We start from the raw sequence: 57671 nt of genomic DNA on the forward strand, positions 1-57671 counted from the left end.
CAAGGTCATTCCGATCGAGAAGCTGAAGAAGCCGGAGTGGATCCGCGTGAAGGCGGCCACCGGCAGCTCGCGCTTCAACGAGATCAAGACGATCCTGCGCGAGCACAACCTGCACACCGTGTGCGAGGAAGCGAGCTGCCCGAACATCGGCGAATGCTTCGGCAAGGGCACCGCGACGTTCATGATCATGGGCGACAAGTGCACGCGCCGCTGCCCCTTCTGCGACGTCGGCCACGGCCGCCCCGATCCGCTCGACGCGGACGAACCGAAGAACCTCGCGCGCACGATCGCCGCGCTCAAGCTCAAGTACGTGGTGATCACGAGCGTCGACCGCGACGACCTGCGCGACGGCGGCGCCGCCCACTTCGTCGAGTGCATCCGCGAAACGCGCGCGCAGTCGCCGGAAACGCGCATCGAGATCCTGACGCCGGATTTCCGCGGCCGTCTCGACCGCGCGATCTCGATCCTGAACGCGGCACCGCCGGACGTGATGAACCACAACCTCGAAACGGTGCCGCGCCTGTACAAGGAAGCGCGCCCGGGTTCGGACTACGCGCATTCGCTGAAGCTGCTGAAGGATTTCAAGGCGCTGCATCCGGACGTCGCGACGAAGTCGGGCCTGATGGTCGGCCTCGGCGAGACCGAAGAGGAAATCCTGCAGGTGATGCGCGACCTGCGCGCGCACGACGTCGACATGCTGACGATCGGCCAGTACCTGCAGCCGTCCGAGCACCACCTGCCGGTGCGTGCGTACGTGCATCCGGATACGTTCAAGATGTATGAGGAAGAGGCGTACAAGATGGGCTTCACGCATGCGGCCGTCGGCGCGATGGTGCGGTCGAGCTATCACGCCGATTTGCAGGCGCATGGGGCAGGGGTGGTCTGAGCGCCGTATTCCGCCGTTCCGCAGCAGTCACGCAGTCGAACCAAGCCCGCAGCGATGCGGGCTTTTTCGTTGGCGCGGCCAGAGATTTGATGTCTATGCAGCCCCGCGTCGATCTGCCATCTCATTGCCTTCGCGCTCTTTCTCGTCGTAGCAAAGCGCGGCAATCTGCCATCGGCCGCCGTTGATCAGCCATAGCTCCAGAAAATCAAATCGGATGAGTGTTCTTCCGCCACGTCGCATTGAACCCGTGCCGGAAATCGATGCCCAAAGCCGGTTTCTCTCGACCTCCGTGATTTCATCGTGAACGCGTAGACCGACATCTGGCCAGGTGTTTTCAGACAGGCGCTGCCGTATAAAAGATATTTGCTGAAGCTTGGTGACTGTCCGGTCGCGTCGCTTCACGAAGAAATGAGAGCTCTCTACAAAGTTCAGTTGATCGATGTCGCCGTTCATGTAGGCGTCGATCCAAACGTCTCTCATTTCCAGCAAATCGTACTTGGTTTTCATGAGTATCTATCTGATTGCGATTGAGGAGACGGCTCCTTGATTCGATATGGAACCCTAACGTCTGCTCTGGTGAATTGATATGGGACTTGTATGAAACGTTGCACGCGTGAAAGGGAGTGAACGATTCCCGTCGACGGTAAAGGGAGAGTGATGACGGCATGTTTTGGCACATCGATTGCCGCTCGATCGTCGTCCCCATTCAATCCAGCATGGAAAGCAAAGCCGAAACGCCATCGATAGCTTCGCAGGATAAGTTCGCTCCCGCCGCGCGCAAAGCTCGTAAAGTCGGCTCTCCCGCAGCAATGCCCGCATTCGAAGGAGAGCCGCATGTCCCGTTTCAGCTTCATCCGCCGCGCCATCGTCGCGCTGACCGCCTTTGCCGCGCTCGGCGCGGCGCACGCCGAATCGCGCGAAGTCGTGATCGCGTACCAGGACATGGTCGTGCCGTGGCGCTACGCGCAGGCGAGCGGTGAAGTCGAGAAGGCGACCGGCTACAAGGTCAGGTTCCGCAAGCTCGACAGCGGCGCCGACGTGATCCGCGCGCTCGCGTCGGGCTCCGTGCAGCTCGGCGAGGCCGGCTCCAGCCCGATCGCGGCGGGCCTGTCGCAAGGGCTCGACATCTCGCTGTTCTGGGTGCTCGACAACATCAACGACGCCGAGGCGCTCGTCGCGCGCAACGGCTCGGGCGTGACCAGCGTCGCCGCGCTGAAGGGCAGGAAGATCGGCGTGCCGTTCGTGTCGACGTCGCATTTCCATACGCTCGTCGCGCTGCAGGCCGCGGGCGTCAATCCGAACGACGTGAAGATCGTCAACCTGCGTCCGCCCGAGGTCGCGGCCGCGTGGGCGCGCGGCGACATCGACGCGACCTACATCTGGGATCCGGTGCTCGCGAAGGTCAAGCAGTCGGGCACCGTGCTGACGACGTCGGGACAGGTCGCGAAACAAAGCGGCAAGGCGACCTTCGACGGCTTCGTCGTGAGCCGCAAGTTCGCGCGTGAGAACCCCGAGTTCGTCGCACGCTTCGTGAAGGTGCTGGCGTCCGCCGATGCCGATTACCGCGCGCACACGGCCGGGTGGAAGCCCGGTTCGCCGCAGGTCGCGGCGGTCGCGAAGGTGTCGGGCGCGAACGCGCAGGACGTGCCGGCCAGCCTCGCGCTCTACGCGTTCCCGACGCCGGCCGAGCAGGCGTCGCCGACGTGGCTCGGCGGTGGTGCGCAGTCGGGCGCCGCGAAGTCGCTCGCGGCCACCGCCGCGTTCCTGAAAGCACAGGGCACGATCCAGACGGTGCTCGCCGACTACTCGGTCGGCGTCGATCCGCAGTTCGTGCAGAAGGCCGCGCGCTGAGCGCGGCAACCCAGGCCATTCATCGCGGAGCCGTCGATCATGAGCACGCTGGAAGTCCGTCAGGTATCGGTCGCCTATCCGGACGAGCGCGGTCGGCCGACGACGCAGGCACTCGCGCGCGTCGACCTGCGCATCGACAGCGGTGAGTTCGTCGTCGCGCTCGGCGCGTCCGGATGCGGGAAGACGACGCTGCTGAACTGCATGGCCGGCTTCGTCGCGCCGACGACCGGCGACGTGCGCGTCGACGGCGTGCCGGTCACGGGGCCCGGCGCCGATCGCGGCGTCGTGTTCCAGAAATACGCGCTGTTGCCGTGGCTCGACGTGCTCGACAACGTCGCGCTCGGGCTGCGCTTCGCGCGCGTGTCGAAGGCCGAACGCGACGCGCGCGCGAGCGAGATGCTCGCGCTCGTCGGCCTCGAGCGCCATGCGCACGCGCGCGTGTACGAACTGTCGGGCGGGATGCAGCAGCGCGTCGGCATCGCGCGTGCGCTCGCGAGCGACCCGCGCGTGCTGCTGATGGACGAACCGATGGGCGCGCTCGATGCGATGACGCGCGGCACGATGCAGGCGCTCGTGCTCGACGTGTGGGCGCGCACCGGCAAGACGGTGTTCTTCATCACGCACGACGTCGAGGAGGCGCTGTTCCTCGCGACGCGCCTCGTCGTGATGACGCCCGGCCCCGGCCGCATCGCGGAAACCTTTGAACTGCCGTTCGCGCGGCGCTACGTCGAATCGCGCGATGCGCGCGCGGTGAAGTCGTCGCCGGATTTCATCGCATGGCGCGAGCGGCTGATCGCGTACCTGCATCGCGACGAGGCGGTCGCGGAGACCGCGTGATGCATGAATTCGCACGGCAGGGCGCGTCCGTCGGGCGCCACCGGATCAGTACATTGCACAGGCAGGAAGACATGAGCACGCAGGATTCGTGGGCGGCCGATCGAGCGGCCGCCGACTTCGAACAGGATGCGCACGCGAGACAACGGCGCCACACGGCGCGTCCCGTGCGCGCATCGCACCGTTACCGGCTGCCGGGGCAGGGCAAGACGGCAGCGCTCAGCGCGGCGACGGTCGCGGCGCTGGCCGTGCTGTGGTGGGTCGCGACGCATCGGCAGTGGCTGTCGCCGCTCTTTCTGCCATCGCCGGAAGCGGTGTGGACCGCGTTCGTCGATGCGTGGCATGGCCGCATCCAGGGCGGCCTGCCATTGTCCGAGCACCTGCTGTGGAGCGCCGCGCGCGTATTCGGCGCGTTCGTGCTCGCCACCGCGATCGGCGTGCCGGCCGGCATCCTGATGGGCGTGAGCCGGGTCGCACGCGGCGTGCTCGATCCGCTGCTGGAGTTCTACCGGCCGCTGCCGCCGCTCGCGTACCTGCCGCTGGTCGTGATCTGGTTCGGCATCGACGAGACGGCGAAGCTCGTCGTGATCTTCCTCGCGTGCTTCGCGCCTGTCGCGATGGCCGCCCGCGCCGGCGTGCGCGCCGCGACGGTCGAGCAGATCAACGCCGCGTATTCGCTCGGTGGCAGCTTCGCGCAGATCGTGCGGCACGTCGTGCTGCCGGCCGCGCTGCCGGAGATCCTCACGGGGCTGCGGATCGCGATCGGCTTCGGCTGGACGACGCTCGTGGCGGCCGAGATGGTCGCCGCGACGGCCGGGCTCGGGCAGATGGTGCTCAATGCGTCGAGCTTCCTGCGCACCGATATCGTCGTGATGGGCATCCTGATCATCGGCGCGATCGCGTGGCTGTTCGATCTCGCGATGCGATGGGTCGAGCGGCGGGTGGTGCCGTGGAAGGGGCGCGGATGATACGGAGCAGGCGGCCCATGCGCGCCGCCTCTGCCGCCCTCAATCCCCCATCGCCACCCCTTCCCGCCGCGGATCCGCACCCCCAAACCACACCGTCTGCCCCTGCACGTTCAGCCGCTGGATTCCCTGCAGCCCCGAGTTCATCTCGACGATCCGCACGTCGTGCCCGCGGCCCTTCAGCCCGTCGGCGAGCGCATCCGACACGCGGCCGCGCTCGAGCTGCGTCGGCCCGTTCATCGACCCGAAGTTCGGCAGCGCGATCGCCTGCTGCATCGTCATCCCCCAGTCGAGCACGCCGACCAGCGCCTTCGCGACGTGGTTGATGATCGCGGGGCCGCCGGCCGAGCCGACGATCATCGTCACCTGCTTCGTCTTCTGGTCGAACACGAGTTCCGGCGACATCGCCGAGCGCGGCCGCTTGCCGGGCTGCACGCGGTTCGCGACGGGCCGGCCGTTCTCGCTCGGCACGAACGAGAAATCGGTGAGCTGGTTGTTCAGCATGAAGCCGCGCACCATCAGCCGCGAACCGAACGCGTCCTCGACGCTGGTCGTCATCGACAGCGCCTGGCCGTAGCGGTCGACGATCGCGATGTCGGACGTCGACGGCAATTCGGGGCTGCGGTCGTCGGCCAGCGCGAGCGTCGCGCCCTGCGGCGTGCCGGCCTGCGCGACGCCCATGCTGGTGTCGCCGATCAGGCGCGCGCGCTGCGCGAGATAGGCCTTGTCGGTGAGGCTCGCCCAGCTGCCGCCCGGCAGCGGCGCGAAATCAGGATCGGCGACATAGCGCGCGCGGTCCGCATACGCGAGGCGCCCGGCTTCGCTGAACAGGTGCGCGGCGAACGGCGTCGGCTCGTAGCCGACGTCGTTGCGCACCGGCTTCTGCGCGCCGATCTGCTGCCAGTCGGGCATCGCTTCGAGAATGCCGAGCATCTGCGCGATCGCGAGGCCGCCCGACGACGGCGGCGGCATCCCGCAGACAATCGAGCGCCGGTAGTCGGCGCACAGCGGCGCGCGCACCTTCGCCTTGTAGCGCGCGAGATCCTGGACCGACAGCAGGCCCGGGTTGGTCGGGTGCTTGCGCACCTTCGCGACGATGTCGCGCGCGATCGCCCCGCTGTAGAACGCGTTCGCGCCGCGGTCGGCGACCTGGCGCAGCACGGTCGCGAGCGCGGGGTTCTTCAGTACGGTGCCGGCCGCCTTCGGCGTGCCGTCCTGGTTGTAGAAGTACGCGCGCGCGGCCGGGTCGTTCATCAGGTACTTGTCGTTCGCGATCAGCATCGCCAGGCGCGGGCTGATCGTGAAGCCGTGTTCGGCGAGCCGGATCGCGGGCTGGAACAGCCGGCGCCACGGCAGCTTGCCGTGCGCGCGATGCGCGGCGTCGAGCATCCGCAGCACGCCGGGCGTGCCGACCGAACGCCCGCCGACGACACCTTCGTAGAAGCTCATCGGCTGGCCGGTCGGGCCGTAGAACAGGCGGTCGGTCGCGGCGGCCGGCGCGGTCTCGCGGCCGTCGTACGCCTGCGTTGCGCGGCCGTCGAAGTACAGCATGAACGCGCCGCCGCCGAGCCCGGACGACTGCGGCTCGACCAGCGCGAGCACCATCTGCGTCGCGATCGCCGCGTCGATCGCCGTGCCGCCGGCCTTCAGCATCTCGTAGCCGGCCTGCGTCGCGAGCGGGTTCGCGGCCGCGATCATGAAGTGCTGCGAGGTCCAGCCCGGCTTGTCGGTCCAGCCGGACGACAGTTCGGGCGCATGGACGCCGGGCAGCGGCACCGCGGCGCCCGACGCGGCGGCGACCGGGACGACGGCGCCCGACGGCGCGGACGGGGACGTGCAGCCGGTGCCGAAGGCGACGAGCGCAACGAGCGCGAGCGCGGCGGCGAGCGTCCGGGGACGCGAATGCGGACGAATCCGGTCGAACATTGAACCCTCGGCAACTATGAATTCGAAGGAGGCGGCGGCGCCGGCATCGCACGCGCCGTGCGCACGCGGCGCGCTATTGTCGCCGCGCGGCCGGCGGATTGTCATCCGACAGGAAACCCTGACGCATCGCGCCGGGCCCGCCCCGGCCGGTCTTTCCGGCCTGTTCGAGGATGAACTCTATGAACGTCGACGTCGCACGCGTGTGGTGCCGGTTCGGCATGTAGAGCATGTACATGTGCGTGCCGAAGATGCTGAGCCGGTACGCGTCGAGCGACGTGACGACCGTGCCGCGCCGCATGTCGTCCTGCATCACGTAGTCGGGCACGATGCCGACGCCGATCCCGGCGAGGATCGCCTGGCGCAGGAACAGGAAGTTCTCCGAAATCAGCGTGGGCTCGAGCAGCACCTCGTGGCGCTCGTCGCCGAGATACGCGGCGATCCGCAACTGCCGGCCCATCACCGTCGCGGTGACGACCGGCGCGGCGGCCAGCGCGCCGAGGCTCGCCGGCATTCCGTGCGCGGCCGCGAACGCGGCCGACGCGCACGCGACGTAGCGCACCGCGCCCATGTCGCGCGCGACGAGGTTCTGCGGCGGCTCCGGCATCACGCGCACCGCGATGTCGATCTCGTCGCGCATCAGGTCTTCCACGCGATTCTCGAACACCACGTCGAGCACGATGCCCGGATGCAGCCGCTTGAACGCGAGCAGCCAGTCGGACATCACCATCTGCCCGTAGCCGCTCGGCACCGACAGCCGCACGCGGCCCTGCAGGTCCTGGCCGAGCGTCGTCACCGATTCCTGCGCCGCGAGCAGTTCGTTGCGGATGCGCCGGCCGTGCTCGTACAGCTTCAGCCCGATCTCGGTCGGCTCGATGCGGCGCGTCGTGCGCCGCACGAGCTGCTGGCCGATCGAGCGTTCGAGCTGGTTCAGCCGGTAGCTGACGTTCGCGCGGCTCATCTTGAGCCGCTGCGCGGCCTTGCTCAGGTTGCCCGCGTCGAGGATCTCGACGAGCAGCGTCAGCGCGTTCAGGTCCATGCCCGGTGTCTCCTGATCCGTCCCGTTTAATGGCCCGAAACGGTTCGAAAGCATTCAATGTCAAGTCAGACTTGACAGCTTGTAAAGCTGTGCGGGAATTGTCAATGAATCTCGATCAATCGAGAATCGAGTCATGCCCGGCAAACACGCCGGATCGTTTCCCGCCGCGCGGGACGTGGATCGGGTACCGGCACTGCCACCCGGTCCTGCGGCTCCCGACCGGCGCACCGCACGGAGACACCATGAATTCAACAGCTTCCCCTGAACCCTCCCAGGCCGGCACCGTCACGCGCGAACGGCGCGACAAGGTGCTCGTCGTCACGATCGACCATCCGCCCGTCAACGCGCTGTCCGCCGACGTGCGGCGCGGTCTCGCCGACGCGCTCGACGCCGCGCAGGCCGACGCTGCGATCCGCGCGGTGCTGATCGTCGGTGCCGGCCGCAACTTCATCGCGGGCGCCGACATCCGCGAGTTCGGCAAGCCGCCGGTGCCGCCGTCGCTGCCCGACGTGTGCGAGCGGATCGAGTCGAGCGCGAAGCCGGTCGTGGTCGCGCTGCACGGCGCGACGCTCGGCGGCGGCCTCGAGGTCGCGCTCGCCGCGCATTACCGGCTCGCGGTGCCCGGCGCGAAGCTCGGGCTGCCCGAAGTGACGCTCGGCCTGCTGCCCGGCGCGGGCGGCACGCAGCGCGCGCCGCGCCTGATCGGCGCGAAGGCCGCGCTCGACCTGATGCTGACCGGGCGTCACGCGAGCGCCGACGAAGCGCTCGCGCTCGGCCTCGTCGACCGCGTCGCGCACAGCGACGACACGCTCGCCGAAGGCCTGGCCTATGCGCAGGAACTCGTGTCGCTCGGCGCGCCGGCGCGGCGCACCCGCGACGCGCGGGGGCTCGCCGATCGCGCGGCCGCGCAGGCCGCGATCGACGCCGCGCGCGCCGACTTGCCGAGAAAGTCGCGCGGCCTGTTCTCGCCGGCGAAGATCGTCGACGCGGTCGAGGCCGCGCTCACGCAGTCGTTCGACGCGGGGATGAAGCTCGAACGCAGCCTGTTCCTGCAATGCCTCGACAGCCCGCAGCGCGCGGGCCTCGTGCATGCGTTCTTCGCGGAACGCGAGGCCGCGAAGGCGCCCGAGGCGCGCCGCGCGAGCGCGCGTCCGGTCGAGCGGATCGGCGTGGTCGGCGGCGGCACGATGGGCGCGGGCATCGCGGTCGCGGCGCTCGATGCCGGGCTGCCCGTGACGATGATCGAACGCGACGAAGCGTCGCTCGCGCGCGGCCGCGCGTATGTCGAGAAGGTGTACGACGGTCTCGTCGCGAAGGGCCGGATGACGCCGGCCGCGCACGCGGCGCGCCTTGCACGCTTCAAGGGCAGCACGTCGTACGACGCGCTCGCGCAGGCCGACGTCGTGATCGAGGCCGTGTTCGAAGACATGGCCGTGAAGCAGGCGGTGTTCACCGAACTCGCGCGCGTGTGCAAGCCGGGCGCGGTGCTCGCGACCAACACGTCGTATCTCGACATCGACGAACTGGCCGCGAGCATCGACCGGCCGGCCGACGTGATCGGCCTGCACTTCTTCTCGCCGGCCAACGTGATGAAGCTGCTCGAGATCGTTGTGCCGGCGCGCGTGAGCGCGGAGGTCGTCGCGACCGCATTCGCGCTGGCCAAACAGCTGAAGAAGACGCCGGTGCGCGCGGGCGTGTGCGACGGCTTCATCGGCAACCGGATCCTCGCGGTCTACCGCACCGCGGCCGACTACCTGATGGAGGACGGCGCGTCGCCGTACCAGATCGATCGCGCGGTGCGCGAGTTCGGCTTCCCGATGGGGCCGTTCCAGGTCGTCGACCTCGCGGGCGGCGACATCGGCTGGGCGACCCGCAAGCGCCGCGCGGCGACGCGCGACCCGCGCGCGCGCTACGTGGAGATTTCCGACCGGCTGTGCGAGCGCGGCTGGTTCGGGCAGAAGACGGCGCGCGGCTACTACCTGTATCCGGACGGCGCGCGCGTCGGCACGCCGGACCCGGAAGTCGAGGCCATCGTCGCCGACGCGCGCGCGAAGCAGGGCATCACGCCGCGCACGTTCACCGACGACGAGATCCTGCGCCGCTACCTCGCTGCGATGATCAACGAAGGCGCGAACGTCGTGCACGAGAAGATCGCGCTGCGCCCGCTCGACGTCGACGCGGTGTTCCTGTACGGCTATGGCTTCCCGCGTCATCGCGGCGGCCCGATGCACTACGCGGACACGGTCGGCCTCGCGAGCGTGCTCGCCGACATCCGCGCGTTCGTGCAGGAAGATCCGCTGTTCTGGAAACCGTCGCCGCTGATCGTCGAGCTGGTCGAGCGCGGCGCGGACTTCGCGAGCCTGAACCGCATCGACTGAACGCCCACCGCATTCGCAACGGACCCACGATGAACCTCGATTTCACCCCCGAAGAGGAAGCGTTCCGCACCGACGTGCAGCGCTTCCTCGCCGCCGAACTACCGGCGCGCACCGCGCGCAAGGTGAAGGGCGGTTTGCACCTGACGCGTGACGACATGCGCGAATGGCACGCGATCCTCAATGCGCGCGGCTGGCTCGCGAGCCACTGGCCGCGCGAGTACGGCGGCCCCGGCTGGAGCGTCGCGCAGAAGTTCCTGTTCGACAACGAATGCGCGCTTGCGGGGGCGCCGCGCATCGTGCCGTTCGGCGTGAACATGCTCGGGCCCGTGCTGATCAAGTACGGCAGCGAAGCGCAGAAGCGCCACTGGCTGCCGCGCATCCTGGACGGCACCGATTGGTGGTGCCAGGGCTACTCGGAGCCGGGCGCCGGTTCCGATCTCGCGTCGGTGAAGACGAGCGCGGTGCGCGGCCTCGACGCGCAGGGCGAGCACTACGTCGTGAACGGCCAGAAGACGTGGACCACGCTCGGCCACTACGCGAACATGATCTTCTGTCTCGTGCGCACCGCGACCGACGTGCGCAAGCAGGAGGGCATCAGCTTCCTGCTGATCGACATGAATACGCCGGGCGTCGAAGTCCGCCCGATCATCACGCTCGACGGCGAGCACGAGGTGAACGAGGTGTTCTTCACCGACGTGCGCGTGCCGGTGGAGAACCGGGTCGGCGAAGAGAACCGCGGCTGGACCTGCGCGAAATACCTGCTCACGTACGAACGCACCAACATCGCCGGGATCGGCTTCTCGACGGCCGCGCTCGAGCGGCTGCGCGCGGTCGCCGCGAAGGTCACGAAGAACGGCCGGCCGCTCGCGGACGATCCGTTCTTCGCGGCACGCGTCGCGCGCGTCGAGATCGAGCTCGAGAACATGCGCACGACGAACCTGCGCGTGCTGGCCGCGGTCGCCGGCGGCGGCGTGCCGGGGGCCGAGAGCTCGATGCTGAAGATCCGCGGCACGCAGATCCGCCAGGAAATCACCGCGCTGATGCGCCGCGCGATGGGGCCGTACGCGCGGCCGTTCGTCGAAGACGCGCTCGACGCCGGCCATGCGGATGGCGGCGGCGAGCCGGTCGGCCCGGAGGACGCCGCGAGCGCCGCGCAGCAGTACTTCAACAATCGCAAGCTGTCGATCTTCGGCGGCTCGAACGAGATCCAGAAGAACATCATCGCGAAGATGATGCTCGGGCTGTAACGAGGGACGCGACGATGGATTTCCAGCTCACAGAAGACCGCCGGATGCTGGCGGACACGTTGAACCGCTTCATCGCCGAACAGTACGCGTTCCCGGTGCGCGACCGCATCGCGCAGTCGGCCGACGGATTCGATCGCACGATGTGGCAGCGCTTCGCCGGGCTCGGCGCGATCGGCGCGCTGTTTGCCGAAGCCGACGGCGGCTTCGGCGGTGCGGGCTTCGACATCGCCGTGGTGTTCGAATGCCTCGGGCGCGGGCTCGTCGTCGAGCCGTTCCTCGGCGCGCTGCTCGCGGGCCGCGCGCTGGCGCTCGCCGGCGGCGCGGCGCATCGCGAGCGGCTGGCCGCGCTGATCGACGGCAGCGCGAGCGCCGCGTTCGCGCACGACGAGCCGGGCTCGCACTACGAACTGACGACCGTGCGCACGCGCGCCGAGCGGCCCGGCGACGGCTGGGTGCTGACGGGCGCGAAGGGCGTCGTCGACCAGGCCGCGCAGGCGGCGTTCTTCGTCGTCAGCGCGCGCGTGTCCGGTCACGACGACGACGCGGCCGGCATCGCACTGTTCGTCGTGCCGGCCGACGCGCCGGGCGTGTCGCTGCGCGACTACCGGAAGATCGACGGCGGCCGCGCGGCCGAGGTGCGCTTCCAGCGCGTCGCGTTGCCGGCCGATGCCGTGCTCGGCGAGCACGGCGGAGACGCCGGTGCGGCGCTGCTCGAACGCGTGCTCGGCTACGGGCTGCTCGCGCTGTCGGCGGAGGCGCTCGGCGCGATGGACGTCGCGAAGGAGGCGACGCTCGAGTACCTGCGCACGCGCAAGCAGTTCGGCGTGCCGATCGGCAGCTTCCAGGCGCTGCAGCACCGGATGGCCGATGTGCTGCTCGAAGTCGAGCAGGCACGCTCGGCGGTGATCAACGCGGCCGCGCAGCTCGAGGCGCCGCGTGCGGTGCGCGAGCGCGCGCTCGCGGCGGCCAAGTACAGCGTCGGCCGGATCGGCACGCTGGTCGCCGAGGAAAGCATCCAGCTGCACGGCGGGATCGGGATGACGTGGGAGCTGCCGCTGTCGCATTACGCGAAGCGGCTCGTGATGATCGATCACCAGCTCGGCGACGAGGATCACCATCTCGCGCGCTATATCGCGCTGTCGAAGCAGTAGAGGCGGACCACGCGAATGGAGGAGACAAGGATGACGAACGAACCGCGCGCGTTGCCGCTGGCCGGCGTGAAGGTGCTCGATTTCTCGCGCGTGCTCGCAGGCCCGTGGAGCGCGATGGTGCTCGCCGATTTCGGCGCGGACGTGATCAAGGTCGAGCATCCGGCGCGCGGCGACGACACGCGCGACTGGGGGCTGCGGATCGGCGAGACCGAGACGACCTACTTCAACAGCGTGAATCGCAGCAAGCGGTCGATCTGCGTCGACCTGCAGACCGGGGAAGGGCAGCGCATCGCGCGCGAGCTGGCCGCGCAGGCCGACGTGCTGATCCACAACTTCAAGTTCGGCGGCGCGGAGAAGCTCGGGCTCGGCTACGACACGCTGGCCGAGCTGAATCCGCGGCTCGTGCATTGCGCGATCTCCGGCTACGACCGCTCGGGCCCGGAGGCCGCGCGGCCCGGCTACGACCTCGTCGTGCAGGGCGAGGCGGGGCTGATGGCGCTGAATGGCGAGGCCGGCCAGCCGCCGCTGAAGTTCGGCGTCGCGGCGGTCGACCTGTTCACCGGCATGTATTCGGCGCAGGCGATCCTCGCCGCGCTGTACGAGCGCCATGCGACGGGGCGCGGACGGCGCATCGAGATGGCGCTGTTCGACTGCGGGCTGATGATCACCGCGTACTACGGGCTCGACGCGCTGCTGATGGGCGAGGACCCGCCGCGCTACGGCAACGCGCATCCGTCGATCGTGCCGTACGGCGTGTTCGATGCGGCCGACGGCCCGCTCGTGATCACGGTCGGCAACAACACGCAGTTCGTGCGTTTCTGCGACGCGATCGAGCGGCCCGACCTCGCCGCGGACGAACGCTACAGGACCAACCTCGGCCGCTCCGAGAATCGCGCCGAACTGCTGCCGCAGATCCGCCGCGAACTCGCGTGCCGGCCGCGCGCGATGCTGCTCGCGGCGCTCTCCGGCGCGGGCATTCCGTGCGGTGAAGTGCTCGGGCTGCACGACGCGCTGACGTCGGAGCGCGCGACCCGCGCGGGGCTCGTCACGCGGCAGCCGCATCCGGTCGCGGGCGGCGTCGACGTGCTCGCGCCGCCGTACCGCTTCGACGGCGCGCGCCTGCCGGTGCGCGGTGCGCCGCCGGTGCTCGGCGCCGATACGGACGACGTGCTCGGCAGCTGGCTCGGACTGTCGGCGGAGGAAGTGGCGGTGCTGCGTGCGGACCGCATCGTGTAGATCGTTTTTGCCGCCGCGGCGCGGGCGGGAAGTCGACGCGCCGACCATCCACAAGACCGCTCTCGCGAGACGACGAGACGATATTGGAGACACCATGGAGCTTTCCGTCATCGAATCGGTCACGGCGCGCCGTGACTACCAGCAGCTCGTGCGTGCGCGGCGCCGCTTCAGCTTCACGCTGACGGCGCTGATGATCGCGACCTACTACGGCTTCATCCTGCTCGTCGCGCTCGCGCCGCACGTGCTGGCCGCGCCGCTGTACCGCGGTGCGACGACCACGGTCGGGATCGCCGCGGGCGTCGCGATCATCCTGGTCGCGATCGGCCTGACCGCGTGCTACGTGCTGCGCGCGAACCGTGCGTTCGACCGCCGCGTCGACGCGATCCTGCAGCGTTCGTGATGGAGGCCGACATGCGACGTATCTCGAGCGCGCTCGGCGCGCTGGCCGTTCTCGTTTCCTCCGCCGCCCATGCGACTTCCGTCGCGGGCCCGATGCCCGACAAGGTCGAGCTGAACCCGGTCGCGATCGCGATGTTCTTCGCGTTCGTGTTCGCGACGCTCGCGCTCACGCGCTGGGCCGCGCGCCGCACGCGCTCGACGCGCGACTTCTACACGGCCGGCGGCGGCATTACCGGGCTGCAGAACGGGCTCGCGATCGCGGGCGACTACATGTCGGCCGCGTCGTTCCTCGGGTTGTCGGGGATGGTGTTCATGTTCGGCTTCGACGGGCTGATCTACTCGATCGGCTTTCTGGTCGGCTGGCCGTTCGTGATGTTCCTGATCGCCGAGCCGCTGCGCAACCTCGGCAAGTTCACGTTCGTCGACGTCGTCGCGTATCGCTTCGCGCAGCGGCCGATCCGGCTGCTGACGTCCGCGAACGCGCTGACGATCGTCGTGCTCTACCTGGTCGTGCAGATGGTCGGCGCGGGCAAGCTGATCCAGCTGCTGTTCGGGCTGTCGTACGGCACGGCGGAGCTGATCGTCGGCGTGCTGATGGTCGTCTACGTATTCTTCGGCGGGATGACCGCGACGACCTGGGTGCAGGTGATCAAGGCCGTGCTGCTGCTGTGCGGCGCGACGCTGCTCGTCCTGCTCGCGCTCGCCGAATTCGGCTTCAGCGTCGACGCGATGTTCCGCCGCGCGGTGGCCGTGCATCCGGGCGCGCTGTCGATCATGGGGCCCGGCAAGCTGATCCGCGATCCGGCCAACGCGCTGTCGCTCGGCATCGCGCTGATGTTCGGCACGGCCGGCTTCCCGCACATCCTGATGCGCTTCTTCACGGTGCCGAACGCGAAGGAGGCGCGCAAGTCGGTGCTCTACGCGACGGGCTTCATCGGCTATTTCTATTTGCTGACCTTCGTGATCGGCTTTTCCGCGATCGTGCTGCTCGCGCAGCATCCGGAATTCTTCCGGCTCGGCGCGAACGGCACCTTCAACCTGACGCACGACCTGCTCGGCGGATCGAACATGGTCGCGGTGAAGCTTGCGCAGGCGGTCGGCGGCAACTGGTTCTACGGCTTCATCGCGGCCGTCACGTTCGCGACGATCCTCGCGGTGGTCGCCGGGCTGACGCTCGCCGGCGCGACCACGATCTCGCACGACCTGTATGCGCAGATGTGGGCGCGCGGCAAGCCCGACGAGCGGCTGGAGATGCGCATCTCGCGTGCGGCGACGATCGGCTTGTCGGCGATCGCGATCGCGCTGTCGATCCTGTTCGAGCACGTGAACGTCGCGTTCATGGTCGGCCTCGTCGCGGCGGTGGCCGCCAGCGCGAATTTCCCGGTGCTCGCGATGTCGATCTTCTGGCGCGGGATGACGACGCGCGGCGCGGTGCTCGGCGGCGGCCTCGGCCTCGCGTCGGCGGTCGCGCTCACGGTGCTGTCGAAGTCGGTGTGGGTCGACGTGCTGCACCACGCGCACGCGCCGGTATTCCTCGACAACCCGGCGCTCGTGTCGGTGCCGCTCGCGTTCATCGGGATCGTCGTCGGCTCGCTCGCGGACCGCGGCGAGCGCGCGCGTCGCGAGCGCGACGCGTTCGCGCAGCAGGAGTTCTATGCGCAGACGGGCGTGCTGGCCAGTCGCGCCGTGCAGCACTGATTCGTTCGACGAATGGGCAAATCCGTCCGGATCGCCGGACGGAAATTTTCCGGAAATCCGGAATTCCGGATTTCCTTGCCTGCCGTATTATGAGAAATACAATGAAAACAACGGCTTGAGGGGTTCCGGAAACCTGGCATCGACCTTGCGATATGAAAAGCACGGCCATCCCCCCGGCCTGACTATTAAACCAAGGAGACAATCGATGACCACTGCCTTCCATCCCCTCCGGACGTCCTGAGGCATCGCTTGTTGCGGCACGGCAGCCGCGCGGGCGAGTGAATCTTCCCCTGTGACATTCGTCCGCGCGCGTGACGCCGTTTCCACCGGCTCATCTACTTCAGCAGGAACCATCGTGAAGAAGAAACCCTTCTACAAAGTGCTCTATGTGCAGGTGATCTTCGCCATCATCGTCGGCGTGATCCTCGGCCACTTCTATCCGGCGCTCGCCACCGACATGAAACCGCTCGGTGACGGCTTCATCAAGTTGATCAAGATGGTGATCGGCCCGATCATCTTCTGTACGGTCGTCACCGGCATCGCCGGCATGGAGGACATGAAGAAGGTCGGCCGCGTCGGCGGCAAGGCGCTGCTGTACTTCGAGGTCGTGTCGACCTTCGCGCTGCTGCTCGGCCTCGCGGCCACGCACATCCTGCGTCCGGGCGTCGGCTTCAACATCGATCCGGCGACGCTCGACGGCAAGGCCGTCGCATCGTACGCGGCGAAGGCGCACGGGCAGTCGACGGTCGACTTCCTGATGCACATCATCCCGAACACGATGGTCGATGCGTTCGCGCAGGGCGAAATCCTGCAGATCCTGCTGATCGCGCTGTTGTTCGGCAGTGTGCTCGCGCACCTCGGCGAGCGCGGCAAGGTCGTCACCGACTTCATCGACGGCCTCACGCGCGTGCTGTTCGGCATCGTGCACATCGTCACGAAGCTGGCGCCGATCGGCGCGTTCGGCGCGATGGCGTTCACGATCGGCAAGTACGGCGTCGGCTCGCTGGTGCCGCTGCTCAAGCTGATCGGCACGTTCTACCTGACGTCGGTCGTGTTCGTGCTGGTCGTGCTCGGCGCGATCGCGCGCGCCACGGGCTTCTCGATCATCCGCTTCGTGTCGTACATCAAGGAAGAGCTGCTGATCGTGCTCGGCACGAGCTCGTCGGAAGCCGCGCTGCCGCAGCTGATGGAAAAGCTCGAGAAGGCCGGCTGCTCGCGGTCGGTCGTCGGCCTCGTCGTGCCGACCGGGTACTCGTTCAACCTCGACGGCACCAACATCTACATGACGATGGCCGTGCTGTTCATCGCGCAGGCGACCAACATCGAACTGACGTGGATGCAGCAGCTCACGCTGCTCGCGGTCGCGATGCTGACGTCGAAGGGCGCGAGCGGCGTCACCGGCGCGGGCTTCATCACGCTCGCCGCGACGCTCGCCGTCGTGCCGACGATCCCGCTGTCGGGCATGGTGCTGATCCTCGGCATCGACCGCTTCATGAGCGAATGCCGCGCGCTGACCAACATCGTCGGTAACGGTGTCGCAACCGTCGTCGTGTCGGCGTGGGAGAAGGAGCTCGACCGCAACCAGCTGCGCCAGGCGCTGAAGGGCGGCGGCGAGGTCAAGGCGACCGAGACGGCCGGCGTCTGACATCATGAAGGAGCAGGCGGCGGCACCGCCCGCAGGCGGCGCGCCGCGCGGCGGCCGGGGCGGCTGGGGCAGTGATGCGGAGCCCTATGACACAATAGGCGATCCGCATCGCCAGGAAGCCACGTCCGTGAAGCGCCGCCTGCTCATCCTCGTCGTGCTTGCCGCCGCGCTCGCGGCGGCCTGCGCGCTGACGTGGACCGTCACGTGGCAGCGCGGCGTCGCCGAGCTGCAGCGCAACGCCGCGGTGCGCGTCGACCGCACCACCAACGCGCTCAAGAGCACGCTCGATCGCTACGAATCGCTGCCCTATCTGCTGGGCAGCCATCCGTACGTGCTGGACCTGCTCGCCGAGCCGAAGCGCGCCGATTTCACCGCGCGCGCGAACCGCTATCTCGAAGACCTCAACGAACACGCACACGCGACCGTCACCTACGTGATCGGCGCGGACGGTCTGTGCGTCGCCGCCAGCAACTGGCGCGCGCCCGACAGCTTCGTCGGGATCGGATACCAGTTTCGTCCGTATTTCATCGACGCGATGAACGGCCGGGTCGGCCGCTTCTTCGCGATCGGCACGATCTCGCGCGATCCCGGCTACTACATTTCGCAGCCGGTGTGGCGCGGCGGCAGGATCGCGGGCGTCGTCGTCGTGAAGCTCAATCTCGAATGGTTCCAGGGCGCCGATGCGTCCGAGCCGCTCGTCGTCGCGGACGATCACGGCGTCGTGTTCCTGTCGTCCGTGCCCGCATGGAAGTACCACACGCTGCATCCGCTGACGGGGCCCGTCGCCGCGTCGATCTACGAGACGCGCCAGTACGCGCAGCAGCCCGTCACGCCGCTGCCGCTGCGCGTCGAGCAGGTGCTCGGCGCCGATGCGGAGATCGTGCGGCTCGGTCCCGGCCTGCGCGCGCCGCGCTTCCTCGCCAGCAAGCGGCGGATCGGCGAGCCGGACTGGCTGCTCGTCACGCTCGCGCCGATCGCGCCCATCGACGCCGACGCGCGCAATGCGACGATCGTCACCGGCTTCGGCTTCGTGTCGGTCGCGTTGCTCGCGTTCTACTGGCGCATGCGCCGCGCACGCGTGCGCGAGATGATCCGCGGCCGTGCGCTGCTGCAGCAGGCGTATGCGGAGCTGAACCGGCGCGTCGAGGAACGCACGGCCGACCTGTCGGAAGCGAACACGCAATTGCAGAAGGAAGTCGGCGACCGGATTCGCGCGGAACAGGAATTGCGCGCCGCGCACGATGAACTGATCCAGGCGAGCAAGCTCGCCGCGCTCGGCCAGATGGCGGCCGGCATCACGCATGAACTGAACCAGCCGCTCGCGGCGTTGCGCAGCTTCTCGGACAACACGCGCGTGCTGCTCGATCGCGGCGAGCAGGCGGCCGCGCGCGAGAACCTCGAGGCGATCGCCGCGCTGACCGAGCGGATGGGCAAGATCACCAACCAGCTGAAGCTGTTCGTCGGCCGCGCGAAGCCGCGCAACGAGCAGGCGCTCGTCGTGCGCGCGCTGCGCAGCGTGCTGTCGCTGCTCGGCGACCGGCTGCGCGGCGTCGCGCTCACGCTGACGCTGCGGGATTCGACCGTGTCGCCCGCGCAGGATGCGCCGCTCGACCTCGCGCGCGATTATCCGGAACTCGTTGCCCGGTGCGAGGACCTGCGCCTCGAACAGGTGCTGATCAACCTGCTCGGCAACGCGCTCGACGCGGTCGCGGGCGTCGCGGCACCGGCGATCGACGTGACGATCGCGGTGTCGGCCGCGACGCTTGCGGTCGAGGTGCGCGACAACGGCTCAGGCATCGCGCCCGACTTGCTGCCGCGTTTGTTCGAACCGTTCTTCACGACGAAGGAAATGGGGCGCGGGCTCGGGCTCGGTCTTGCGATCTCGTCGTCGATCGCGAGCGACGCGGGCGGCGCGCTGACCGCGCGCAACGCGCCGTCCGGCGGCGCGCTGTTCGTCTTGACGCTGCGGCGTGCGCGCACGCATCATCCGGACTCCGTGTCCGAGCCGACGGGCTCGCATTAGGCCCGGACCCGGTCGGCGCACGACCGGCATCAACGAGAGCCGCGCGCGCCCCCGCCGCGCGGCCTGTCAGGAGCAAGTGACTACGATGGCTAACCGGCTGCAAGTAATCTATATCGAAGACGATGCGCTCGTTCGCCGGGCGAGCGTGCAGAGCCTGCAGCTCGCGGGCTTCGACGTCGTCGGGTTCGAATCGGCCGAGGCGGCCGACAAGGCGATCGTCGCGGAAACCGCCGGCGTGATCGTCAGCGACATCCGGCTGCCCGGCGCGAGCGGGCTCGACCTGCTCGCGCAGTGCCGCGAGCGCGTGCCCGACGTGCCGGTGATCCTCGTCACCGGCCACGGCGACATCTCGATGGCCGTGCAGGCAATGCGCGACGGCGCGTACGACTTCATCGAAAAGCCGTTTGCGGCCGAGCGGCTGATCGAGACGGTGCGCCGCGCGCTCGAGCGACGCGAGCTCGTGCTCGAGAACCATGCGCTGCGGCGCGAGCTGGCCGGGCAGGGCATCGTCGCGCCGCGCATCATCGGCCGCAGCCCGGCGATCGAGCAGGTGCGCAAGCTGATCGCGAACGTCGCGCCCACCGACGCATCGGTGCTGATCAACGGCGACACGGGTGCCGGCAAGGAGCTGATCGCGCGCAGCCTGCACGAGCTGTCGCCGCGTCGCGACAAGCCGTTCATCGCGGTGAACTGCGGCGCGCTGCCCGAGCAGATGTTCGAGTCGGAGATGTTCGGCTACGAGCCCGGCGCGTTCACCGGCGCCGCGAAGCGCCGCGTCGGCAAGCTCGAATATGCATCCGGCGGCACGCTGTTCCTCGACGAAATCGAAAGCATGCCGCTCGCGCTGCAGGTGAAGCTCTTGCGCGTGCTGCAGGACGGCGTACTGGAGCGGCTCGGCTCGAACCAGCCGATCCGCGTGAACTGCCGCATCGTCGCGGCCGCGAAGGGCGACATGAGCGAGCTCGTCGCGGCCGGCACGTTCCGGCGCGACCTGTTGTACCGGCTCAACGTCGTGACGATCGCGCTGCCGCCGCTCGCCGAGCGCCGCGAGGACATCGTGCCGCTGTTCGAGCACTTCATGCTCGACGCGGCCGTGCGCTACGGGCGGCCGGCCCCGGTGCTGACCGACCGGCAGCGCGCGAGCCTGATGCAGCGCGACTGGCCCGGCAACGTGCGCGAGCTGCGCAACGCGGCCGACCGCTTCGTGCTCGGCGTCGCCGACATGCCGCAGGAAGCCGGCGCGACCGGCGACGATGCCGAGAACGACCAGACGCTGAAGGAGCGCATCGAGCAGTTCGAACGCGCGGTGATCGCCGAGGCGCTGAACCAGACGGGCGGCGCGGTCGCCGCGACGGCCGACCGGCTGCATGTCGGCAAGGCGACGCTGTACGAGAAGATGAAGCGCTACGGGCTGTCGGCGAAAGGCGAAACCGAGCGCTGAAAACGAGACGGACCGCGGAACCGGGCTGGCCGGTCGTGCGGTCCGTCGTGCGGAGCAGGGCGCGGCGTGCGTCCCTGCGAGTCTTGTCGTGCGGCGCTTAGGCGGCGCTCAGGCCGCGTTGCTGTCGAGCGCCTTCTTGAGCAGCGCGTCGAGTTCCGCGAATTGCGGTGCCCCGACGTAGCGCTTCAGGATCTTGCCGTTCTTGTCGACGACGAAGGTCGTCGGCGTGAGCTGCACGTTGCCGAACTGCTTCGCGACGCTGCCGTCGTCGAGCGCGACCTTGAACGGCAGCTGGCGCGTCTGCGCATAGTTCGCGACGTACATCGGCGGGTCGTAGTTCATCGCGACCGCGACGAATTCCAGCCCCTGACCCTTGAAGCGATTGTAGGTATCGACCATCTGCGGCATTTCCTGCATGCAGGTCGCGCAGCTCGTCGCCCAGAAATTGACGAGGTAGACCTTGCCCTTCAGGTCGCCGGCCGTCGACACCTTCTGGCCCGACAGCAGCGTGAACGTGGCGTCCGGCGCGGTGGACTTGCCGTTGAACGCGAAGAAGCCGGCAACGGCGATGGCCGCGACGACGACGGCCGCCACGATATAGCGGGCGGGGCCGGTGCGGCGCTGGGCGGGAGGCGTGGTGTTCATCTGCGGTGCTCTCGGAGTCGGTCGATGACGCGGATCGATGCGAAGGACGTCGAAATTCGACGCTCATTTTAGCGCGAATGCGCCGCATGCACCGGCGGCCGCCACACATCCCGGGTGTCGGCTTCGGCGGATAATGAGCACTTTTGCCTGTCCCCGTCACTGCCATGCTGAAGGAAGTCATTGATTCGTCGCGCCCCCTTTTTCGCTCGCTGCGACACTTCGCCGCGCTCGCGTGCGTGAGCGCGGCGCTGGCCGCCTGCTCGCCGTCATATGACTGGCGTACGCTGCACAACGACGCCGGCTACACGATCGACCTGCCGGCGAAGCCGACCGTCGAGAACCAGCCGGTGGCGGTCGGCGGCGCGTCGATGCCGATGCGGATGCAGGCCGCGCACGTCGACGGCGCGGTGTTCGCGGTCGGCACGCTGACGCTGCCCGACGACCGCGACGACACGCGCCGCGCCGCGCTCGAGTTCCTGCGCGCCGGGCTGTCGCGCAATCTCGAAGGCGCGCCGCAGACGGGCTCGGTGCCGGTGCCGCTCGCGGCCGGCGGCGCGGTAAACGGGCTCGAGCTGCGTGTCGCGGGCGCGGCCAGCGGCGGCGACCACGCGCACAAGACGATCGTCGCGCGGCTCGTGGCGCGCGGCCGGCATGCGTACCAGGCCGTCGTGATCGCCGACGGGCCGCTCGCGCAGGAACAGCTCGACCAGTTTTTCGGCTCGTTCAAACTCGACTGACACCGGCCGGCGAGGGCCGCTCAGACATTCGGTGACAACTGAAAGTTCATTCGCAGCTTTCGACGCTAATCGCCGGATTTTGCGGGGATTTTTCGGCTATCCACAGCGCATGTGGATAACTTTGTTGAAAAGTTGGCCGAATCTCGCGCAAAGCCATGCCGGACGGCCTTCCGGGACATTTGATAGCGTGCATGCCATTTTGGAAAAATCAATCAAAACAACGGGATACGAATTTCTCGATGAACAGGCGTTCGCGCGCGGATATCCGGGGCCGGATTCGCGAAATTGTGCATAAGTCAAGTCTTGACAGCCGTGTTTTGTCCTCCAATGGCGTTCACAGCGCCGTGAGCGCGCGCCGGTAGCGGATCGCCTCGGCGATCTGCGCGGCCGTCGGCAACGGGTCGCCGGCCAGGTCGGCGATCGTCCGCGCGACCTTCAGCACGCGGAAATACGCGCGCGCCGACCAGCCGAAGCGCTCGCCCGCCTCGCGCAGCAGCCGCTCGCCATCGTCGGTCGGGCGGCACAGGTCGTCGGTCTCGCGGCCGCTCAGCATGTGATTCGTCTTGCCCTGCCGGTCGAGCTGCAGCGCACGCGCCTGCGCGACCCGCGCGGCGACCGCGGCGCTCGGCTCGCCAGGCGCCGTCGCGCGCGACGCGAGTTCGGCAGGCGACAGTGCGGGCAGGTCGATCTGGATATCGATCCGGTCGAGCAGGGGCCCCGACAGCTTGCGCAGGTAACGCGTGGCGACGTCCGGCGAGCAGCGGCAGCGCCCGGACGGATCGCCGTGCCAGCCGCACGGACACGGATTCATCGCGGCGATCAGCTGGCACGCGGCGGGGAAATCAGCCTGCTGCGCCGCACGCGAGATCGTGATGCGGCCGGCTTCGAGCGGTTCGCGCAGCATCTCCAGCACGTGCCGGTCGAATTCGGGCAGCTCGTCGAGAAACAGCACGCCGAGGTGCGCGAGCGTGATCTCGCCCGGCTGCGGCGGGTTGCGGCCGCCGACCAGCGCGGCGGCGCTCGACGAATGGTGCGGCGCGCGGAATGGCCGCCGCCGCCACTGCGCGGGCGAGAAGCCGATGCGGCTCGCGGACAGGAGCGCGGCCGACGTCAGCGCCTCGTCGTCGGTCAGCGGCGGCAGGAGGCCCGGCAGCCGCGCGGCCAGCATCGACTTGCCGGCGCCGGGCGGCCCGATCATCAGCATGTGGTGCCCGCCCGCGGCGGCCACCTCGAGCGCGCGCCGGGCGCCGCGCTGGCCGACGACGTCCGCGAGATCGGCTGCGGCCGGCGCCGGCACGCCGTCGAGGCAGGGCGCCGCGACCGGCGCGAGCCGCGCGTCCGGCGCACCGGCGAGGTGCGCGCACAGCGCGGGCAGGTCGGGCGCGCCGAACACCGTGACGCCCGGCACGAGCGCGGCCTCGGCGGCGCTGTCGAGCGGCAGGTACAGCTCCGGCGGGCGCGACGCGGCCGCCGGGCCGGACATCGCGACGGGCTGCGCGCCGGAACCGGCACCCGATCCGGTTTCACCCGCGCGCCAGTCGCGTGCCGCGCCGCACGCCATCGCGAACGCGCCGCGCATCGGCCGCAGCGCGCCGGTCAGCGACAGCTCGCCCGCGAATTCGCGGCCGGCCAGCGCGTCGGCCGGGATCTGCCCGTTCGCGGCGAGGATGCCGAGCGCGATCGGCAAGTCGAAGCGGCCCGACTCCTTCGGCAGGTCGGCCGGCGCGAGATTGACGGTGATGCGCCTGACGGGGAACTCGAATCCGCAGTTCTGCAGCGCGGCGCGCACGCGCTCGCGGCTTTCGCGGACTTCGAGATCGGGCAGGCCGACGATCGATATCGTGCAACCGTAATTGCACTGCCACTCTCGGATGAGACTCTCATCGCAGATGGCACTTTTAGAATCCAACGGCATTGGGCGTGGGAAGGCGTGAGATGTGGTGAAGTCCCAGTGGACAGCGTTTGAGATATCCTTTCGGCTCGAAGCAAAAGGCCAGCCAATTTCAAGCTCGCAGCTGTTAAATCGTCAATAAACACAAATGCGTATCGATTTCATTGCCCAACCGGCTCAGCAGCTTGGAAACCTGCTCGAAGCAGCCCTTGCCAGCGCCGTAAGCCCTACGCGGGTAGTACTCGTTTCCGCATTCGCCTCTCGGCAGGCAGTCCTTCGTCTCAAACGCCGCCTGCATGAGCTTCACACTGGCGGAACGGCCGTCCGGGTCGTCGTCGGCGTCGATATGGGTGGAACCAGCAAGGAGGTTCTACAAGAACTTTCCCGTTGGCCTTTCGAAGTCTTCGTGTTCAAGAATCGGAAAAGCGGAGTGACTTTTCACCCGAAGCTCTATCTGGTGGAGGCACCAACTGCAGGGGAAATCTTCCTCGGGTCAAACAATCTGACCGAAGGTGGCTTATACAGGAACTACGAAGGGGCAGTGCAGGTAAGTTACAGCCTTCCCGACGACGCCGCAGAGTTTGCTACGGCCAAGAATCAATTGAGCAAGTTTATTGAACCTGGTGCCCCGATTGGTCGGATTTTGGACAATGGATACTTGCAATGGCTGGTCGCGCGGAATGAAATCCCGAGTGAAGTAGAGATTCGGCAGGGCCGTAGGCTCGCGCGAGGAGCTGGCACCCCGCAGGACGAAGGGGCGAGCTTATATGGATTCGAGCCCACAGCCGGCCCGCCTCAGCTTCCTCTCGAAGTTCAACAGGTCGTAATTGCCGCTGTGCGTAGCCAGATTGATGAGCTCAAGGAAGCAAAGGCCACTGCGCAGCGGATTCGAAGAGCTGAGGAAAGGAAGAGCAAGAAGGCGGCCGCTCCAGGGAGTTCCGTGGCGCTTCCAGTTCCTGAAACCCAGCCGGAATTCGTTAGCCTCACGCCGCTGGCGCAAATCGCGCCTACGGCCTTTTATCTCGAACTTACCGCCACCGAGGGTAAATCTAGCGAGATTCCGGGCGAGCAGCGGATACCACTAGAAGCCGTTAGTGCAGCGCAAGATTTTTGGGGCTGGCCCGACAACTACGTCAGGTCTGTCAATCCCCGAAAGGGCGAAGGTGCCGGAGGGGAAGAGCGTGTCTACTTCAATTGGAAGCCAGTGTGGCGCGTACGCTCAATCAGCGACGCCGCCAAAGAAGTAATTAACGGCGTTCGCATGTACTTCTACCAGAACAGTTCGGACTTTAGGTTTTACTCTGGCGCGTTAGTGGGGTGGGCGAAGGCAGGCGACTTCATCCGGATTACTCGCGGCGAAAATCAGCCGTACACCTACGACTGCGCGTTGGCGATAGCAGGCACGCCAGAGCACGCAGAATGGAAGTCCTATTGCCCGCCCGCTACCGGACGCTCTCCCCGCCTATTCGGATTCTCGTGATTTTATTTGCGAAACCGAAGCACGACGTTCTCAGTGATAGCGTTCTTGATATGCACTAGGTTTTCGGTCGTGACCGAAATGTCGATGCGCTCGACGGCCGTGAAACCGTGCGTTAGTGCGATTGTCTCCACGAGGTCCGTCGACGGAATGCGTATGTCGTCGCCGTCGATGTTCATCTTACTATCGCCGATGACGACCATGGCTTCGGCATTTGGTTTGCAGAGCCTGTGAAGTTGCGAAAACACGGAGTCCATGTCTTTAAGGAACCGGTGTACGAGTGCCGGCATGTTCTGTTTACGGAACCCGGAATCAGACGACCGCGCAATGGCGCCATGCAGGTGCCGAACAAACTCCAGGCACTCGCGAGGTAGACTATCCTTCTTGAGAAACTCTGTCTCGAGTTGTCGTTTGCTCGTTGTATTGAGTTCACGGCTTCCAATGAGTGCCTGTTCGAGTGGGCGTCGCTCACTTCCGCTCAGTCCAAACAGCGATAGCAGCGACAGACGGTCCGTATCAATATAGGGCAACGCCATTGCGTATGGCGGGCTTGTTAGAACCAGGTCTACAGTCTCGTTGGAAAGCCCAAGTGTGTCGTAGGTAGTTTTCAGGCGGTTATCGCCGGCGATTGCGTGAGAGCGGAAAAACGGATTGGGCGCATAACCTCGGACCTTCCAGAACTTCTCGACGCGCGCGAACTGTAGGGCGAGTTGCTCCTTGAATAGACCGAACACGTCCGCATCGTCTAGCAAAACCTTACGGTAACGTATCCGAAGGTCCGTTGGCTCTTGCTGGGACACTTCGCGAATTATGCTGCTTAGAACAACCTGAAGGAAGTCACGCACGGCACCGCTGCTGCCAGAGCGAATTACTTTCAATAGCCAGTTAAGCTTCCGGCTGACAGGTGCAGCAAACCATCGGCCGATTTCGTCGAGACACTCCGGATTGAATTGGTCTAAGCTGGAAGGCAAACGGGATGAAGCGGCATCTATCGTTTCCACGACGCTTGCCACCACATCTGTTAGCACGTCGGGGTCGACGTCGAGAATCGACGTCTTTGCCCGCGCTATCTGTGCGGCTAGAGGATTGAGGTCACAGCCATAGGTTGCGTAACCATTCAGATGCCCCTCAAGCAGCGTAGTCCCGCTCCCGCAGAATGGGTCGAGGATGGTTGCCCCGTGCGGCAGCGACAACTGGTTAATAAGACCCTTAGCCAGCTGTGGGTAGAACTTCCCTTTGTAAGCGTGAATACCGTGCGTTACATATTTCGGGTCTTTGCGTGCGCTCGGGTTGACCGCTGCGCCATTCTCCAAAATCGCTTGCCAGGTCGGCTCTCCATGACCATTCGGAAAGCGGATTTGATGGGTGAACACTAGAGAACGGCAGCGAATCAAGTCGCCAACGTCAGCTTGCTTTTGAATCGAGGCGACGCCCGCGTCAGCCAACTCCCCGAGTTTCACCGGTCCACTTTCCCGTTCGCGCAATTTCAGCTCATACGGCCATGGCTTGTAGGGAGGTGGTTCCAAGGTAACGAGCGTCCTCTTGGCTCTCTTTCGAAGAATCAGCAGACTTTCGGTTGCGGCCCTTCGCCCCGCAGGGGTGAACGACCGCCTCGTCTTATGCACTGGACGCTCAATGACACAGCTTGTGTCGAATCCATGGTCATCGGCTTCGTCAGCGAGGAGGCTGGCTGTTGCGTACGTCTCCCCGTTATAGACAGAGTCGCCGATTACCAACGCGGCATAGCGTCCGCTTTTCAGTACCCGGCGGATGTTGTCCAGTGCCAGCCGCATATCTGCGAAGTAACTTTCGAATCCGCTTGATTCCCGCTGATGCTTCAGGTGCGAACCAATTTCGACCTTGCCCAATGCGACAGGGTCGAAGCCCAGCCAAAGCAAGCGAAAACGGTGGTACAGGTGGTAGTCCGTGGCATTCCCATAAGGTGGCGACGTAACGACCAAGTCCACTGAGCCATCCGGAATCTCATTTGAAGAGATGTTGCGGACGTCGCCCGTGAGAAAACGAGATACCCCATAGCGGGTCGCTGCCGCGTTCCGGGCCACGGACTTCATTACAGTCTCGAATTCCTTCACATAGCGCTTGGTCGTTTCACCGATGGGTACTACGCGGGGTACGCTCTTGTATCGCGTCTCGGAATCTTGAAATGAAGCAGACAGTACTGTACGTGACAACGCTAGCTTTGCGATGTCCTGTGCTGATTCACTTTCAAGCTGAGAAATCCGATAGCGGATATGGGAAAGCTCGCCGAAGGCCGAGTCAGCGAACCATTTTTCACGATTCGCGATTGTTGGCGCGTGAGCCCCGTACGCCGCCATTAGTTCTGCTGCGTCGGAGGGCAATGACTCAAGGAGTGCACGCAAGGCCCCGTGCAGCAAGTGAAGCTCGGCCGTGACGTCCGCCGACACTCGCGCAGTCTTTACGCGACCGATAAGCGCGGCGACGGGATTGGCGTCAACGCTGACCGCGCGTCGGCCGAGGCGGATAGCCTCTAGGGCCGTTGTCCCGCTGCCTCCGAATGGGTCGAATACTAACTCCCCGCGCGAACTAAGCAACGAAATGAACGTACCAGGCAGTTGCGGTATGAACTTGGCCGGGTAGGGGTGCAGGTCATGACCTAGGAAGCGCGTATCGTCGTCAGTGAATCCCCAATCCAGCGAGTTCAAGTGAGAGAGCGCATCTTTCGGGCTCCGCGTATGAAGAGGTAGCTCTTCATACGACGCAGCCGCTGGCGTCTCGTCCGTCGTCGCGAAGGCTGATAGTTGGGCTTGAGTCCAAAGGGTGTTCTGTCGCATTCTGGGAGTATAACAAAAACCCAGATTTTGCACTCTCCGCTTTTGCGGTGGCGTCCAACCGGTACGCTTATCGGTCCAGCTCGCGCGACTCTCTAGCGGAAAGGACTGTTTGAGCGGGATGCAGGTTGCCCATCGATTTTCCACAACCGGACCCGCCTGGGACGCATGGTCCGAAATCGCGATGACGGCCTGAGAGGCCGAGCTGCCGAGAGGGGTGGCAGTGTAGCAGCGCAGATTTGGAAGATAGGAGTCGCGTCTGATACGATATCGCCAACTTAAGTCTTACCTGCTCTGCTGTCTTTGGGTGGGATGTCCGGAGACTTCCCAGGTGGTCTGCTGATGTTGGCTGCCCTCGTCTCGATGTTTGACATCGAGTTCTCAGTTGTTTATTCGACTAAGAAGAGGAACGGAAAATGAAAGTTAGATTTCGCCTGAAAAGCAAGTGCAATGGCGTCAAGTCTCTGGGGGTTAATGACGGCAGACCACTGAGGGAAGTAAGGACGTTCGCTAATTACGGCTAGGTGAGAGCAGACTCCCCCGCCAATGAATAAAGGGTATGCGCCAGCATTGGCGCATACCTTTTTTCTTATCTTGGCACAGGTTCGTAGCCGGCACGAGGTGGCCAAACATCCGCCAGCCTGGGCAGCACCAATAGAGTAAGCACGCGATTGTGGGCTGTCGAGGTGATTTTCATTTCTCGGACCGACATCGTTGGCTCGGCATGGTCGAACCACGTACGTGCGGGTAGAAGGCGGCCGTCGCGAGAATGCGGTACGGTCTGGTCTGCCGTGAGTGACCCTGCTGGCACCGCCACTGGAGTTCCGCGAGTCCGGAAAAAAGCGCCCGCTCGGAACGCAGGTTCGCTCGACGATGCCCAATGAACGAATCCGTCAGACGACAGCAGTACGACTGCCTTTTCGTCCGTGTAGTCCAACCATTTGAGGACGGCCGCAGTCAGTGAAACGCCGTACCGGGCCGCGCAGTGGCTCAACACATCCAGGTCGACGGTCTGTCCGATTTGCTGTCGAAAATCCGTGAGCGGCATGAGCAGGTAGGAGGCGAACCGGTCAGCCTGCGCTTCGATGTCTTGCTCATTCTTGGACCAGTTCAGCATGTCCTGCTCGGTGCACTGAAACGAGTCTGTCGTTGACCGGTGCAGAATGTAATGCCCCAGCTCGTGAGCCTGCGTGAACCGAATGCGTCCTTTGGATGAAAGGGCGCTGTTGTACAGCAGCAACCAGTCCGAGTCGACCTTGAAGAGCCCGCCTTCGAACTGTTGGATGTCTGCCGCCTGGACGTCGGTAATTGGGTCCTTCCACTGATAGAAGTCAGCGCATCCGCGTGCAAGGCGCTCGACATCCACTGGAAAGCGGTCTTCGCCTGCTTGCGCGGCATAAGCGGCCAGAATATGACTAAGCTTGCTGGCCTCCTTCGGAGGCGACAAGGACTCGCTGGTCATTTTTTCTTGAACGTTTCCAGAATCTTTCGCAGCTGTTCTTTCGCGGTAGGGTCTAGCTTCTGGTAGTTTCGGAAGAAGACCTCGTCCTTATGCTTTTCCCCAGGGACGCTGACGTCCTCGTCAATGAAATAGCTCACCGTGACACCCAGCACATCTGCCAACGCCGACAGCTTTTCGGCAGATGGGCGCTGTGACTCACGGTTTTCGAGCTCCCATATGTAGCTCTTGCTCATTCCGGCTCGTTCCGCGAGCTGGTCAAGCGTCAGCCCGCGCTGCTTACGCAACTCCCGGAGTTTGTCGCAAAGTCGTGTCGCCATATCCATCCTCTAGATGACTCGGATTGTATCGCTACTCCGAACAAAATGGTTGACAGAAGCGAAAGTCCAGAGGATAGTGCCTCATGTTCGCTACTCCGAACATTTTGTGCTGTTATATCGGGTTTGTGGCGATTTCGCAATCTCGGCGAGGTGATATGACGCGTACTCACGTAGACCATCAAGATATCGTTCGATTTGCGCAGGAAAAGGTCAACCTGCCAAAGGAGAAGGCCGACGAATTTCGCGCACAGGCGCGCCGGCTACGGGAGCGGCTGGAAGGTTACATCGGGGACCATCCGGACTTTTCACTTAAGAAAATGTTGTTGTCGGGTAGCCTCGCCAAAGGCACGGCGTTGCGCACTCTCAATGACATCGATGTCGCGGTCTATGTGAGCCGTGACGACGCGCCGCACGAAATCGGCGACCTGATTTCGTATCTTGCCGAACGGCTGCGCAAGGCCTATCCCAACTTCACGTCCGACCAGGTCAAGCAGCAAACGTACTCCGTCACCGTGTCGTTCAAAGGCTCGGGGCTGGACGTTGACGTGGTGCCGATTCTGTACGCCGGCGACCCCGAATGGCGCGGCCAACTGGTGAGCCAGGAAGACGGCGAGTTGCTGGAGACCAGCATTCCGTTGCATCTTGCATTCACGCGTAAGCGAAAGCAGGCGCAGGAGACGCACTACGCGCAGGTCGTTCGCCTCGTCAAGTATTGGGCTCGTTTGATGAAGCGTGAGCGTGAGGGGTTCCGATTCAAGTCCTTCATGATTGAACTCATCCTGGCGCATCTGAGCGACGAGGGCGTGGATTTTTCGGACTACCCGAATGCGCTTCAGGCGTTTTTCACTTACGTGGCTCAGACGGACTTAGCCGCTCGTATCGTCTTCGACGACCACTACGCGCCGTTGGTGGTCCCAGCGAGCAGCGACCGCGTGCAAATTTTCGACCCCATCAATTCGAAGAACAACGTCGCGCGCCTCTATACGAAACAGCAAGCGGCGGACATTGTCGACGCAGCCCTCGACGCGGGTGATGCCATTGACGCCGCACTCGCGGCGCCGACCAAGGAGTTGACGGTTCGGTACTGGCAAAAGGTCTTCGGTTCCTCTTTTCAGGTGTAGTCCATGAGCTCGACATTCACTTATACCGAGGCGACGACCTTTACCGTCACGCATGCGCGACATCTGGCCGCCAAGGTGGCGACCGACCTAAAACGGATGCAGCGGTTCTACGGTGCGCCATCCGACGCGCGCATTGAAGAGTTGCAGGCGGAACTGACGGAGCTGCTGAAACTGGGTTACGTTGAACGGGTGCTCTACGGATTCAAGCGCAACGGGCAATGGATTGAACCCACGCTTCGTTATACCGCTCGCGAACTATTCGGAGCGTCGAGTGGTGACGACGACCCTGGGAAGGTTCGGCCCGGCGCCGATATTTCTGGTGCAACGTTTTCATCGTATTTGGTGAGGACATCAGCCTGGTGGCAGCTATCTATCGACGCGCGGCTGCGAATCGAGTCCGAGCTGCCCGTGCAGCGCACGGGGGCCGACGAGCCGACCGTGGCAGGCGGGCACTATTTCGACGATGACAAAACGTATTCGTCCGGTAGCCGGGCGTTGAATCGTTCCAGCGTGAGGGGCCTGTAATGTCGCAATCCGTTTCCCAGCTTTTCGAGCGTACGACGAGTTTGCCTGACCCGGACGCCGCCGAGCGTCTCGCACAGCTCGTCGGTCTCGATGAAAAAATTGTGCGGATGAAGAACATGCTGAGCGTGTTGATTCATCCGGCTGGCTTGTCACGATGGCTCGCGGCTCATCACCCGAGCGCGGCGCGGCTAGCGGAGTGCATCCATCGACGGCCGCCACTCATCATTTTGTCGGGCGATGTGGGGTCGGGAAAGACGGAACTCGCGGAGACGATTGGCGACGCAGTCGCTCGGCAGGAAGACATCGACATCACGGTGTTGCCGTTGAGCCTGGCATCGCGCGGTCAAGGCCGTGTTGGTGAGATGACGCAACTGGTCAGTGCCGCATTTGAACATGCGCTCGCGGAGGCGACCAAGTGCAAAGCACAGAGCGGCAACGCACGGGGCGCCGTCATCCTTCTCATCGATGAGGCCGACGCGCTCGCACAATCCCGCGAGACTGACCAGATGCACCATGAGGACCGCGCGGGCGTGAACGCGTTTATTCGTGGAATTGACCGCCTTGCGAACGCGAAGGTACCGGCAGCCGTAATCATGTGCACGAATCGCCTGGCGGCGATGGACCCTGCCGTAAAGCGACGCGCTGCCGAGATATTTGTATTTGAGCGGCCTGACGACGTTGGTCGACTGGCCGTGTTGAGCCGCTGCCTTGACGGCGTGGGGCTTTCAGCAAAGGCCCTCAGCAAGGTGGTTGAACTGACGGGTCCCCAAGGTGAGCGGGAGTACGGCTTCACCTACTCGGACCTTGTGCAGCGTCTGGTGCCGGCAATCGTGCTCGACGCCTATCCGTCCGGACCCATCCGTGAAGCGCGGGCGCTCGATATCGCCCGTTCCATCGCGCCGACTCCACCTTTCAGAGAACTGCAGTCATGAACAGCACTCCCGCGACATCGCCTGACACGGACTGGATGCGAGACTCTTTCATCAACGTTCAGGAGCAGCTTCGCCTGAGCTTGATGCAGGCGCAACTGTCGATTGCCCATCCCGGCACGCAAGGAGACGTGACCGAGGGCCACTGGATAGATGTGCTGCGGGCATATCTGCCGAAGCGATACGAAGTGGCGTCCGGTCTGGTCATCGACAGCACGGGCGGCCGCAGTCATCAGATTGACGTCGTGATTTTCGATAAGCACTTCACGCCGACTTTGCTGGACCAGCAGAACCATCGATATATTCCGGCCGAAGCGGTCTATGCGGTTTTCGAAGCGAAGCCAGACATCGACAAAAGCTACCTGACTTACGCGGGCGAAAAGGCTGCGTCTGTGCGCCGACTGATTCGCACGTCGGTCGCAATCGCGCATGCCGGCGGCACCTATCCGCCCAAGCCGTTGTTTCCCATCGTCGCCGGCATACTCGCGCCGAAGGCGAGTTGGTCTGACGGGCTCGGGAAATCGTTTAGGGACAATCTACCTTCTGCGGCGGACGAGCAACTCGATTGCGGATGCGCGCTCGATGCAGGCGCATTCGATGTTTTCGACGGCAGCCTGAACATCGTTTCGTCGAGAGGCAGCCTGATGTATTTCCTCTTTAGGCTGCTGGCCAAGCTACAGTCGCTCGGCTCGGTCCCTGCTATTGATTGGGGCGCCTACGCCTCCATCGTCGCAAATGTCGGTGGCGGCGCGAATCCTTCGACGTTGTCTTCTGCTCCCGGGCCTTGATGCATTTGATTACACACAATTCAGTCGCCCAGTTCTCGGGCGTACTTGAGGCCGGCGGCGAAGTCCATCACTCGCTGCAGGCCTTGCCAGATGGTCTTGACTCCGGGTTCCCCGTCACCTTTGCGCGCCAGGAAGCCGCCGAGCATGGCGACCAAGCGCACGACCTCATTCAGACGCGGTGACGTCTTCGGCGGTTTCTTTTTGTTGAGAATGAATGCCGCGCGCCATTCATCCCGCTCGAACAGCAGCCCTGCATCCAGGTCCGGGCAAGTTCGACCCAGTCGCATCAACCGAGCGATGCGCCAGGCCACCACCATGAACAATGCCAGCGCGCGTTCGAGACGCTCCATTGAGGCCAGTTGCAGCGCTTCGACCCGGCAGCCGTTCTTCAGCACGTGAAAGAACAGTTCCACCTCCCAGCGCGCGCGGTACCAGTCAATAAGCTGCACCGCCGCGTCAAGGTCGTCCACCTCGCGATTACTCAGCAGTCGCCATTCAATCGGCTTGACGCCTGCCGGCGGGGCGACCTCTCGGGCGACGATGCAAGTGGCACTCACCACGCCGCCTGCAGCATCAGGCAACGCGACACGTTGCGCCCACACCTGCTGCCGTACCGCGCGCGCCGGCTGAGCCTGACGGGCTGCCAGCGTAAAGTGAATCCTGCCCACTGGCTCACCCGCAGTCACTTTGTCCCACAGCTTGCCGCCGCCAGGCAAGGTGCGATTGTGCTGCGAGCGCAGTAGCCAATCCGCCGGGTGGCCCAACTCCTTTGCTTTGACCATCAGCGCCATGATGTCCGATTCCCGGTCAGCCACATAGACGAGTCGCGTGGCAGGCAGTGCGGCTGCGGCCGCCTGTTCGGCAACCCGCTATGTCATTGACCGTAAACGACTTTCTGCGGAGCATCAGCCGCCAGGAGTTGTGTGTAATGAGGTGGGGTAGGCCACCGCGACTGTTTCGAAGCATCGAGCGGGTAGCCATGACGCAGCCTGGGTGCAAAGCTGGAGGGCGGCTGGCGCGGGATGAATCCGCGCGATAGTCCGGCTAGTGCGAGCGTATCATCGCGACTCGCATGCCCGAGGTGCGACGCCGGCTCCGAAGCTGCACACTCAAGGGAAAGCACGGACCGCCCATGTCCCAATGGGTTGGGGGTGCTTTGCCCTTCAAGAGCTCTACCTCACCAAAACTGCAGTACTTCTACCCTAGCGAGACCTCTGCCTCCGAGGAGCTTCTACCTGAGAGAACTTCACTGCAACGAAGGGTACTGGGGCGACGACTAACGAAAAGCGGCCACCGATGTCGGTGGCCGAATCAATCACTGTCTTTGATGCGAAGTCGTTCTGTCCTGTCCAACCGGCCTCGGGACCGCTTCGGGGGACACTGGCTTTGGGCGTCTATACTCTGTCAGTCAAACGTCCGAGAAGAGCTCCGTGAGCCCATCCCAGTCACGGCACAGGACGAGATGCTCGACCAGTTCAAGAATCGCCAGCACCTCACGACGTTTTCGACCCCTGAGCATACGGCGGACTCTGCTAGTGGTCCTACGCTTGTGTGCCCGACCGGTGGGTGCGTCTCTGCACATGTCATACCTCACAAACGTCGCGTGAACCGTGCGGTTAGGCCGTCGCGGATTCCGCGCCGGCGGTGACCGGCTTGGCAATCTTCGCCGCCTCGAACGCGAGAATCAGCAAGGTGCCGGTCGGCTTGCCTTCGCGCGACAAATAGAAGTCGGCCTTTAGCTTGCCGGTCACCTTCACGAAATCTCCTTTCACCAAGTTCGGGTTGACGTCCCGCATTATTCTTACGGAGTACCATGTGGGCTGGCTATCGACGCCGCGCTGACTCTCGCACAGCCTTAGCTCCCAATACGGCTTGCCCGTTGACTTACTAATTTTTTTCACTGGGTCACTGCCCACGTTACCGAATGCCTGCATTCTGATGTCCTCTGAAATTGATGTGGCGACGGTGCGACTGCATCGTCAATTTGTATAGCTACCGGAGGTACCGGTTGCGTAAGCTGCAATGACGGCTGGTTATCGATGAATAAAAAGCCCTCCGGGGATAAGACCGGAGGGCAGGTGGGCTAGCTAGGCCCGAGGACAACTTCGTCAGAGAATCATGGCACTGGACTACTTTCACAGTACTGCGAGACCGGCATTTCGGGCTCGCAATACGTATAGTTACCAGTGCTCCTCGCTACGCGAATATTTCAGCAGCGGCGACACAGGAAGAGGCCACGGCGGCAAAGCATCCGGCCGGCGATATGGCAGGTAGTTCTCGTCGAACCATCCGGCGAGCGGCTGGCGATTGCTTGCGTTGAGCCTCACTTTCGGGAGCCAGGTCGGTAGAAGTTGCACGACGATGTGACCGACGCACACGTCAATTGCATAGCCACCGGGTTCTTGCGTTACGGCTGCCCAGACCTCGTACACACCGTCGCGGGCTTCTCGGAAGTGTCGAGAACTGCCGCGTACGAGCGGCACGTCATTGGCGAGAGCAGCTTTGGCGCGCAGGACGGCTCGTGCGCGCAACCAAATGCGTTCGGTTCTCGCCAGCACGACGACGCGCCGCAAGACGGCCTGATTTGGTAAGCGCATACCGACTCGGCCGGCGAGCGCTGACAGGGCTGCTTCACGGTCTGCGCCGCGCTTGCTTCTGTCGATTTCGAACCACGTCAGGCCGTCGTCTTCGAAGGCGACGGCGTCGGGCCGCAAGGTGCGCGTCCCATTGGGCAACTCGACGCTCAGGAATCCCTGAATAGCGGCTTCGCCCTCGTCGCGTTGAAGATTGAGGTCTTGTAGCGCTTCGCGCTCGGTCATCGCCCGAAGACCGCGTGCTTCCGCGCCGAGAACAATGAAATTCATCCACAACGCATGCTCAGGATTTGACATGTCCACGACCCGTCGAACCGAAGAGACGGCCTGTACCCCTCGGTCATTGAGCCATCTTGCGCCAGCGACGGTTAGACCGTACACATGCTGGAATCGGTCGGTCCGGTAACGGCGCACGAAGTTCGCTTTCGTAAGACCGCGCATCGCTCGTTGCGCGGCGGTGAGCGCAGCTTTGAACGGCCGCTCTGGAAAGCACGCCACGGCAATGTCGATAGCGCGTACGACACGAAAGCGGTCGACGGTCTCGAGCGCGCGCAGCCATACAATTTGTTGAAGGGCGCTTGGGTGAATCTCGGCGGTAATGCCGCGATTCACAAAGCGCGGTTGTGGCTGTACGTTGTCGCTAGCTGCGCCATCGGCGTCGTGTTCACGAGGGCGCGGGTTTTGTTCCACCTCGGCTGCAACTTGTTCGCCATGGGGGCCGTCCATCGGCGCCGTAGTTTGATGTTTCATCGCTTGTACGTCCGGCAAAAAGATGTTTGCGGTGCCACTCGCGAAGCGGGGTGTCGTCTGGCGCACGTGTGGCGTTTTTCCGTATAGCTACTGCGCTATCAAGGTTCGGTAGGCTGACCACCACGCGCGCCGAAAAAGTTTGGTTCTTTCCAGGCATCGTTGCCCGGCTGGGCGCGGGCAGGGGTCAACTGTTTCGTCCCCTTACCCAGCCTCGCGCGCAGGGGCGCGCGGCATCGACGTATTCGTCGCGACGTCCGGCAAGGCGCATGTGCGTTCGGCCCGGCTGCGCCGGTGCGAACCCCCGCCACCGTCCGCAGGCGTTTGTGCAATGCCACTGTTTTTCCGGAACGTCGGCGCCGACTGTGCGTCCGGCATGACGTGCTGACGCTGGCTGCCCCACGCTGCGAGAGCAACTCTATCGCCGCCGCAGCATGGGGACCCCGTGCCAGTCTGCGCGTGCGCTGTCGCGCTCGCGCGTGTCGACAACGCCGACATGCGCTCGGACGGTGGCGGGGGTTCGCACCGGCAAGCCGGGCACGGTCGCGAGCAACTGCGCTCCCATAGCTGTGCCTACTGACGGAAATGCGACCCTTGCACGCCGGTGAACGTTGTGCCGATGAACGCGGCTGGACGCCGCGCCGTCCGCCGGCTGCTGTCGTCGGAAGCACCGTTCGGTGCCGACGGGGCAGGCCTTAAAAAAGACGTACTGGGCAATGTTGAGGGTGCCCCCAGCGCGGGTCACGAGCGTCCGGATAAATGCGAGCGCATCAGGAGTGCATCGAGTCAGCTCGTGCGGAAGTCGCTCTGGTAGATTGCACGGAAACCGCTATGATGTTCAAGCTACGCGGCCGCGTGATGGCGGAGGCCGCAGGATAGCCGTACTGGTCGCGTGCGACCTTGGACGATGCTGCCGGTAGAGGGCGCTCGAAGTTTGTCTGGTAGGTAGGGTGCGCGTGGAGCGCCTGCGGCTGGCATCTGCGCGACAGAGCAAGGCAAATCGGGGGAAGGCCATGAAGGAAACAAATCGGTCGTTTCTGGTGGGCGTGTGTGCCTGTGTACTTGTTACCGCTGGACCGGTGGTAGTCGCCCAGGAGAATCCGCAACAGGATTCGTCCCGGCAGGATACGGCCCAACCTTCACAGAACCAGTCTGGGCAGTCACAGACGGAACAGGGCCAACCGGAGCGGGACCAACCCGCAGCGTCGGCGGCGGACCCCGAAGTGGAACGAGCGCGAGCAGTATTACGCTCGCTGCATTGGATTCGCGGTCCTCAAGAGGTGACCATCGACACGGAGGCCCGGTTCGCTGTCCCTCAAGGTTTTGTTTTCCTGGGAAAGAGCGATACCGACAGGTTCATGGAGGTAATGCATAACCCGCCAAGCGGCCAATCGTATATGCTTGCGCCTGAAAATCTGTCGTGGTTCGCACTGGTGTCGTACGAGGACACGGGGCACGTGTCCGACACGGAAACCATTGATGCTGATGGGATATTGCAAAGCATAAGGTCCGCTACCGATGCGGGGAACGAGGAGCGCGCCAAACGCGGGTGGGGTACGCTAACAATTCAGGGCTGGCAGGAGCCGCCGCACTACGACACTGAGACGAAGAGGCTCGAGTGGGCGACCATCGCGGCGGACCAGCAGCAGAGTCAAGTTGTCAATTTCAACACGCGCATCCTGGGGCGCACCGGCGTCGTATCGGCAGAGCTTGTAGCCGACCCACAGTCTCTCAGCACCTCTGAACTGGGGTTCAAGACGGCTCTTCGCGGTATTGACTTCGTGCAGGGGCAGTCTTACTCAGAATTCCGTGACGGCGACAAGGTGGCCGAATACGGCCTGAGCGCTCTCATCGTCGGCGGGACAGCGGCTGCGGTTGCTAAGTCCGGCGCAGGCAAGTGGCTCATCAAGGGGCTGATTGCTGCGGGCATCGCCGTCATGGCGGGCGTCAAGCGGTTGTTCAGCCGCAAGACCAAGGCCTGAGCCTGTGATGAATCTCCTCGACGTGGTGCCGACGGAGTGGTTGATAGTCCTGGTTGTTGTTGCGCTCGCGCTGGCCGATTCGCTTGTTCTGCTCGACTCGCGTGAAGTACTTATTAATCCAGCAAGCGGAAAATGGGCGGTAGTCCCCTGCTCAAGAATTTTTACTTTGCGGGGAAAGGCGACCTGCCTGCTCAACCCCCTGCTGCTGCATCGACCGGTATTCCGCCTGACCCTAGGCGAAGCGCAACTAAGGCATTCGCCGGAGCTATTGTCGAATTTCGCCAGTACGTCTCGCCAAGAATGGGATGAGCTTCGCCGAGATTTCAACGCGGTATGCCTTCTGCCGTGGGTCGTCGCCACGGGCTTGTTCGTGCTTCTTCCGCTTGGTCTGTTCACTGAATACGGTCACGTGGCTCTTTGGGCTGCACTGGCGTGCATTTATGTTCCTGCCCTTGCCGGTATATGTGTTGCGTGGCGTGACCGGCATGCGCTCGGTTTGAGTGTCGGCGACTGGGCAAGCCTCGCGTTTGACGTTCTTGCATGCCCGCCACACGCACTCAATCTGGTTCGCAAGCTGTCCCTGCTGGCCAGTCGGGCGAGGTTGCCTGACGGGGACCTGCTCCGTGTCGCTGCATCACTGTTTTCTGGGGACGAAGAGTTCGAGCTTTACCGGCAGGTCGCCGCGATGGTCGACGAGCTTACCGTCGTTGAAAGTGACGAGGCAGAACTGGCAACCTTGCGCGAGTTAAGGACCGCCCTCAGTCGGGAGATTTCACGAGATGGCTACTAGATTCTGGGTTGTCATCGGCTGCCTGCTACTTGGCTACTGGATAGTGTCGAAGCTCATCGAAAAGGGCAAGGCGGCCGAACACGCCTCGCGCACTGGCCCGGCGGGCTCCAGCCAGAGTGAACAATCGACGATGGGCGCGGACGCCGAGTCTGCGGAAAACCAGTCTTCCGCAAGGCGGGAAGCGAACTGGTATGAGGTTCTCGAGGTCAGGCCTGACGCTAGCTCCATCGAAATCAAGGCGGCGTATCGCCGACTGATGGCGCAATATCATCCCGACAAGGTTTCGTCGCTCGGCAAGGAATTGCGAGAGCTTGCCGAGGCGAAGTCGAAGGAGCTCACGCAGGCCTATCGGCGTGCGATGAATTCGCGTGGGGAGTCGCTTTAATCCTTAACGGCTCAAGGGTAGTCGTTGACCAATGAGTTGCTGACTCAAGAACGGCGTGGCCGGTCCGACTTACTCCCTAGGATAAGCATCCTCGCGCGAGTCCTGTCACCCGCCGAACGGGAACAACAGTGGTTGACCTTTTTCGCGCATTGCCTCGTGAAGGCACCGCCAGACTGCGAACTCGACGTTGTGAAACTGCGTCATCGAAAGCTTTCTGAAAAAGGCGGGGTCACCCTCGTAAACTGTAAAGCGCAACTTGGCGTTCGGTCCGCCTCGGTAGCCGACTGACACTTGCTCGCCTTGAACCGTAACCGTGAATCGGTAGTCGTCGTCGACGCGGTAAAGGGAAACCTCGGTGTTGCCGGTGCGGTACGTCACGATGGCGGTGGGAATGGAGGATTGCATTGCGGATTCCTTGAACATCATTGGTGTTGGTCAAGCTGCGAGAAGAACCATCCGTAGTCCTGGGTGGAGACCAGTTCCCGGCATTTCGCTTCGCCCAACAGCCGCATGACGGCCGCGAGGGCATAGAAGGGCAGATAGGTCCGGTTGGCGAGCAGCGCCGCACATTCGGTTTCCATGCCGGCGAGGCTGTCGCGGGACTCGACGAGCATGCGAACGGCGAGAGCGACTTCATCGTCGAGCTCATCGCACGGTTCGCAGAATTCGAGATTGGATTTGCTCACGACATATCCATGCGTTTTACAGACGGCGAGATAGTCTTTGATAAACAGCACGGCGGGTGAGGGCGTGACCTTCAGAAAAGTTGATGGACTGGTTGTGGCGGTCATGGTGACGTTCGTCCTTGCTCGATAGAAGTACTACCGTGTAGCAATGACGTGGCACGCATGCGGGATGCAGGAATGCGTAGAACGGTGGAGCAGCGCGCGGACCCAGAAAAGCGCCCGGAGTCTGGTCGCTGGAACGTTGCCAGGTTCCGACGACCTGACAACGTTGAGCCATGCGCGGATGGAGTGCGCGACGAAGCAGTACTCTGGCGTGCGCCTTTGCTTTGAGGCGGATTCGGCGGCTCCCAAGGGGCGATATCGTTCATTGCTCCGGGGTACGTGCCGTAGAATTAGTGCCAACGCGTTTCGTGAATCAGAATCCATGGACGACACGAAGATTGCGCTGGGCTTTTACGCGGAAAATTACCAGGTGCTGGGCCAGTGGCAGCTCAAGCCTGGCAAACGCATTTTCCTCGGGGAGCGGGACCCGCGCGTTTGCAGGTTCTGCGGCAAATCAAGACCGGAGGCCACGTTCAGTCTCAAGGCGCATGCAATTCCTGAACTGCTCGGAAACAAGAGTCTTTTCTCTCTGTACGAGTGCGACGAATGCAATACTTTTTTCGGTTCCGGCATCGAGAACGATTTCGGTAACTGGTCAAAGCCGATGCGCTCGTTGCAACGCATCCGGGGCAAGGGTGGCGTACCGACGTTGAAGAGCGACGTCGACGGCTGGCGTATCGAGTGGGACAGCAACCGCCGGTTCAATGTCAATCACGCACGAGGCGATGCGGTGTTTACCGTCAACGAGAAGGAGAAGCGCGTTACCTTTCTGCTGAAACGCGACCCTCACGTCCCGATAGCCGTGCTCAAGGCGTTTGTGAAAATGGGACTTTCGGTAATGCCCGAGACTGAACTGCCAAATTTCGCAAGGGCGTTGCAGTGGATTCGCAATCCTGAGCACCGGAGAGAGTTTGACCTGCTCGCGCCGGTTCATCGGAGTTTTATTCCGGGGCCATCGTCTCCAGACTTCATCTCGCTCGCACTACTGAAGCGCAGTGGCAGCGACGCAACCCTGCCTTACGTATTTCTCCTTCTGTCGGCGGCGAACGAAATGTTCCAGGTCATGCTGCCGTCGCCGGAGCGCGACCCGGTGCCAGGTGGCCCTACGCGGTCGATGCCGCCGTTTCCTGCGGTGCGGACGCCATATGGCCGGACGGGACACTACCCGCTCGACCTGAGTGGAACAGAGGTTGTTGTGAACGACAGCGTCTCGGTTGACATGTCATTTGAACAGGTCATCGCGACTCAGTTGCCGGGGACCGCTGAGGCATCACGAGAGACTGGACCGGACGGCAAGGTCGTCGACGGGCCCGCTAACCGCTGAGCGCCCATTCGTAATTCCGTGGCATCTGCAACACATTCGCCAGCGCAACGCTGCTGGGAGACGGAACGTGAAGGTACGGGAACTGATTGCGCAACTGCGAGACGCTGACCCGGATGCGGAGGTGCGATTCATGGCAGTCGGCGCCGATGAGACCGAGAGCGATTCTGGGCGACGAAGTCGAATTCCAACGCGAACTCTGGACGTTCGAGACAGGCAAAGGCTATTCCGTCTGGTATCCCGGCGAGCCGGAACAACGTGAAGAGGACTATGAGAACGTGGAATACCGGCGACTTCCGGTCGTCCTGCTCAAGCCCTGGATACCGCCGGAGTGGCGAGCCAAAGTGAAGTCTTGATGCCCGCCAGGCGGGCGGATTGCCAGGCCGCTGCTGCGCAGCGAAGCGTCTTGCTGGTTGGGGGCGTTCACAGTTTTCCCCAGCAGAACCCGGGTGGGCGGAGCCCATCCCCTGGCCAACACCGGTTTTCTCTCGCGAGACTCTATCCTAAAGCCTTTCAATGGGAAGGCTCTACAGCAGGATGTGCAGCCCAGACTGTACCCGGGGGATAGAGGGACTTCTCCCTGTGAACTTCCCCCTGCCGAGGCGTCACGCCCACGGAAGGCGCCAAGGCTGATGGTTGTCGCGGGCGCGCTATGCGACCGCCTTTTAATTTTTTCGACGACCTTTTTAATTCTTTTAAGTAATCCCGCTCCGCCTTATCCGACAAGGGCTCCCGAGCGCCGATTCCGGCCAAAAGCGCGTCACATTCGGGTCAAAAGCGCGCTGGATTCGGTTCAAAGGCGCAAATTTTCCGGTCAAAGGCGCGTTGAACAGTTCTCTCGCTTACGCCAACAACGGAAACGGCCACTCGAAAGTGACCGTTCTTTTTAATGTCGCCGCTGTTACTTGCTGGACCTCAGTAGACCTAGACGTTTGACCGCGACCATCTCAGCGCTAGATGTTCCCGCGACCTTTTTGGTGATTTCCCATTCCAGTAGAAAGCCGACCCGGACCAACTGCGCGAGTGCAGTGGCCGTCTTATCCTTGAACGCGTACCTGTCCTTCGAGCGGTCGTTGCAAAGCTCCTTCAGCATGACCAGCGGTATCGGATTCGGAGTCTGATGTGTAGAGTAGAAGAGCATCAGCCATCGCGCGAGGTCGCTACGACGTTCGAGTCTCTTTTCGTACTCGCGGTTGAGACGAGTGAAGTGATTGTCGCCGTACAGTTTGCGCACTCCGTCATTGAATTCCACGCGATAGCTGCCATCGTCGAGCACGTCGACGCTGGTCAGCAGTTCCGGTATGACAAGCTTGCCGAGGCGTGGCACTTCGATGGTGACGTGCGCCTCCCGCAGACGTTCCAGACACGCACGTAGCTTCTTGCGTGCTTCAGTGTTGCGGCTCCAACCAAGATTTACCAGGAACTGGTTCGGCGTCGCAATGGCTGCACCCGGAGTGCTGCGCTCAAAATGCAGCGCTTCAAAAAACACCTGGCGGTCGTCCTGCCGCAACTCGGGACCGTGATAAGTAATTGTGCCGCTCTTTGACGCATAGACTTTGAAAACGGTGTCCGGCGTGTGCTCGCGGGGGGTGTTCGGGTCGGCGACGCCGAAGAGGCCGCATCTGACGAACTCGTGAGGGACAACGACAGTGGTGTTCGGGTGGTCCGGCGTCAACGGTTCGAGCGCACCGTTCGCCGTCGACTCCGCCTGGTCTGCCGCTGGCGCCGTTTTCATTCTCGCGGCTCGTTCCTCGTGAGACTCGAACCAGTCCGGTGGCTGAGGAGGTTCTTCGAGCGACGTCACCCAGGAGGCGATGGCAGCGCTCTTCGCTCGCCCCGTTGCGATGGTCGCGGCCTCTCGAGGCTCGACGCCTCTTGCAACCTGTTCGCGATAGTAGGTTTTCCGATAGGCCTTTTCCAGTGAACTGAGTAGCATGAGCGGTTCCTTCAAATGGCGCGAAGCACTGGTCGGTTGCGCAGGGCGAGCGGCGGGTTAGGCCCGCTGGGCTCGGCAACCATGGCGTGCGCGATTGTTGCCGACTCGTCGCATCTAATTGTGCGGAATGTGGGGTGCGGGCTAATACTGTCAACGTTCATTGTCGTTCTCCGGTAAAGGTCTGGGGCCGTTCTCAGCCCCACGTGAGTGAGTAGTTACCGGAGGCATTCGAGTTGATGCAGAAATGCGTAGAGTCGCGACAGCATCAAGCGTCGGTTCTCAGGCGCCGACTTTGCGCGGTATGTCCGCTTCCGACTTATTTGTCTGGAAACGAGTCTTTGCTGGCCACTGGAAAGGATTAGTCTTCTTTAGTCGAGCATCCCGTGGGCGGCGGGTCCGATACCTCAACACGTAGTTCCCAGGCGAAATCGTTGCATTCGCATTGTTTGCTGTTTGCGCGCACGTTCGCGCGAGAGCGTGCTGCGTCCATTGAAGGCTCCTACAATTTGTTAGGTAGGAGCCTCCGCTTCCCGCTCTCCGTCGCGACAACCCTGCGCTGTCTTACGCGTGCCACGGACAGCGCTATGACGTCCCGCGACCCAAGCCGCTGCGCCGACTTTTTCTCAAGAAATTGCTCATAATGCCGTTACGTTTGGGGTGAACATGTGGAGGTGGCAGTGGGAAAGGTGGTGAATCTGGCGGAGCACCGAAAATTTGTGCAAAAGGACGACCCCGGCGCTTCTTTCATAGAGCGACTGCCGGAGGCGATACAAAAGAGCATGGCCAAGACTCGCCTGCGCATGCTTCGCGCAGCCGAAGAATACGAGCACCTGCAACGTCTGGCGCCGTCTTTCAAGCCGTCGACCGTTCCCGCTCTCGACAACCCGGCTCTCGTTCCTCTTCTGAACCTTCGGTTCAACAACGCGAAGCTACGCGACCTGTTCTCTCCGCTGCGCGGCAGCCTTTATTCCGCAGAATACGAGGCACTGCACAGGCGTTTCGGACTGTACCTTCACACGTCTTCAATGTCCGACCCATCAGAGCACTTTCAGCTTTGGGTACTCGTCGGAGAGAACTTGCTCGGCACGGACAAAATCCGGGCTGCCTACGACAAGGTCAGCGTGAACTGGGTTGACGCTGTGGTGAGCGCATCTACGGAGCTCGAGTTCGACAAGAAGAAGGCCACTGGGGCAGCTCTCCTGCTAATACCGCGCAAGCGTGGGACAAGACGTTAGGAGGATGTGTTCTTGCTCGTTGCCGTTCCAACTGGTCAGCGAACCCGGCGCAACGGTTGGAATCGGGAACGATGGGTACCGCCGGGTCCTATGCGAAGAGCTATCGGACCTTGTATAGTCGCTCGGCCAGATGGCCCATGAGAAACGGAGTGAGAAGAGAGAGCACAAGGGTGAGCGATAACAAGGTGGTGAATTTCGCATCGTTCAAGATGGACGCCGAGCTGGCGGAGGCCAAGCGCGAGTCAGAGGAGCACTGGGACCGTCCTCTGGAATGGGCATATCCGGAGTTTCAACCTGGTCCGCACTACCAGGCGTTGTGCTTCAAATTTCACCTGCGCGTCATCGAAGGCCAAGGGCATGTTTGGCTGGAGTATCCCGAGGAGCATCAGAAGGCACTGGGCTTCTTCGAGCTGTTCGGCCTCGACTACAACGAGTACGCGAGCTTGCCGGACCGTGGCGCGTTCGACATTCTCCGAACGTTGTACTTTGATACAGCACTGCACGCCATTCTGTACCTGGAAAATCCAGCGCGATTTTGCGTTGCGACGGCACACCTGCCTGCCGCCTACTGTAGGTGGGTAAAGGCGGTCGCGCTGAAGCAGGAGCTTGTCGTCCGCCGCCTGGCAAAGGAAGGGCTGGCGGCTCTCCTGGACTCTGTAGCTGCGCACGCCGCACAGTTCGAGGGAGTGCCGATGCCTGAGCACCCCGCTGAGCAGGTCACCCGGCTGAACGACCTACGTCGGCCACGGCTCGCCAGTGATGCTCTCTGGTGGGCAAAGACTGTTCGTGACTGGGGCCTCGAGGCTCGAATTCCGCATCTCGTCCGGAGCTTCATCTACAACTGGACCTTCCCGACGTTCGAGTGCGACGAGAATGGGCGATGTTACATCGCCGACGCGGACCTGCACGACCAGTTCTCCGGCGTCTTGCGAGCGTTCGGTTACGAATATCGGGACTTGGCGCACGACCGCGCTATGCTGGAACAACTCTCAGAGACGGTGGTCGGGTCATTAGGCCAGATGGTTCCTGAGAAGCGCGGTCCGAAGGACCGTTTCAGTGATTGTTCACCAGTCCTTCAGCGCTGGATTCGCGCGTGCTGCGCCGGACGCCGCGAGACCATGCTGAAGCTGCGCGACCAGGTCTGGCCGGAGCTCCTGGGCTGGGCAAAGAGGAATCCGCCTCGTAAGGGCAAAGTCACGGCCTGGGGCCGATTGGACTGAGAACACCATGAGCAACGTCATTGAATTCAAGAAGAAGCCGGACGATGCGCCCGCGCAGCCGGTTCAAATTGGGCCGGAGCATTACACGCCGGAGCACTATCGTCTGTCCGACCTGGTTCGCTACGAGTATTCCCCGGAAACCTGGGCCGATAGGGACGGGTATGCCTATCAAAACACTCTCGAGCAGCATGCCCATCTCGTCGCGTTTTTCGCTGCGTTCGGCTTCAAGTACGACGACTACGCGCATAGTGCCTTTGTGGCCTGGCGGACACTCCAGGAAGAGTTTGTGTCGCATGTACACATGCGCCTCGAGCACGCGGGCACGTGGGACGCGGTACGTAACAAGCTGGATAGCGAGCTAGCAGCGTATGTGGAGGCCGTGGCGCTTCAGGATAAGGACGCCATCCAACGATACCGAAACGTCGCACAAAAGACGCTCGAGAAAGCCAGGAGTGAGCATGAGGAGGCGGTGAACAAGGTTCAGCGTACGGATGTCCAGCTTCCGGCGGAGGCGACGATGCTCGAGCGTGGTATTAACAACTTCCGCTGGGACTCGCCGTTTTTGTACTCGTTTCCGCCTTTCGAGAAGACGAGTTCCGGCGAGTACCGGCACGGAGCGCATGACGTATTCGTGACCTACGCGTACGTATGCGGCTGGTCTTACGCCGACATTTCGCGTGACAAACTCCGCCTTGAGGAGGTGTCAAACATTTGCATCGGTACTCTCGGTTACTATTTCTATCAGATGATGGTGACCGGCGGAGGTCGTTGGAACAAGGCTCTCGCCGTCAAGACGTTCCCAGGCTGCTCCGACAAGCTGTTGAGCTACCTGTCTGCGTGCTATGGTCGTCGCGTAGAGTCTGCCAGAAAACTCCGCGATGCCGCTTGGCCAGAGTTGCAGGATTGGGCTCGACGCCACCCCTTCGACCGCTCCCTGTTCGGCCGTCGCGGGTAAATGAAGAGCCCCTCGAGTGAGGGGCTTTTGTTCCAAATGCGGCTCTTCATGTTTTACAGGCCCGTCGTAATCGATTCTGATGTCGCCGTCCGGTACCGTGGTGCGTGCCCGATACGTCTTTGTCCGTGCACAAACGAAAAGAGAATCAGATTTCGCTTCCGTCTGAGAAAGAAGTCTGGGTCCAACTCGACGCGCTTTCAGTGAAGTGAAGATGTATCGAGTAGGTCACTCAGGTCTTCTTCAAGTGCAATCCAGTAAAGTTCTTTGTTCGGCATGGCCTCCCGACGCTCGGCCAATTTATCTGCGGCAAGTTTTTTCATTACAGCGCGTGAAATCGTGAAGGTCGGCGCATCCGGTGCGAAAAGCCTCGTCAAAGCTTGCTGCTCGATATTGGTGTACATGGGTTTGGTCTCCTGCTTTGGAAAGTATGAACTTGCTCATGCACCGCAGTTGAGATGCGTTGCGCTCGACGGCTTTCTAGACGAGCTCGCGCATAGCGTCTTCGCTGAGGTTCGCCGGCTATTCCCTGGATTTGCTGTTCGTACGTTTGGCGCTGCCCGCGCGGCTTCGTCGGTTCGGATTCGTTGGCGTGAAAGACCTCGTTGCCGGCATTTTCGAGTCAAGAAAGGGTTCTAGCTACCACCATCACACTTGCAAACTGCGCTCGGTAGCATCGACTCGGTACTTGGAAAACGGCGGTACGCTTGGTCTATGACACGGTCGTAAGACTCCCGGTCAACGGTACTTCCCCGTTGGCGCTCAAGAGCCCCGTGCAATGCGTTCGAAAATTCCGGACTGAGTGTGCAGACCCGCACGCCACGTTGTCCGCCCGATAGCGAATCTATCAGAACGCTTGTCAGCGAGTACCGAAGCCCAGGGCGATATTCCTCGTTCATCCTGCGCAGCTCCTGGGGCAAGATGCTCAAGCTGTATGGAGCGTCCCACCACGGCATATCCCCGAATTTGGCGAGAAAAAACAGGATGGGCCATTCCTCGACTAGAACGAATCGGGCGCGTCCTTTACGGAAGGCTCGGACTTCGTCGCGCGTGGGTGCGGTCATGGAAATCTGCAAGTGGGGCCCAGTGTCAACGTAACCGAAATGCGCACCTTCGTCGTCGCGGCAAGTCTCCTGTTCCTTTTCCGGTGTTGTATAAATCATATGGTCCTTTGTTGCTTGTGTCGGGGCGAATCAGTTGTGCTTGATGTTTAGAGCGGTTGAGAAGTCTATGTCGGTCGGATTGAGATTGCAACGGATTTTGTGGGGATTATCGATTGGGGTATTGGAAAGAAATGGTCTTCTTTAGCGGATTAAAAAGGATTGGTTTTTATTTGCACTGATTTGGTGCTAAAGATTTAGTTGTTGACAATTGAAGATGGTGAGTCTTAGAGTGGCTGCCATTGATTGGAGGGGGAATGAGAAGAGCGATAAAAATCGTCATCGTTGTGTTGTACGTGTTACTGGCCGCTGAAACCCTACTCTGGGTGGCGCTTGGCGCACCACCGATTCGTTGGCGTACGTGGTATCTGCTCATTGTGCCGCTTGGTGCGTTTGTCTTTTGGCCGGGGAAACGGTGTAAATAAATATGACTAACAATATTTTTATACTCGAGGCATTCCGGGCGCGGCGAGTCGCGGAAAAGCTGTACGGAAAGTCGTTCGCGTTTCTCGACAGTAACGAGAAGTACGCGGCATTGCGAGCGGAGCACGCAGACATGCAAGCGCGCGCTGCCCAATTTGCAGTGACGAACGCACCGGGCTTTTTGCAATCGTCGGTGCTCGAGCCTTTGCGGAACCAGCGCGTACGAGGCAAAGCGGTTCAGCAAATTGTCGCGGAACGCATGCACGACGCCGAGCGTCTGCCGGCGTATCTGTCGGACGGTTTGGCTCGTCACGGCGTGAAGCTTACGACGCAGTCGACCTACAAGCATCGGCAGCCCGGTGTACTCATCGACTTGCGCAGCGGCGGGGCGGTTGAGCGCTTGTATGTCGCGGAGGGCTTCTCTCTGGCTTGGCGAGACATGGTGATAGCGGATGCCGACGCGCTTATTGTCGACCCGACGGACCCGAGGCTCACGCCGTCTGGGCGTTTCTACGCGTTCGCGTTCTATCACGTCTGATGCCCGGTCACCCATGCATAGAAATCGAGGGTATCGAGCCGATGGCCGTAGAAACGAATTGTGGGAGAGGGAAATGGGTAATGTGATGGATGAAGCGGCCGGAGTTCATGCTGAATCGACGGTGCGGTTGACACTGGATGAGCTCGAAGCCTATGACGGATTGACGGCGGTGCTCAGAGAGTATGGATTCCTGTACAAGGAGGACATGGAACTGTTCGAGGCCATGGTCCGACGCCACGACTGCCTGCGTCCGCTGATTCCGTATGCCGTCAGCGCTGGCTCCGGAGACCAGGCTTTCGCCAGGATGAACATCGCGCTGCTGCGTGCGGCGATTGTGTTGGATAGTGAGGACGAGCACCAGGAAGCGAAACTGGACCATTGAAGTTTGTCGGAAACAACTGAAGACGAAAGGAGAACCACATGAACGTTGCATCTACGGAAATGACGCGCGCGTGTCTGCTTGGCGGTCACTGGCAGGGCCATCGTGTTGAGAGTTTCCTTGAGCGTTTCACGGGAACTGCCGATTACGCCGAGGATTTGGACGACCTCGATTTCCTGATTTCGGACGTCGTCAATTTCTTCCCATATATCCACTACGAACCGGACACCGGAAAAGTTCTGAAGGTCACCAATTGCGCAGCGTTTTATGCGCTCGACCGTGAAGACCAGATGTTGGAGGTCGAGGGGCTCAGCGTTGCGAGAATGCGGATGCCGGACGACGACACGCTGTATGAGTGGTATCAGGCGTACGTCGAGAAGCGAGGCCAATAGAGGCACAGTCAACGACCAGCTACACATCAAGCTACAGCTCGCTCTGCTTCGTGTGGCGACGGAAGTGGTTGCGGCTGGAAGCGAGGCCGGTAACGGACAATAGAGTTGAAGAGTGAAAATTCGGCGACGACAAATAACCTGGAGGTCGCATGGGAGGGGTAGCTCTTTCCCGAGACTCGTCTTGTTTTCGCGGAGACGTCACATTCATTGACCGTGTTTCCGAACGCGCTAGCAGGAGCATACGAGATAGATGAAGAGCGAGGTTTTTGAAGCCATCGCTTCACGCATCGCGGAGGCTCCACGCCTGTCCGGCGCAACAAAAAACGAGCAGCAAGCAGCATTTCGTGCTCGGGTCGCGGGATTGAAACTCGTGTCGCAGGCCTCAGCCATGCTGGAATACGATGAGCAGGCGCTTGTCGACGCGTTCAGAGAGAACGGTATCCAGATAGCTCGTGGCGAAACTGAACTGAGCCTCGTGGCGGATGGCGATGGACTCGAGATTCGGCGTAATGTCATTGCTGCGCTTCGCACGTATATTCGGCCGCATCGCGAGGCGCAGCGCCGAGAGGCAATCCGCGCATACAACGCGGCGCGACCGAGCAAGGCAAAGTTTCGCGCGGAGCGTCGCGCTCAACTGGCTGCGATGGGCATCGACCTGGCCCGCTTTCGGGAAGTCTGCGATGTCATCGACAGCACGCCGTCGCAGCGGCAACGCCAACGTCGCGGACCCGTCATTGATTAATGGTCCCCCACGTTCGACCACGTGCCTAGATTGCCAGAATGTTTTGATACTTGCGGCGAAGCCAGAAAGCAATTAGCGCTGCTTCGCACTTATCGATGCGGCATTTCGTCGGAATGGAATCGCCGAACAACTCTCTCGCGCGCGCTCGGCTCGTCGCCTTGTTAGCTGTGACCCCGATGCTCCGCTTCCATATCGATGCGGTTGGAAATTCAACCGACGCCCCGAGCGCGACGGCTGCACCATAAGCACCGCCCGCTGCGAGACTGAGCGTCACGAGCGACGCTGCATTGTCGATGCGGAATGCCAGTGGCCGCTCGATAGCAACAGCAAGCCGCCCATGTGTTGATTCCTCTCGAATCACCTGACTGACGGCCCCAGCTCCTAGCTCTTGCTCGCTTCCGGCGTCTTCCAGTCTGATTAGTTTGCCGAATGCATCGAGCACCGCGACGGCTCCCTTTCGTCCAGGGTCGACGGCAATGTATCGCTGAAAATCCAGAGGGGGCGAGCGGTAATCAGAAGGCTTGGGCGGCATACGGTCTTAGCAGGCTTTTCCCCGTATAGGAATCCGTCGGGTGCCTGTTGGGACGATAGACCCAGCCGCTATCAACCGGCTGTTCCGTTGCGAATCGGGGACGACCGTTCGGACAACTGAGCTGATTCCCGTTGTCCGTTTGTTTGGGGCGCTATGCAGCCAACCTATGCTCGTAATACGGCCGCTCGCGGTCGTCGAGAATGGCGTACTGCGCCGCGAGATTGCCGGGCTCAGGCCGAAGCCAAGCGTCGACGTTCTCAGGCTTTACCGGAATAATGCATCTGTCATGGCCGGATGCGGTGACCTCAGGCGGAGGCTCATCTGTAATGGCGGCAAACGAAAGCAGGTCGGGCTCGCCTTTCCCGGACCAGCGCGACCACAAGCAGGCAACGAGCATATCGTCGGTCGGCCGGGGTTCGAATCGCAGGACGACGTTCTCGTCCTTTTCGCCTTCTTTGAGTTCTCGGCCCTCGAGCTTTGCTCGGCTAACGTTTTCAAAAAATGCAGTGACGACCAGTAGGCCATGCGAGCAACCGAAAAACTGTTTCCAAAGCCCTTCGAGGTCGTCTCTGCGGGCGTTGTATGTCCCTGGAAATTTTTTGTCGTAGAACGCCGGTTTGCCGGCAAGGCGCATTTGCGTAACCGATAGGCTGGGGTTATTCTTCGATGTGGCTGAGCGCAAGTCGAGCAGAACCAGGCGCGAATCATCGATAGCGAAAGACGGGGCAAAGCAAGTGGCATTCTCATCCGCAGAACTACAGAAACTGGGCGACCTGCTCACGGGTTATCACTTTCACATTCCTGACTATCAACGCGGTTATTCCTGGGGGCAGACGCAACTCAATGCGCTGTGGAGCGACCTGCAAATTGCCGTGCGCTCTGAGGCAAAGCAGCATTTCACTGGCATTGTGCTGCTTCGCAAGCTTGACCAAAACGGGACGACCCTGCCGTTGGTCGAGCTCGTGGATGGCCAACAGCGTGTAATCAGCGCCATGACGCTTGCTCGAACGTTGGCGCATCAAGCCGCGAACGCCGATACGGGCGAAGAAGCGTCGCAGACCCTTGACTTCAAAGTTAACTTCATCGATAACGCGGAGTTGCAGACCTATTTTGACTTCTGGGCGATGAACGATGAGCGCGAGGCGGTGCGTCTCGGGCCGAATTGTTCGAGTTATGCCGCCAACATCGAGAACGCGGCTCGATTCTTCCGTGAGCGCGCGCGCGACCTGGATGCGGCCGCCGCACGCGTCTATCTGGAGACCTTGCTCGACCGATTTCGATTGTTTGTGCTCGATGCACACCCGGAATTTGATATTCATGTGGCGTTCGAAACGCTGAATAATCGCGGCAAGAAGCTCACCACGCTGGAACTGCTGAAAAACCGGCTCATCTATCTCACCAACATTTTGCCGGACCGAGCATCGCCTGAATCGGTCCTGAGTGACGAAACGTCGCCTGTGAGCGGCAAGAACGTGCGCGTGCAGATTCATCGCGCGTGGAAGGGCATCTATCGGTCCCTTGGTCGGAGTCCAGCCACCCAGAACCATGACGACGAATTTCTGCGAGCGCACGCCATCGGCTACTTCGGGGAAGAGCGGGACGCTGGCTGGGTGGAAAATGTGTTGTTCAACGAGACCTTCACCGCGAACAATGCCGACCTGACGCTCGCCGAGATTCCGGCCTATATCCGCAGTCTGGAAGAGGCCGCTGTCTGGTGGTCGCACATGCATGAGCCGAAGCTTATGCCTCGTTCGCATCAGAAACAGCACGCGCGGTTTGCACGCATCACCTACGCCTATTTCAAGCCACTCATTCTGGCGGCATATATGCGAGCGGGCGCCGAGGCGCCTCATGCGCTTGCTCAGCCTGGGGAGCACGAAGCCTTGCTGCGGCCCGTGGCTGCGCTTCTTCAACAAATCGAGCGGTTTATCGTTATCGTACTCACCCTTTCGGGTCGAGCCGCGCACCTGGGGCGCGCGGATATGAACAATTTGGCGCACCGTCTCCTGTGCCCCGAGTCGGCATCCGAAACCACGGTGTGGGTAAAGTGCGGCGGACCAAAGATGACGGCCGGCGAGGCCGTCTGTTTTGCGCGAGATTATGTGAAAGCCTACATTGACAATAGTAGGCTGGACGGTAGTCTACTTGATGAGCGTTTCGAGTGGTATGGGGAATTTTCAGCGGCCGCCGTTGAGCAGGAAATCGCTGAGCGGATGCGACTAGGTGGTACGGGCTATTACAAATGGGCCTTCACCCGGCTCCTGCTGTTGGAGTACGAGGAGGCCCAGCGAGACGAGGGCAGTAAGCCCATTAAGCTCAAATGGCCCTGGGATGAATTCAGCTTTGACAAGACCGTCGAGCACATCTTCCCGCAAACGCCCGACGACCATGGCTATTGGAACGACGTCATAGCTATCGACGGCCGCTCCAAGGCCCTCAGAAACGCCGTGGTGCATTCGCTGGGCAATCTCATGCTGCTGTCCGCCAAGCGCAATCCGTCAGTATCCAATTTGCCGTTCCGAACCAAGGACGGTAGCCGGTGCAAGGTGACGTCGTACGAGCAGGGCAGCTACTCAGAGACGCAAGTCGCCCACATCTTTCGCGAGTGGAACATCGCGGCTATCGCGGCGCGCGGTGTGGCGCTGCTCAAGTTCGCCGAAAAGCGCTGGTCGTTCAGCTTGACTGACAAGCCAAACGACTACAACTCGTATTTGCCGTTTCTGTTCGGCGAGCGGGCCGATGAGGTGCGCGAGGGCTATGCAGGGAAAAAGGTCGACGGCCGGTCCATCAATACCCTAGTCAACGACTTGCTTGCCGACCGGTACGCCCCCTGAGGGTGTGTGATAGCCGACCGTGCATTCGCTGCGCCCTGGACGGGCGGCAGCGGTTGGCTGCTCACTTCATGTCGAGAAAAGGGTCGGCTGCAATGCCGGTAGGACTGCGCGATTTGCTGCGCGTGTGCATCAGCACCGAGCGTCGCAAACGCGCCTTGCCGTTGCCGGTCAGTGTAAATGGGGCGTCGCCCTGTTCCGATGGCCTTATTCGTTCCAGATGGATTTCACCGGCCGAACAACAACTGATATGCAGAACAGGAAAACAGATGCGGTGACGACAGCGGTTACCGCTTCTGCGCTGTCTTCGCACTATGAGGCGATGTTCCGGTCGCTCAGCAATCCGAGGTCACTGCCGCATGAGGACAATGACCGGCCAATCAGCAAGGCTCTCTTCTTTCATCTGGCAAAAGTCAAGTACGTCGGGTGGAAGCACCGAGTCGCGTTTCATCGAGCTCGCAAACATTCGATAGCAGATGTATTTCACGACCTTGTGGCCTTCTATCTTCGCTGCGCGTTATCTGAGCGCGGGTTAGAGCTTGTTCTGGAGCCGTCACTGCTTGGAAAGGACGGCAAGCGACTTCACCCGGATATCTTGGTCCGCAAGAGCGGTGAGAACATCTGCGTGATTGAGGTCAAGACGACTATCGGATTCGCCCGCCCAGACGCCAAGGCCATTGATAAGTATCTGGCTTTGAGGGAGCGGTTGGAACATGTAGCCTATGCGGCGGGCCTGCCAGTGGCGAACTGCTTCTATATCTTCGAGGAACCCGCGAACGTATCGGCTGAATTCCGTGACGTTTTTTGGGATAAGAAATTGAGTCGGGCAATGCCACGTGACGGTCTCCCGTTCCCGTTGTCCCAAATCTACCCCCTGTTCTGGGGGACGGACCCATACTACTGGGCATGGCCTACGGCAAAGGACAAGAGCCAGTGGTGCCCCGAGGTCTCAGATGAAATGCTGTTGTCCGAAGCGGAGCACCGAATAGTCACTCCGTTCGAAGATGTGATGGTTCGAATCGTCAAAATGGAGCAAGAACTAATCCGAAATCGTCCTCTTTCCTCAACCTAATTTCCCGCGTCGTCACCGGACGCGGCGACGGATACACAGTTGCAATCGACGCGCTCGTCTTGCCGCTGACAGCAGGACGTGATGTCGACTCCGACTTCGCGTGGTCTTCGCGTCAAACGGGGAGACACACAAGAGCGGCCGCAACACGCGCAGTGGGTGACGAGTTACGGTGTTATGCCGCCACGTCCATCGGATGTGAGTCGGCATAGGGAGTGAAGTCATATCCAAGCATGAAGAGAGCCGCTTCCAGCCTACGCAGGCCATCCGACCCAGAGCACCAATGTGCTTTGGCAGTTAGAAGCGCTTCGGTCAAGACCCAGTTCGCCTGTACATTGACGCGAGCCCATGCTTTCGACCCGTAATGTCCCCCATACAGCTTCCCGAATTGATATCGACCCGCTGACGGGTTACGCGACTTGCCTCCGCCGTCTCCATCGCCCCAGAGGAAGCCGAGGCGGTCGGGGACGCGTTCAGGCTGCATGGACTCCGGAAGAGTCTCGATGTATCGCCTCACAAGGAACCCTAGTGCGGCGCCTACGCGTCCATCATAGATGATGTGACCCGTGACCGCGAGCGCATAGTACTTTGTCCATCCCGCGTTCATTCTCGGGCCTCCGGTCATCGCGAAGACATCAATATTCGGGCAGTCGCAGGTAAGAGCCTCGCGTCCTTCGCGCAACACGGACACGAGCGCAGTCCCCTGGCGGTTGGCCCAGGCCATATTGGCCTTATATGCCCGGCGGTCCTTTCCAAAGCCCCATTCCATCACGTGCTGACATGCATGTTCTGCGAGTGAACGTGCGGCTTCACCTTCTTCGCCAGCCATCGAAATCGCTATCGCGGCGCTCACTTCATCAAGTCTCGCCTTGTTGATATCGAAGCCTTCCTTCTTCCACCAATACATCGAAAACAGGTCTTCGAGGGTACGTGCGTGAACTACATATACAGGCGTGGCCGATGAGGGCCGTCGGTCTCCATACCCGTGCGGGAAACGCTGCTTGAAGTCAGGCGGAAGTTGGTTCGTCGCAAAGCCGACGGTGAAATTGATGGACTTGGTTCCGCTGATGACATGTGACAGCCATGCGATGAAGCCTCGGACATGTTCGTCGTTCAGATAGTCTTTGCGATTCAAAGACAGCATACGATTTCTCCGCTGATTTCGGGGCATCCTAGCCATCAAGTGTGGCTTGCGAGGCGCCAGTTTGAGGCCTTGTTATATAACGACCGCCCTTCAGGTCATCTTTAAGGCAATCGGTTCAGCCATGACCACCGACAGCGCTGTCGAGCAGCCGTAGCGCAGCTAGTGCGTCACAGTCAATTCCAAGGCCGACGTCGGCAGGAATTTGACATTCGAGCGGATTGATGCGGATTACCCGAGGCCCGTGGCGCTCACTGAAGCGCCTGACGGTCGGTATTCTCCGACCAGCGCCCAATTCAACAACGATGAGGCGCTCGACGGGCTCAAGCCAGCTAGCAAGCCGCCTCTCTTGCTTGTTCGTGCATCTGCTTATCCACGTCGAGTCCCCGAACATGAGAATGTTCGGTCGCGCGAGCGCACCGCAGTGCGGACACTTTGGCAGCTCGCCCGTAAGCTCGCATGTGTCGTTCGCAACAATAGGATGGAATCCGTCCGCCGGCCATGTATCGTCGGTGCAGGCGTCAACGCACTGCAGTTGGTGGATGGTCCCGTGACATTCCGCGACTCGCTGCGCATCAAAACCCGCTTTCTGAAACTGACCGTCCACGTTGCTCGTGAACACAAACGCACCGTGCTTCATCTTCCCAGCCCACTTGAGCAGAATGCCAAATCCCGGGTGCGGTTGGGTTGCACGGTAAAGCGCGAGACGATGACCGTAAAAGCCCCAGCTCAGGCGCGGATTGGTCGCGAAGCCGGCAGGGTTGGCGATGTCCTCGAAGGAAAATCGATGGTGACGCAGCGCGGGATAGGCGCGCCAGAACCCCTCGGTTCCTCGAAAATCAGGCAACCCCGAATCGACGCCCATGCCGGCACCCGCCGTGATGAGCAGGCCGTCCGCATCGCGAATCCAGCTCGCAGCCTGTGTGATGGCAATGTCGTTATTCATCCAATATCCCAGTTACTCGGTTCGACCAGACTGTTTCGCGACTCAAGCACCCATGCCGTAGCGTTTCGCCAGTGCGGCCGCATCACACGCAAATTCGTCGCGAAGCGTAGCCGGCGCAATGATTTCCACCGCCGCACCGAGCGAGCGGAG

General features: G+C 62.6%; 51 protein-coding genes and 2 pseudogenes (2 of these 53 cut by a window edge). 33 read left to right on the forward strand and 20 right to left on the reverse strand.

Going from position 1 to position 57671, the window contains the following annotated elements:
• Positions 1-886, forward strand: partial view of a lipoyl synthase gene (gene lipA, locus DIE22_RS16055; protein ID WP_124496646.1) — the 3' portion only. The gene continues 107 nt to the left of window position 1, outside the view; only the last 886 of its 993 coding nucleotides appear in the window; its start codon lies off the left edge, out of view; it ends in the stop codon at positions 884-886.
• A gap of 93 nt (positions 887-979) precedes the next feature.
• Here lipA and DIE22_RS16060 read toward each other — a convergent pair whose 3' ends face one another.
• Positions 980-1393 (reverse strand): hypothetical protein, encoded by a 414-nt coding sequence (locus DIE22_RS16060; RefSeq protein ID WP_124496648.1) that lies wholly within the window; start codon positions 1391-1393, stop codon positions 980-982.
• Positions 1394-1720: 327 nt separating this feature from the next.
• Between DIE22_RS16060 and tauA the strand changes: the two genes are divergently transcribed.
• From tauA to DIE22_RS16075, 3 genes are read left to right on the forward strand one after another with little or no spacing between them, the layout of a single operon-like run.
• Positions 1721-2737, forward strand: coding sequence for a taurine ABC transporter substrate-binding protein (gene tauA, locus DIE22_RS16065; RefSeq protein WP_124496650.1), 1017 nt, complete (start codon positions 1721-1723; stop codon positions 2735-2737).
• Positions 2738-2776: 39 nt separating this feature from the next.
• Complete coding sequence (locus DIE22_RS16070) at positions 2777-3574, forward strand: taurine ABC transporter ATP-binding protein (protein WP_124605484.1); 798 nt, start codon at positions 2777-2779, stop codon at positions 3572-3574.
• On the forward strand, positions 3574-4539 hold the full coding sequence (locus DIE22_RS16075; RefSeq protein ID WP_124605485.1) for an ABC transporter permease subunit: 966 nt from the start codon (positions 3574-3576) through the stop codon (positions 4537-4539). Before DIE22_RS16070 ends, DIE22_RS16075 begins: the two co-directional genes overlap by 1 nt.
• Before the next feature lie 39 nt (positions 4540-4578).
• On the opposite strand, the gene ggt is transcribed toward DIE22_RS16075, so the two are convergent.
• Positions 4579-6462 carry a gamma-glutamyltransferase gene (ggt, locus tag DIE22_RS16080; protein ID WP_124605486.1) on the reverse strand — a complete coding sequence of 628 codons (1884 nt, stop codon included), beginning with the start codon at positions 6460-6462 and terminating at the stop codon, positions 4579-4581.
• A gap of 73 nt (positions 6463-6535) precedes the next feature.
• A complete protein-coding gene (locus DIE22_RS16085) occupies positions 6536-7498 on the reverse strand; it encodes a LysR family transcriptional regulator (RefSeq protein ID WP_124496656.1) in 963 nt (320 codons plus the stop codon).
• 242 nt (positions 7499-7740) lie between these two features.
• On the opposite strand from DIE22_RS16085, the gene DIE22_RS16090 reads away from it, so the two are divergent.
• The 9 genes from DIE22_RS16090 (at position 7741) to DIE22_RS16130 (ending at position 20716) form a co-directional block, all read left to right on the forward strand.
• The gene (locus tag DIE22_RS16090; RefSeq protein ID WP_124605487.1) at positions 7741-9876 is read left to right on the forward strand and encodes a 3-hydroxyacyl-CoA dehydrogenase NAD-binding domain-containing protein; all 2136 of its coding nucleotides are present in this window, start codon (positions 7741-7743) and stop codon (positions 9874-9876) included.
• Positions 9877-9905: 29 nt separating this feature from the next.
• A complete protein-coding gene (locus tag DIE22_RS16095; protein ID WP_124496660.1) occupies positions 9906-11123 on the forward strand; it encodes an acyl-CoA dehydrogenase family protein in 1218 nt (405 codons plus the stop codon).
• 14 nt (positions 11124-11137) lie between these two features.
• Entirely contained in the window at positions 11138-12274 is a 1137-nt protein-coding gene (locus DIE22_RS16100) for an acyl-CoA dehydrogenase family protein (RefSeq protein ID WP_124605488.1), read from the forward strand.
• A 30-nt stretch (positions 12275-12304) separates the two neighbouring features.
• Positions 12305-13510, forward strand: coding sequence for a CaiB/BaiF CoA-transferase family protein (locus DIE22_RS16105; protein WP_124605489.1), 1206 nt, complete (start codon positions 12305-12307; stop codon positions 13508-13510).
• Positions 13511-13604: 94 nt separating this feature from the next.
• A complete protein-coding gene (locus tag DIE22_RS16110) occupies positions 13605-13910 on the forward strand; it encodes a DUF485 domain-containing protein (RefSeq protein ID WP_014895931.1) in 306 nt (101 codons plus the stop codon).
• 11 nt (positions 13911-13921) lie between these two features.
• A complete protein-coding gene (locus tag DIE22_RS16115; protein WP_124605490.1) occupies positions 13922-15607 on the forward strand; it encodes a cation acetate symporter in 1686 nt (561 codons plus the stop codon).
• A gap of 355 nt (positions 15608-15962) precedes the next feature.
• Positions 15963-17252: a dicarboxylate/amino acid:cation symporter gene (locus tag DIE22_RS16120; RefSeq protein ID WP_124496668.1), complete on the forward strand. Its 1290-nt coding sequence runs from the start codon at positions 15963-15965 to the stop codon at positions 17250-17252.
• Between the two features lie 4 nt (positions 17253-17256).
• The gene (locus DIE22_RS16125; RefSeq protein ID WP_124605491.1) at positions 17257-19275 is read left to right on the forward strand and encodes an ATP-binding protein; all 2019 of its coding nucleotides are present in this window, start codon (positions 17257-17259) and stop codon (positions 19273-19275) included.
• A gap of 85 nt (positions 19276-19360) precedes the next feature.
• On the forward strand, positions 19361-20716 hold the full coding sequence (locus tag DIE22_RS16130; protein ID WP_124605492.1) for a sigma-54 dependent transcriptional regulator: 1356 nt from the start codon (positions 19361-19363) through the stop codon (positions 20714-20716).
• A gap of 108 nt (positions 20717-20824) precedes the next feature.
• On the opposite strand, the gene DIE22_RS16135 is transcribed toward DIE22_RS16130, so the two are convergent.
• On the reverse strand, positions 20825-21361 hold the full coding sequence (locus DIE22_RS16135) for a peroxiredoxin (protein ID WP_124496672.1): 537 nt from the start codon (positions 21359-21361) through the stop codon (positions 20825-20827).
• A gap of 164 nt (positions 21362-21525) precedes the next feature.
• Here DIE22_RS16135 and DIE22_RS16140 point away from each other — a divergent pair, with 164 nt between their 5' ends.
• Positions 21526-22098, forward strand: coding sequence for a hypothetical protein (locus tag DIE22_RS16140; protein WP_124496674.1), 573 nt, complete (start codon positions 21526-21528; stop codon positions 22096-22098).
• A 334-nt stretch (positions 22099-22432) separates the two neighbouring features.
• On the opposite strand, the gene DIE22_RS16150 is transcribed toward DIE22_RS16140, so the two are convergent.
• Positions 22433-23989, reverse strand: coding sequence for a YifB family Mg chelatase-like AAA ATPase (locus tag DIE22_RS16150; RefSeq protein ID WP_311767739.1), 1557 nt, complete (start codon positions 23987-23989; stop codon positions 22433-22435).
• 148 nt (positions 23990-24137) lie between these two features.
• Here DIE22_RS16150 and DIE22_RS16155 point away from each other — a divergent pair, with 148 nt between their 5' ends.
• The gene (locus DIE22_RS16155) at positions 24138-25469 is read left to right on the forward strand and encodes a phospholipase D-like domain-containing protein (protein ID WP_124605493.1); all 1332 of its coding nucleotides are present in this window, start codon (positions 24138-24140) and stop codon (positions 25467-25469) included.
• A gap of 2 nt (positions 25470-25471) precedes the next feature.
• Here the strand turns inward: DIE22_RS16155 and DIE22_RS16160 are convergent, their stop codons facing one another.
• The 3 genes from DIE22_RS16160 to DIE22_RS16170 all read right to left on the reverse strand — a co-directional run bounded on the left by DIE22_RS16160 (position 25472) and on the right by DIE22_RS16170 (position 30055).
• A complete protein-coding gene (locus DIE22_RS16160; protein WP_185640622.1) occupies positions 25472-28150 on the reverse strand; it encodes a DNA methyltransferase in 2679 nt (892 codons plus the stop codon).
• 715 nt (positions 28151-28865) lie between these two features.
• Complete coding sequence (locus DIE22_RS16165) at positions 28866-29738, reverse strand: ImmA/IrrE family metallo-endopeptidase (protein WP_124605495.1); 873 nt, start codon at positions 29736-29738, stop codon at positions 28866-28868.
• A complete protein-coding gene (locus DIE22_RS16170) occupies positions 29735-30055 on the reverse strand; it encodes a helix-turn-helix domain-containing protein (RefSeq protein ID WP_124605496.1) in 321 nt (106 codons plus the stop codon). The genes DIE22_RS16165 and DIE22_RS16170 overlap by 4 nt, the downstream gene beginning before the upstream one ends.
• Positions 30056-30138: 83 nt before the next feature.
• On the opposite strand from DIE22_RS16170, the gene DIE22_RS16175 reads away from it, so the two are divergent.
• The 4 genes from DIE22_RS16175 to DIE22_RS16190 are packed head-to-tail and all read left to right on the forward strand — an operon-like array spanning position 30139 to position 33418.
• Positions 30139-31176, forward strand: coding sequence for a CBASS oligonucleotide cyclase (locus tag DIE22_RS16175; protein WP_260426681.1), 1038 nt, complete (start codon positions 30139-30141; stop codon positions 31174-31176).
• A 3-nt stretch (positions 31177-31179) separates the two neighbouring features.
• Positions 31180-31701 carry a hypothetical protein gene (locus tag DIE22_RS16180; RefSeq protein ID WP_124605497.1) on the forward strand — a complete coding sequence of 174 codons (522 nt, stop codon included), beginning with the start codon at positions 31180-31182 and terminating at the stop codon, positions 31699-31701.
• Positions 31701-32633, forward strand: coding sequence for an AAA family ATPase (locus DIE22_RS16185; RefSeq protein ID WP_124605498.1), 933 nt, complete (start codon positions 31701-31703; stop codon positions 32631-32633). Before DIE22_RS16180 ends, DIE22_RS16185 begins: the two co-directional genes overlap by 1 nt.
• On the forward strand, positions 32630-33418 hold the full coding sequence (locus tag DIE22_RS16190; protein ID WP_124605499.1) for a DUF6602 domain-containing protein: 789 nt from the start codon (positions 32630-32632) through the stop codon (positions 33416-33418). The genes DIE22_RS16185 and DIE22_RS16190 overlap by 4 nt, the downstream gene beginning before the upstream one ends.
• A 20-nt stretch (positions 33419-33438) precedes the next feature.
• Here DIE22_RS16190 and DIE22_RS16195 read toward each other — a convergent pair.
• From DIE22_RS16195 to DIE22_RS16205, 3 genes and pseudogenes are all read right to left on the reverse strand, one after another.
• Positions 33439-34287, reverse strand: a pseudogene (locus DIE22_RS16195) (IS4 family transposase); the annotation flags it as partial.
• 747 nt (positions 34288-35034) lie between these two features.
• Positions 35035-35352 carry a single-stranded DNA-binding protein gene (locus DIE22_RS16200; RefSeq protein WP_124605500.1) on the reverse strand — a complete coding sequence of 106 codons (318 nt, stop codon included), beginning with the start codon at positions 35350-35352 and terminating at the stop codon, positions 35035-35037.
• A gap of 246 nt (positions 35353-35598) precedes the next feature.
• Positions 35599-36762, reverse strand: a complete 1164-nt coding sequence (locus DIE22_RS16205) for a replication-relaxation family protein (protein WP_260426682.1) — start codon at positions 36760-36762, stop codon at positions 35599-35601.
• A 1277-nt stretch (positions 36763-38039) separates the two neighbouring features.
• Between DIE22_RS16205 and DIE22_RS16210 the strand changes: the two genes are divergently transcribed.
• Genes DIE22_RS16210 through DIE22_RS16220 form a run of 3 tightly spaced genes read left to right on the forward strand, consistent with a single transcriptional unit; the run spans position 38040 to position 39916 of the window.
• Positions 38040-38741, forward strand: coding sequence for a DUF2167 domain-containing protein (locus DIE22_RS16210; RefSeq protein ID WP_185640623.1), 702 nt, complete (start codon positions 38040-38042; stop codon positions 38739-38741).
• Positions 38742-38748: 7 nt separating this feature from the next.
• Entirely contained in the window at positions 38749-39531 is a 783-nt protein-coding gene (locus DIE22_RS16215) for a hypothetical protein (protein WP_124605502.1), read from the forward strand.
• On the forward strand, positions 39521-39916 hold the full coding sequence (locus tag DIE22_RS16220; RefSeq protein ID WP_124605503.1) for a DnaJ family molecular chaperone: 396 nt from the start codon (positions 39521-39523) through the stop codon (positions 39914-39916). The genes DIE22_RS16215 and DIE22_RS16220 overlap by 11 nt, the downstream gene beginning before the upstream one ends.
• Positions 39917-40021: 105 nt before the next feature.
• Here DIE22_RS16220 and DIE22_RS16225 read toward each other — a convergent pair whose 3' ends face one another.
• Entirely contained in the window at positions 40022-40321 is a 300-nt protein-coding gene (locus tag DIE22_RS16225) for a hypothetical protein (protein ID WP_124605504.1), read from the reverse strand.
• Between the two features lie 17 nt (positions 40322-40338).
• Entirely contained in the window at positions 40339-40707 is a 369-nt protein-coding gene (locus tag DIE22_RS16230) for a hypothetical protein (RefSeq protein ID WP_124605505.1), read from the reverse strand.
• A gap of 319 nt (positions 40708-41026) precedes the next feature.
• Between DIE22_RS16230 and DIE22_RS16235 the strand changes: the two genes are divergently transcribed.
• Both DIE22_RS16235 and DIE22_RS16240 read left to right on the forward strand, forming a co-directional pair.
• Positions 41027-42028, forward strand: a complete 1002-nt coding sequence (locus tag DIE22_RS16235) for an HNH endonuclease (RefSeq protein ID WP_185640624.1) — start codon at positions 41027-41029, stop codon at positions 42026-42028.
• A gap of 146 nt (positions 42029-42174) precedes the next feature.
• The gene (locus tag DIE22_RS16240) at positions 42175-42381 is read left to right on the forward strand and encodes a hypothetical protein (protein ID WP_124605507.1); all 207 of its coding nucleotides are present in this window, start codon (positions 42175-42177) and stop codon (positions 42379-42381) included.
• A gap of 545 nt (positions 42382-42926) precedes the next feature.
• Here the strand turns inward: DIE22_RS16240 and trfA are convergent.
• Complete coding sequence (gene trfA, locus DIE22_RS16245; RefSeq protein WP_124605508.1) at positions 42927-43961, reverse strand: plasmid replication initiator TrfA; 1035 nt, start codon at positions 43959-43961, stop codon at positions 42927-42929.
• 677 nt (positions 43962-44638) lie between these two features.
• Here trfA and DIE22_RS16250 point away from each other — a divergent pair.
• From DIE22_RS16250 to DIE22_RS16260, 3 genes are all read left to right on the forward strand, one after another.
• Entirely contained in the window at positions 44639-45196 is a 558-nt protein-coding gene (locus DIE22_RS16250) for a hypothetical protein (RefSeq protein WP_124605509.1), read from the forward strand.
• A gap of 170 nt (positions 45197-45366) precedes the next feature.
• Positions 45367-46416 (forward strand): hypothetical protein, encoded by a 1050-nt coding sequence (locus tag DIE22_RS16255; protein ID WP_124605510.1) that lies wholly within the window; start codon positions 45367-45369, stop codon positions 46414-46416.
• A gap of 7 nt (positions 46417-46423) precedes the next feature.
• Positions 46424-47371, forward strand: coding sequence for a hypothetical protein (locus DIE22_RS16260; RefSeq protein WP_124605511.1), 948 nt, complete (start codon positions 46424-46426; stop codon positions 47369-47371).
• Between the two features lie 197 nt (positions 47372-47568).
• Here DIE22_RS16260 and DIE22_RS16265 read toward each other — a convergent pair whose 3' ends face one another.
• Entirely contained in the window at positions 47569-47772 is a 204-nt protein-coding gene (locus DIE22_RS16265; RefSeq protein WP_124605512.1) for a hypothetical protein, read from the reverse strand.
• Between the two features lie 1183 nt (positions 47773-48955).
• Here DIE22_RS16265 and DIE22_RS16270 point away from each other — a divergent pair.
• The 4 genes from DIE22_RS16270 (at position 48956) to DIE22_RS16285 (ending at position 51002) form a co-directional block, all read left to right on the forward strand.
• A complete protein-coding gene (locus tag DIE22_RS16270; protein ID WP_124605513.1) occupies positions 48956-49489 on the forward strand; it encodes a hypothetical protein in 534 nt (177 codons plus the stop codon).
• 73 nt (positions 49490-49562) lie between these two features.
• The gene (locus DIE22_RS16275; protein WP_124605514.1) at positions 49563-49871 is read left to right on the forward strand and encodes a hypothetical protein; all 309 of its coding nucleotides are present in this window, start codon (positions 49563-49565) and stop codon (positions 49869-49871) included.
• A gap of 38 nt (positions 49872-49909) precedes the next feature.
• A complete protein-coding gene (locus DIE22_RS16280) occupies positions 49910-50260 on the forward strand; it encodes a hypothetical protein (protein ID WP_124605515.1) in 351 nt (116 codons plus the stop codon).
• 250 nt (positions 50261-50510) lie between these two features.
• Positions 50511-51002 carry a hypothetical protein gene (locus DIE22_RS16285; RefSeq protein ID WP_124605516.1) on the forward strand — a complete coding sequence of 164 codons (492 nt, stop codon included), beginning with the start codon at positions 50511-50513 and terminating at the stop codon, positions 51000-51002.
• Between the two features lie 25 nt (positions 51003-51027).
• Here DIE22_RS16285 and DIE22_RS16290 read toward each other — a convergent pair whose 3' ends face one another.
• Positions 51028-51444 (reverse strand): hypothetical protein, encoded by a 417-nt coding sequence (locus DIE22_RS16290; protein WP_124605517.1) that lies wholly within the window; start codon positions 51442-51444, stop codon positions 51028-51030.
• A gap of 241 nt (positions 51445-51685) precedes the next feature.
• Positions 51686-52264 (reverse strand): annotated as a pseudogene (locus DIE22_RS16295) (SOS response-associated peptidase family protein); the annotation flags it as partial.
• 4 nt (positions 52265-52268) lie between these two features.
• Here DIE22_RS16295 and DIE22_RS16300 point away from each other — a divergent pair.
• Positions 52269-54368, forward strand: coding sequence for a DUF262 domain-containing protein (locus tag DIE22_RS16300; RefSeq protein WP_185640625.1), 2100 nt, complete (start codon positions 52269-52271; stop codon positions 54366-54368).
• A gap of 19 nt (positions 54369-54387) precedes the next feature.
• Complete coding sequence (locus DIE22_RS16305) at positions 54388-55437, forward strand: hypothetical protein (protein WP_124605519.1); 1050 nt, start codon at positions 54388-54390, stop codon at positions 55435-55437.
• A gap of 172 nt (positions 55438-55609) precedes the next feature.
• Here the strand turns inward: DIE22_RS16305 and DIE22_RS16310 are convergent, their stop codons facing one another.
• From DIE22_RS16310 to DIE22_RS16320, 3 genes are all read right to left on the reverse strand, one after another.
• Complete coding sequence (locus DIE22_RS16310; protein ID WP_124605520.1) at positions 55610-56578, reverse strand: hypothetical protein; 969 nt, start codon at positions 56576-56578, stop codon at positions 55610-55612.
• Positions 56579-56693: 115 nt separating this feature from the next.
• Positions 56694-57521, reverse strand: a complete 828-nt coding sequence (locus DIE22_RS16315; RefSeq protein ID WP_124605521.1) for an SIR2 family NAD-dependent protein deacylase — start codon at positions 57519-57521, stop codon at positions 56694-56696.
• A gap of 42 nt (positions 57522-57563) precedes the next feature.
• Positions 57564-57671: the 3' end of a helix-turn-helix transcriptional regulator gene (locus tag DIE22_RS16320; RefSeq protein WP_124605522.1), read on the reverse strand. 960 nt of this gene lie beyond the right edge of the window; only the last 108 of its 1068 coding nucleotides appear in the window; the start codon falls outside the window, past its right edge — the gene reads right to left on this strand; the stop codon is at positions 57564-57566.

Origin of the sequence: Burkholderia sp. Bp9142 (genome assembly GCF_003853415.1) — a bacterium.
Taxonomy (GTDB): domain Bacteria; phylum Pseudomonadota; class Gammaproteobacteria; order Burkholderiales; family Burkholderiaceae; genus Burkholderia.

Bases quoted from the DNA above. Each gene is read 5' to 3' on its own strand.
- DIE22_RS16060 (WP_124496648.1), bottom strand. From the start codon at position 1,393: ATGAAAACCAAGTACGATTTGCTGGAAATGAGAGACGTTTGGATCGAC.
- tauA (WP_124496650.1), top strand. From the start codon at position 1,721: ATGTCCCGTTTCAGCTTCATCCGCCGCGCCATCGTCGCGCTGACCGCC.
- DIE22_RS16070 (WP_124605484.1), top strand. From the start codon at position 2,777: ATGAGCACGCTGGAAGTCCGTCAGGTATCGGTCGCCTATCCGGACGAG.
- DIE22_RS16075 (WP_124605485.1), top strand. From the start codon at position 3,574: ATGCATGAATTCGCACGGCAGGGCGCGTCCGTCGGGCGCCACCGGATC.
- ggt (WP_124605486.1), bottom strand. From the start codon at position 6,462: ATGTTCGACCGGATTCGTCCGCATTCGCGTCCCCGGACGCTCGCCGCC.
- DIE22_RS16085 (WP_124496656.1), bottom strand. From the start codon at position 7,498: ATGGACCTGAACGCGCTGACGCTGCTCGTCGAGATCCTCGACGCGGGC.
- DIE22_RS16090 (WP_124605487.1), top strand. From the start codon at position 7,741: ATGAATTCAACAGCTTCCCCTGAACCCTCCCAGGCCGGCACCGTCACG.
- DIE22_RS16095 (WP_124496660.1), top strand. From the start codon at position 9,906: ATGAACCTCGATTTCACCCCCGAAGAGGAAGCGTTCCGCACCGACGTG.
- DIE22_RS16100 (WP_124605488.1), top strand. From the start codon at position 11,138: ATGGATTTCCAGCTCACAGAAGACCGCCGGATGCTGGCGGACACGTTG.
- DIE22_RS16105 (WP_124605489.1), top strand. From the start codon at position 12,305: ATGACGAACGAACCGCGCGCGTTGCCGCTGGCCGGCGTGAAGGTGCTC.
- DIE22_RS16110 (WP_014895931.1), top strand. From the start codon at position 13,605: ATGGAGCTTTCCGTCATCGAATCGGTCACGGCGCGCCGTGACTACCAG.
- DIE22_RS16115 (WP_124605490.1), top strand. From the start codon at position 13,922: ATGCGACGTATCTCGAGCGCGCTCGGCGCGCTGGCCGTTCTCGTTTCC.
- DIE22_RS16125 (WP_124605491.1), top strand. From the start codon at position 17,257: ATGAAGGAGCAGGCGGCGGCACCGCCCGCAGGCGGCGCGCCGCGCGGC.
- DIE22_RS16130 (WP_124605492.1), top strand. From the start codon at position 19,361: ATGGCTAACCGGCTGCAAGTAATCTATATCGAAGACGATGCGCTCGTT.
- DIE22_RS16135 (WP_124496672.1), bottom strand. From the start codon at position 21,361: ATGAACACCACGCCTCCCGCCCAGCGCCGCACCGGCCCCGCCCGCTAT.
- DIE22_RS16140 (WP_124496674.1), top strand. From the start codon at position 21,526: ATGCTGAAGGAAGTCATTGATTCGTCGCGCCCCCTTTTTCGCTCGCTG.
- DIE22_RS16155 (WP_124605493.1), top strand. From the start codon at position 24,138: ATGCGTATCGATTTCATTGCCCAACCGGCTCAGCAGCTTGGAAACCTG.
- DIE22_RS16165 (WP_124605495.1), bottom strand. From the start codon at position 29,738: ATGACCAGCGAGTCCTTGTCGCCTCCGAAGGAGGCCAGCAAGCTTAGT.
- DIE22_RS16170 (WP_124605496.1), bottom strand. From the start codon at position 30,055: ATGGCGACACGACTTTGCGACAAACTCCGGGAGTTGCGTAAGCAGCGC.
- DIE22_RS16175 (WP_260426681.1), top strand. From the start codon at position 30,139: ATGTTCGCTACTCCGAACATTTTGTGCTGTTATATCGGGTTTGTGGCG.
- DIE22_RS16180 (WP_124605497.1), top strand. From the start codon at position 31,180: ATGAGCTCGACATTCACTTATACCGAGGCGACGACCTTTACCGTCACG.
- DIE22_RS16185 (WP_124605498.1), top strand. From the start codon at position 31,701: ATGTCGCAATCCGTTTCCCAGCTTTTCGAGCGTACGACGAGTTTGCCT.
- DIE22_RS16190 (WP_124605499.1), top strand. From the start codon at position 32,630: ATGAACAGCACTCCCGCGACATCGCCTGACACGGACTGGATGCGAGAC.
- DIE22_RS16200 (WP_124605500.1), bottom strand. From the start codon at position 35,352: ATGCAGGCATTCGGTAACGTGGGCAGTGACCCAGTGAAAAAAATTAGT.
- DIE22_RS16205 (WP_260426682.1), bottom strand. From the start codon at position 36,762: ATGAAACATCAAACTACGGCGCCGATGGACGGCCCCCATGGCGAACAA.
- DIE22_RS16215 (WP_124605502.1), top strand. From the start codon at position 38,749: ATGAATCTCCTCGACGTGGTGCCGACGGAGTGGTTGATAGTCCTGGTT.
- DIE22_RS16220 (WP_124605503.1), top strand. From the start codon at position 39,521: ATGGCTACTAGATTCTGGGTTGTCATCGGCTGCCTGCTACTTGGCTAC.
- DIE22_RS16225 (WP_124605504.1), bottom strand. From the start codon at position 40,321: ATGCAATCCTCCATTCCCACCGCCATCGTGACGTACCGCACCGGCAAC.
- DIE22_RS16230 (WP_124605505.1), bottom strand. From the start codon at position 40,707: ATGACCGCCACAACCAGTCCATCAACTTTTCTGAAGGTCACGCCCTCA.
- DIE22_RS16235 (WP_185640624.1), top strand. From the start codon at position 41,027: ATGGACGACACGAAGATTGCGCTGGGCTTTTACGCGGAAAATTACCAG.
- DIE22_RS16240 (WP_124605507.1), top strand. From the start codon at position 42,175: ATGAGACCGAGAGCGATTCTGGGCGACGAAGTCGAATTCCAACGCGAA.
- trfA (WP_124605508.1), bottom strand. From the start codon at position 43,961: ATGCTACTCAGTTCACTGGAAAAGGCCTATCGGAAAACCTACTATCGC.
- DIE22_RS16260 (WP_124605511.1), top strand. From the start codon at position 46,424: ATGAGCAACGTCATTGAATTCAAGAAGAAGCCGGACGATGCGCCCGCG.
- DIE22_RS16265 (WP_124605512.1), bottom strand. From the start codon at position 47,772: ATGTACACCAATATCGAGCAGCAAGCTTTGACGAGGCTTTTCGCACCG.
- DIE22_RS16270 (WP_124605513.1), top strand. From the start codon at position 48,956: ATGACTAACAATATTTTTATACTCGAGGCATTCCGGGCGCGGCGAGTC.
- DIE22_RS16275 (WP_124605514.1), top strand. From the start codon at position 49,563: ATGGGTAATGTGATGGATGAAGCGGCCGGAGTTCATGCTGAATCGACG.
- DIE22_RS16280 (WP_124605515.1), top strand. From the start codon at position 49,910: ATGAACGTTGCATCTACGGAAATGACGCGCGCGTGTCTGCTTGGCGGT.
- DIE22_RS16285 (WP_124605516.1), top strand. From the start codon at position 50,511: ATGAAGAGCGAGGTTTTTGAAGCCATCGCTTCACGCATCGCGGAGGCT.
- DIE22_RS16310 (WP_124605520.1), bottom strand. From the start codon at position 56,578: ATGCTGTCTTTGAATCGCAAAGACTATCTGAACGACGAACATGTCCGA.
- DIE22_RS16315 (WP_124605521.1), bottom strand. From the start codon at position 57,521: ATGAATAACGACATTGCCATCACACAGGCTGCGAGCTGGATTCGCGAT.